48 protein-coding genes and 5 pseudogenes (1 of these 53 cut by a window edge) are annotated in these 57,671 nt (G+C 59.6%); 25 read left to right on the top strand and 28 right to left on the bottom strand.

The genetic code is table 11. The annotated features are described in order from the left end of the window. Positions 1–397: 397 nt before the first annotated feature. Both P0204_RS18345 and P0204_RS18340 read left to right on the top strand, forming a co-directional pair. Complete coding sequence (locus P0204_RS18345) at positions 398–1,390, top strand: ParA family protein (protein ID WP_276223985.1); 993 nt, start codon at positions 398–400, stop codon at positions 1,388–1,390. After that, positions 1,387–1,830: a DUF7970 domain-containing protein gene (locus tag P0204_RS18340; RefSeq protein WP_276223687.1), complete on the top strand. Its 444-nt coding sequence runs from the start codon at positions 1,387–1,389 to the stop codon at positions 1,828–1,830. Before P0204_RS18345 ends, P0204_RS18340 begins: the two co-directional genes overlap by 4 nt. A 317-nt stretch (positions 1,831–2,147) precedes the next feature. Here P0204_RS18340 and P0204_RS18335 read toward each other — a convergent pair whose 3' ends face one another. The 3 genes and pseudogenes from P0204_RS18335 to P0204_RS21185 form a co-directional block, all read right to left on the bottom strand. Beyond that, positions 2,148–2,852 carry a class I SAM-dependent methyltransferase gene (locus P0204_RS18335; RefSeq protein WP_276223686.1) on the bottom strand — a complete coding sequence of 235 codons (705 nt, stop codon included), beginning with the start codon at positions 2,850–2,852 and terminating at the stop codon, positions 2,148–2,150. Further along, entirely contained in the window at positions 2,852–4,228 is a 1,377-nt protein-coding gene (locus P0204_RS18330) for a radical SAM protein (RefSeq protein ID WP_276223685.1), read from the bottom strand. The genes P0204_RS18335 and P0204_RS18330 overlap by 1 nt, the downstream gene beginning before the upstream one ends. A 23-nt stretch (positions 4,229–4,251) precedes the next feature. Next, positions 4,252–4,338 (bottom strand): annotated as a pseudogene (locus P0204_RS21185) (hypothetical protein); the annotation flags it as partial. Positions 4,339–4,498: 160 nt separating this feature from the next. On the opposite strand from P0204_RS21185, the gene P0204_RS18325 reads away from it, so the two are divergent. The 4 genes from P0204_RS18325 to P0204_RS21005 all read left to right on the top strand — a co-directional run bounded on the left by P0204_RS18325 (position 4,499) and on the right by P0204_RS21005 (position 7,681). Further along, positions 4,499–5,245, top strand: coding sequence for a DUF547 domain-containing protein (locus P0204_RS18325; protein WP_276223684.1), 747 nt, complete (start codon positions 4,499–4,501; stop codon positions 5,243–5,245). 39 nt (positions 5,246–5,284) lie between these two features. After that, positions 5,285–5,800, top strand: a complete 516-nt coding sequence (locus P0204_RS18320) for a peroxiredoxin family protein (RefSeq protein ID WP_276223683.1) — start codon at positions 5,285–5,287, stop codon at positions 5,798–5,800. A gap of 126 nt (positions 5,801–5,926) precedes the next feature. Then, a complete protein-coding gene (locus tag P0204_RS18315) occupies positions 5,927–7,105 on the top strand; it encodes a hypothetical protein (protein WP_276223681.1) in 1,179 nt (392 codons plus the stop codon). A 372-nt stretch (positions 7,106–7,477) separates the two neighbouring features. Continuing rightward, the gene (locus P0204_RS21005; RefSeq protein ID WP_336406474.1) at positions 7,478–7,681 is read left to right on the top strand and encodes an ADP-ribosylglycohydrolase family protein; all 204 of its coding nucleotides are present in this window, start codon (positions 7,478–7,480) and stop codon (positions 7,679–7,681) included. A 68-nt stretch (positions 7,682–7,749) separates the two neighbouring features. Here P0204_RS21005 and P0204_RS18310 read toward each other — a convergent pair whose 3' ends face one another. After that, entirely contained in the window at positions 7,750–8,073 is a 324-nt protein-coding gene (locus P0204_RS18310; RefSeq protein ID WP_276223679.1) for a DUF6788 family protein, read from the bottom strand. 127 nt (positions 8,074–8,200) lie between these two features. Here P0204_RS18310 and P0204_RS18305 point away from each other — a divergent pair. Continuing rightward, positions 8,201–8,317 (top strand): annotated as a pseudogene (locus P0204_RS18305) (IS1595 family transposase); the annotation flags it as partial. Positions 8,318–8,463: 146 nt separating this feature from the next. Here P0204_RS18305 and P0204_RS18300 read toward each other — a convergent pair. Beyond that, complete coding sequence (locus P0204_RS18300; RefSeq protein ID WP_276223678.1) at positions 8,464–9,978, bottom strand: aldehyde dehydrogenase family protein; 1,515 nt, start codon at positions 9,976–9,978, stop codon at positions 8,464–8,466. A gap of 215 nt (positions 9,979–10,193) precedes the next feature. On the opposite strand from P0204_RS18300, the gene P0204_RS18295 reads away from it, so the two are divergent. Next, positions 10,194–11,387 carry an iron-containing alcohol dehydrogenase gene (locus tag P0204_RS18295; RefSeq protein ID WP_276223677.1) on the top strand — a complete coding sequence of 398 codons (1,194 nt, stop codon included), beginning with the start codon at positions 10,194–10,196 and terminating at the stop codon, positions 11,385–11,387. 142 nt (positions 11,388–11,529) lie between these two features. Here the strand turns inward: P0204_RS18295 and P0204_RS18290 are convergent, their stop codons facing one another. From P0204_RS18290 to P0204_RS18270, 5 genes and pseudogenes are all read right to left on the bottom strand, one after another. Beyond that, positions 11,530–12,333: an IclR family transcriptional regulator gene (locus P0204_RS18290; RefSeq protein ID WP_276223676.1), complete on the bottom strand. Its 804-nt coding sequence runs from the start codon at positions 12,331–12,333 to the stop codon at positions 11,530–11,532. Positions 12,334–12,840: 507 nt separating this feature from the next. Then, a pseudogene (locus P0204_RS18285) lies at positions 12,841–14,009 on the bottom strand (ABC transporter ATP-binding protein). Positions 14,010–14,029: 20 nt separating this feature from the next. Further along, positions 14,030–15,799, bottom strand: coding sequence for an ABC transporter permease (locus tag P0204_RS18280; protein ID WP_276223674.1), 1,770 nt, complete (start codon positions 15,797–15,799; stop codon positions 14,030–14,032). A gap of 61 nt (positions 15,800–15,860) precedes the next feature. After that, positions 15,861–17,222: an ABC transporter substrate-binding protein gene (locus tag P0204_RS18275; RefSeq protein WP_276223673.1), complete on the bottom strand. Its 1,362-nt coding sequence runs from the start codon at positions 17,220–17,222 to the stop codon at positions 15,861–15,863. A gap of 308 nt (positions 17,223–17,530) precedes the next feature. Further along, on the bottom strand, positions 17,531–18,826 hold the full coding sequence (locus P0204_RS18270; protein ID WP_276223671.1) for an MgtC/SapB family protein: 1,296 nt from the start codon (positions 18,824–18,826) through the stop codon (positions 17,531–17,533). A 172-nt stretch (positions 18,827–18,998) separates the two neighbouring features. On the opposite strand from P0204_RS18270, the pseudogene P0204_RS21180 reads away from it, so the two are divergent. After that, positions 18,999–19,590 (top strand): annotated as a pseudogene (locus P0204_RS21180) (IS6 family transposase). 473 nt (positions 19,591–20,063) lie between these two features. Continuing rightward, the gene (locus tag P0204_RS18265; RefSeq protein ID WP_276223669.1) at positions 20,064–20,462 is read left to right on the top strand and encodes a response regulator transcription factor; all 399 of its coding nucleotides are present in this window, start codon (positions 20,064–20,066) and stop codon (positions 20,460–20,462) included. Between the two features lie 212 nt (positions 20,463–20,674). Here the strand turns inward: P0204_RS18265 and P0204_RS18260 are convergent, their stop codons facing one another. The 6 genes and pseudogenes from P0204_RS18260 to P0204_RS18235 all read right to left on the bottom strand — a co-directional run bounded on the left by P0204_RS18260 (position 20,675) and on the right by P0204_RS18235 (position 25,102). Further along, positions 20,675–20,905 (bottom strand): hypothetical protein, encoded by a 231-nt coding sequence (locus P0204_RS18260; RefSeq protein ID WP_276223667.1) that lies wholly within the window; start codon positions 20,903–20,905, stop codon positions 20,675–20,677. A 71-nt stretch (positions 20,906–20,976) separates the two neighbouring features. Continuing rightward, positions 20,977–21,156: a hypothetical protein gene (locus tag P0204_RS18255; RefSeq protein WP_276224006.1), complete on the bottom strand. Its 180-nt coding sequence runs from the start codon at positions 21,154–21,156 to the stop codon at positions 20,977–20,979. A gap of 335 nt (positions 21,157–21,491) precedes the next feature. Beyond that, positions 21,492–22,133 (bottom strand): annotated as a pseudogene (locus P0204_RS18250) (GAF domain-containing sensor histidine kinase); the annotation flags it as partial. Positions 22,134–22,156: 23 nt separating this feature from the next. After that, a complete protein-coding gene (locus P0204_RS18245; protein ID WP_276223665.1) occupies positions 22,157–23,539 on the bottom strand; it encodes a glycosyltransferase family 2 protein in 1,383 nt (460 codons plus the stop codon). 44 nt (positions 23,540–23,583) lie between these two features. After that, the gene (locus P0204_RS18240) at positions 23,584–24,732 is read right to left on the bottom strand and encodes a HEAT repeat domain-containing protein (protein WP_276223663.1); all 1,149 of its coding nucleotides are present in this window, start codon (positions 24,730–24,732) and stop codon (positions 23,584–23,586) included. Further along, positions 24,725–25,102 carry a response regulator transcription factor gene (locus P0204_RS18235; RefSeq protein ID WP_276223661.1) on the bottom strand — a complete coding sequence of 126 codons (378 nt, stop codon included), beginning with the start codon at positions 25,100–25,102 and terminating at the stop codon, positions 24,725–24,727. Before P0204_RS18235 ends, P0204_RS18240 begins: the two co-directional genes overlap by 8 nt. A gap of 320 nt (positions 25,103–25,422) precedes the next feature. Here P0204_RS18235 and P0204_RS18230 point away from each other — a divergent pair, with 320 nt between their 5' ends. After that, positions 25,423–25,635, top strand: a complete 213-nt coding sequence (locus P0204_RS18230) for a hypothetical protein (RefSeq protein WP_276223659.1) — start codon at positions 25,423–25,425, stop codon at positions 25,633–25,635. 215 nt (positions 25,636–25,850) lie between these two features. Here the strand turns inward: P0204_RS18230 and P0204_RS18225 are convergent, their stop codons facing one another. Both P0204_RS18225 and P0204_RS18220 read right to left on the bottom strand, forming a co-directional pair. Further along, positions 25,851–27,245 (bottom strand): PAS domain-containing sensor histidine kinase, encoded by a 1,395-nt coding sequence (locus tag P0204_RS18225; protein WP_276223657.1) that lies wholly within the window; start codon positions 27,243–27,245, stop codon positions 25,851–25,853. A 414-nt stretch (positions 27,246–27,659) separates the two neighbouring features. Further along, positions 27,660–28,325, bottom strand: coding sequence for a helix-turn-helix domain-containing protein (locus P0204_RS18220; protein WP_276223656.1), 666 nt, complete (start codon positions 28,323–28,325; stop codon positions 27,660–27,662). Positions 28,326–28,687: 362 nt separating this feature from the next. Between P0204_RS18220 and ctaD the strand changes: the two genes are divergently transcribed. Then, positions 28,688–30,478, top strand: coding sequence for a cytochrome c oxidase subunit I (ctaD, locus tag P0204_RS18215; RefSeq protein ID WP_276223654.1), 1,791 nt, complete (start codon positions 28,688–28,690; stop codon positions 30,476–30,478). Between the two features lie 43 nt (positions 30,479–30,521). On the opposite strand, the gene P0204_RS18210 is transcribed toward ctaD, so the two are convergent. Continuing rightward, the gene (locus P0204_RS18210; protein WP_276223652.1) at positions 30,522–31,916 is read right to left on the bottom strand and encodes a protein adenylyltransferase SelO; all 1,395 of its coding nucleotides are present in this window, start codon (positions 31,914–31,916) and stop codon (positions 30,522–30,524) included. Between the two features lie 300 nt (positions 31,917–32,216). Here P0204_RS18210 and sufB point away from each other — a divergent pair, with 300 nt between their 5' ends. From sufB to P0204_RS21175, 4 genes are all read left to right on the top strand, one after another. After that, a complete protein-coding gene (sufB, locus tag P0204_RS18205; RefSeq protein ID WP_276223650.1) occupies positions 32,217–33,647 on the top strand; it encodes a Fe-S cluster assembly protein SufB in 1,431 nt (476 codons plus the stop codon). Positions 33,648–33,699: 52 nt separating this feature from the next. Next, positions 33,700–34,038, top strand: a complete 339-nt coding sequence (locus P0204_RS18200; protein ID WP_276223648.1) for a 4Fe-4S dicluster domain-containing protein — start codon at positions 33,700–33,702, stop codon at positions 34,036–34,038. A 147-nt stretch (positions 34,039–34,185) separates the two neighbouring features. Further along, a complete protein-coding gene (locus tag P0204_RS18195) occupies positions 34,186–34,452 on the top strand; it encodes a hypothetical protein (RefSeq protein WP_276223646.1) in 267 nt (88 codons plus the stop codon). A gap of 193 nt (positions 34,453–34,645) precedes the next feature. Beyond that, the gene (locus P0204_RS21175) at positions 34,646–34,795 is read left to right on the top strand and encodes a DUF7563 family protein (RefSeq protein ID WP_419181157.1); all 150 of its coding nucleotides are present in this window, start codon (positions 34,646–34,648) and stop codon (positions 34,793–34,795) included. A gap of 161 nt (positions 34,796–34,956) precedes the next feature. Here P0204_RS21175 and P0204_RS21170 read toward each other — a convergent pair whose 3' ends face one another. Next, positions 34,957–35,121 carry a DUF7333 family protein gene (locus tag P0204_RS21170; RefSeq protein WP_419181158.1) on the bottom strand — a complete coding sequence of 55 codons (165 nt, stop codon included), beginning with the start codon at positions 35,119–35,121 and terminating at the stop codon, positions 34,957–34,959. 418 nt (positions 35,122–35,539) lie between these two features. On the opposite strand from P0204_RS21170, the gene P0204_RS18185 reads away from it, so the two are divergent. After that, positions 35,540–36,223: a class I SAM-dependent methyltransferase gene (locus P0204_RS18185; protein WP_276223644.1), complete on the top strand. Its 684-nt coding sequence runs from the start codon at positions 35,540–35,542 to the stop codon at positions 36,221–36,223. Positions 36,224–36,991: 768 nt separating this feature from the next. Here P0204_RS18185 and P0204_RS18180 read toward each other — a convergent pair. Then, positions 36,992–38,227 carry an ABC transporter permease gene (locus P0204_RS18180; RefSeq protein WP_276223642.1) on the bottom strand — a complete coding sequence of 412 codons (1,236 nt, stop codon included), beginning with the start codon at positions 38,225–38,227 and terminating at the stop codon, positions 36,992–36,994. Continuing rightward, the gene (locus P0204_RS18175) at positions 38,227–38,928 is read right to left on the bottom strand and encodes an ABC transporter ATP-binding protein (protein WP_276223640.1); all 702 of its coding nucleotides are present in this window, start codon (positions 38,926–38,928) and stop codon (positions 38,227–38,229) included. Before P0204_RS18175 ends, P0204_RS18180 begins: the two co-directional genes overlap by 1 nt. 91 nt (positions 38,929–39,019) lie before the next feature. On the opposite strand from P0204_RS18175, the gene P0204_RS18170 reads away from it, so the two are divergent. Together P0204_RS18170 and P0204_RS18165 are read left to right on the top strand one after the other, a co-directional pair. Beyond that, positions 39,020–40,078 (top strand): LolA family protein, encoded by a 1,059-nt coding sequence (locus P0204_RS18170; protein WP_276223638.1) that lies wholly within the window; start codon positions 39,020–39,022, stop codon positions 40,076–40,078. A 437-nt stretch (positions 40,079–40,515) separates the two neighbouring features. Next, positions 40,516–45,363 (top strand): PAS domain S-box protein, encoded by a 4,848-nt coding sequence (locus P0204_RS18165; protein ID WP_276223636.1) that lies wholly within the window; start codon positions 40,516–40,518, stop codon positions 45,361–45,363. Here the strand turns inward: P0204_RS18165 and P0204_RS18160 are convergent, their stop codons facing one another. Continuing rightward, positions 45,364–46,680, bottom strand: coding sequence for an FAD-dependent oxidoreductase (locus tag P0204_RS18160; RefSeq protein WP_276223634.1), 1,317 nt, complete (start codon positions 46,678–46,680; stop codon positions 45,364–45,366). It lies immediately after the preceding gene. A gap of 324 nt (positions 46,681–47,004) precedes the next feature. Between P0204_RS18160 and P0204_RS18155 the strand changes: the two genes are divergently transcribed. Further along, positions 47,005–47,388, top strand: a complete 384-nt coding sequence (locus P0204_RS18155; protein WP_276223632.1) for an ArsR/SmtB family transcription factor — start codon at positions 47,005–47,007, stop codon at positions 47,386–47,388. A gap of 83 nt (positions 47,389–47,471) precedes the next feature. Here P0204_RS18155 and P0204_RS18150 read toward each other — a convergent pair whose 3' ends face one another. Both P0204_RS18150 and P0204_RS18145 read right to left on the bottom strand, forming a co-directional pair. Beyond that, positions 47,472–47,879: an ArsR/SmtB family transcription factor gene (locus P0204_RS18150; protein ID WP_276223630.1), complete on the bottom strand. Its 408-nt coding sequence runs from the start codon at positions 47,877–47,879 to the stop codon at positions 47,472–47,474. A 146-nt stretch (positions 47,880–48,025) separates the two neighbouring features. Further along, positions 48,026–49,666 (bottom strand): NADH-quinone oxidoreductase subunit D, encoded by a 1,641-nt coding sequence (locus tag P0204_RS18145; RefSeq protein ID WP_276223628.1) that lies wholly within the window; start codon positions 49,664–49,666, stop codon positions 48,026–48,028. Between the two features lie 115 nt (positions 49,667–49,781). Here P0204_RS18145 and P0204_RS18140 point away from each other — a divergent pair, with 115 nt between their 5' ends. Together P0204_RS18140 and P0204_RS18135 are read left to right on the top strand one after the other, a co-directional pair. Next, the gene (locus P0204_RS18140; RefSeq protein WP_276223627.1) at positions 49,782–50,438 is read left to right on the top strand and encodes a helix-turn-helix domain-containing protein; all 657 of its coding nucleotides are present in this window, start codon (positions 49,782–49,784) and stop codon (positions 50,436–50,438) included. A gap of 216 nt (positions 50,439–50,654) precedes the next feature. Next, a complete protein-coding gene (locus P0204_RS18135) occupies positions 50,655–51,548 on the top strand; it encodes an alpha/beta fold hydrolase (RefSeq protein WP_276223625.1) in 894 nt (297 codons plus the stop codon). 161 nt (positions 51,549–51,709) lie between these two features. Here the strand turns inward: P0204_RS18135 and hutI are convergent, their stop codons facing one another. Further along, on the bottom strand, positions 51,710–52,930 hold the full coding sequence (hutI, locus tag P0204_RS18130) for an imidazolonepropionase (RefSeq protein WP_276223623.1): 1,221 nt from the start codon (positions 52,928–52,930) through the stop codon (positions 51,710–51,712). Positions 52,931–52,982: 52 nt separating this feature from the next. Next, complete coding sequence (gene hutU / locus P0204_RS18125) at positions 52,983–54,725, bottom strand: urocanate hydratase (RefSeq protein WP_276223621.1); 1,743 nt, start codon at positions 54,723–54,725, stop codon at positions 52,983–52,985. Positions 54,726–54,923: 198 nt separating this feature from the next. Between hutU and P0204_RS18120 the strand changes: the two genes are divergently transcribed. Next, positions 54,924–55,502: a carboxymuconolactone decarboxylase family protein gene (locus P0204_RS18120; RefSeq protein ID WP_276223619.1), complete on the top strand. Its 579-nt coding sequence runs from the start codon at positions 54,924–54,926 to the stop codon at positions 55,500–55,502. 59 nt (positions 55,503–55,561) lie between these two features. Continuing rightward, positions 55,562–56,437, top strand: a complete 876-nt coding sequence (locus P0204_RS18115) for a sulfurtransferase (protein WP_276223618.1) — start codon at positions 55,562–55,564, stop codon at positions 56,435–56,437. Positions 56,438–56,446: 9 nt separating this feature from the next. On the opposite strand, the gene P0204_RS18110 is transcribed toward P0204_RS18115, so the two are convergent. Then, on the bottom strand, positions 56,447–57,142 hold the full coding sequence (locus P0204_RS18110) for a helix-turn-helix domain-containing protein (RefSeq protein WP_276223616.1): 696 nt from the start codon (positions 57,140–57,142) through the stop codon (positions 56,447–56,449). 69 nt (positions 57,143–57,211) lie between these two features. Between P0204_RS18110 and P0204_RS18105 the strand changes: the two genes are divergently transcribed. Next, positions 57,212–57,671: the start of an ABC transporter substrate-binding protein gene (locus P0204_RS18105; RefSeq protein ID WP_276223613.1), read on the top strand. Its footprint extends 497 nt past the window's final position; 460 of the gene's 957 nt are visible here — the first part of the coding sequence; it begins with the start codon at positions 57,212–57,214; its stop codon lies off the right edge, out of view.

Here is a 57,671-nt window from a genome sequence, read left to right as displayed (position 1 = left end):
AGTGGCAACGATCTCCAGGTTTAGTCGAGTGCCCGACACACGAGTGAGCTACACTACTTGCGTTAGGATATCACATTCGCAGACCCAGAGAAGTGGGAATAGTTCTAGAACCTGTAAGGGTTATCTGTAACTACAGTCTGTAACACATATCTGTAATAGCAGGCAGTCGACTAACGGGGCCGGGTAAGAATAGCAGAGATTTAACTGTAACAGATATCTGTTACAGGTTGTTGTGGCAACTATCTGTAGTAGACCCCTGTAATTAATGGCTGTTTGTGGGACAGCACCGCACCACAACAGGTCCAAACCCGCCTTCGAGTGGAAGAAATCTGTTACAGATATCTGTCTGTACCGTCTGACACAGATTTATGTATACTACCGTCGATACGCGAACCGTATGATAACGGCCGTAGTCTACTCGGAGTCCGGCGGTACGTACAAGACGACGATGACGGCCAACCTCGCAGTGGCGTTGGAACGAATGGGAGCACGTACGTTGGTAATCGATCTGGACCCGCAGGAGGGGAACCTAACGAGTCTGTTCGATGCCGGAGCGAGCCGGAGCGACCCCGACGCGGACAATCTGGTCAAGCATATTCTCGATATGCCTGATGGTGACTTCGATGATCTGATCGAGACCACAGACGAAGGTGTGGATATCATCCCGAGTCACGATATGCTCGGAGACTTCACCTCCAATCTGGAGCAGAAAATCTCCTACGAGACGGGGATGAAAAACATGAACCGAGACGAGTACCCGCGGTTCGAACTCCTGTATGACCTGCTCTGGAACGAGCACAACCTCAATGAGAGATACGATGCGATACTCGTCGACCCGAACGCACGAGCCGAGGACCTCCTCTACAACGCGATATTCGCGTTACGGACCCTGGTCGCACCGGTGAAACCAGCCGGCAAGGGGAATCTGAGTCTCGATGGTCTAGCTGAGCTTGTCGGTAACATGGAGACACAGCTGGATATCGAGATCGGGCTCTCCTGTGTCGTTCCGTCCGGCGTCGGCCAGACGAACGCACACCAGCAGTACCAGCAACAGTTCGACGACACGGACGCGTTTGCGACACCCGTCACCATCGGCAATCGAGAGAGCCTCATGGACGCGATGTGGGAAGCTCGTGGATCCGCGTTCAGGGTCGTTGAAGAGCGCTGGAAAACATTCGAGCAGGATGGTGAGATGGTCAGTGAACCAGGCCAGCGCCGTATCCGCGATCGAGAGGTCGAGACGCTCGAGAAGTTGTTCGGGTTAGCTCACTTCGTCGCCACAGAAACGTTCGATGCTCAGGTAGACTCCGTCTTGGAACTCGAGATCCAGGGGCACGACAACAGGCACATCGAGCTAACCGACGAAGAACAGACGGAGGCTACTCCATGAATAACTTCAAATCCGGCTCCGGGAATCTGGATTTTGGTGCCGAGAACGATGGGGAGACGGAAGACTCCGAGGACGTCGTTGACAAGGGGAAGTCACAAGAGAGTGATCAGCCCGGAGAACGAGTGGATTCCCCGGGTGAGACTGGGTCCAAGGATCCAGGACCAGCGAACGATTCAGACAGAGAGACAAGCGAGGAGAGTGAGTACCCATACTTCGTAAGGCGGAGCAACGTTGGCGACGAGCGAGACACCCGATTAGAACTTCATGTCCGAGATAGCGTAGCAGATCAAGAAGGACGCTTCCGGTCAGAACTGGCCGATGCGCTTGCTGTGAGCGAGGTCTCGAAGACCGACGCTCGTGAGTTTGCACTCCTGGCTGCCTATGAGCACCCTCAGAAAGTGGCCGAACTGATGGAAGAGGAAGGATTCGGCGTAATCTGAGAAAGATACGCCAGCCGACTCACCCACCAAATTGTATCACGACATGCGGTTTATTGGAGTGAACGCCGATGGCGGACGTTCCGGAAATTCGTAGCATATCCTGACTCCGGGTCTCTGCTGATCTCGCGGGTCCGAGGAACTTCCGCAGAGTCCCCTTTCGGTCCAAGTTGTGCCGTTGCAGTCGGGGGCTTCATCGAACTCACAGTCCTCTTTTATTACTCGCGGCGACTGTACACCTTCGCCAGCAAGAGGACCGCGGGACCGAGAGCGCTTCTCGGCTCGATCGAACGGGCGCCGCGTACCGTTTCGAGACGTGCTTACCCTCGTACGGTCGCGACCACCGAAACGTAGCTGATATCGCCGGATTCGGTAGCGGATTCGAGGGTCTCAATCGCCTCTAGGGCCCGCTCGCCGCGCTCGCCCATTACGCCAAGAAGCCCTTCGTAATCGATCCGGTCCGTCACCTGGTCACGCATTTCGAGAAGGTCGTCGTGGTGGTCCGAGACCGTCTGGATCTCGAACCCGGCGGCTTCGACGCGATCGGTCAGTCGGTCGCGACCTCTCGCCCCAGTGAGACAGAGCGCCTCAGCGACGGTGTCAGGCACGTCGGGCCGGTTGCCATCGACGACGACATCCGAGAGGGCGAGTCGCCCACCGTCACCCAACACGCGGTTGGCCTCCGCCAGAGCGGCGTCGAGATCGGTGAGACAGAGGACGCATTCGGCCAGCAAGACGTTCACACTGCCACTTTTGATGGGGAGGGCCGTCGCGTCACCCTGTACGGCCCGGTCGGTGCTCGGTTCCGGGTCGATTCCGATGGCGTCCGCACCACGGTCCTGGGCCACCGAGAGCGCGTCGCCAGCGCCACACCCAACATCCAGCAGCCGCGTCTCCGGGCCGACACCCGCACGGTCGAGCAACTGCGCTGTCGCCGCCGTGCCGCCGGGATGGAGTGGTCCTTCGAGCATCGTGTCAAGCATTCCCCACGGGTTCGAGAGCGCGGCGTCGAGCAGCCCCGACATCACTCGCCCTCGCAGTCGTCTGGCACGCAGCCACCGTCCGTGGCTGTGCCGTCACCCTGATAGCCCGCAGCCGAATCGGCGGCGGGACGGTCTCCGTCGACGGCGTTTCGGCCGCCCCAGTCGTTGCGGTTCCGGAGTGCGTACTCGCCGTCCTCTGTCGTCATGTTATAGCCACAGAAGGGTACCAGGTCGCCGTCGGTCGTCGGCACCGAGATACAGCAGTTACTCAGCCGATTCACGTCGGCCGCGTCGGCGTCCATGAATCCTGTGAACGAGACGGGGACCACCTCGTCAAACAGACCCTCCACGCCGCCAGGGACGTCGACTCCACAGCAGCCGGCGGTCTTGCAGGCCCACTCCTCGCCGGCAGCGGTACCGGCCAGTAACTCCATGTAGTCGCCCTCGTCGACCATCCCCGAGAGCATATCCCAGAGCTGGTCGTCGACGTACTGCGTGAGCGGAACGAACGATTCATCGGTTCTGGTGTCGTCACAGTTGGCCTGCCCGTCCGTCTCCTCAGTGCTGCAGCCAGCGGCAGCCGTCGCGTCCGTATCTTCGGGGACGAAGGCCGTCCCGATCTGGCAGTAGGCCGAACAGCAGGGGGCGGGCAGCATATCCCGCGGGTCGAGGACGTCTATCTGCTCGGCCAGCAGCCGCGTCGCGTCGTCGATGGCGAACCGGCCGTCGTTCGAGGCGTATCGGCCGAAGTGCGCGACCGGCTGGAAGTTCACCGACCGGACGATATCACGGTTTCTGAGCGCGAACTGGACGATGTCGCCCATCTCGTGGTCGTTCACGTCGGGGACAACAGTCGGGACGAGCACGACGGGCAGGTCCGCCTCGCGGCAGGCGTCGATGGCTGCGTGTTTCTCGTCGACGAGGTCGACCTCGCGTATCCGTTCGTAGGTCTCGCTCGTCAGGCCATCGAACTGGAGATAGATGGCGGTGACGCCGGCGTCGGCGAGTTGCTGGGCGTATCCCGTTTCGGTCGCCAGCCGAATCCCGTTCGTGTTCACCTCGACGTGGTCGATGCCCCTGTTCCGGGCGCGCTCGACGAGTGCTGGGAGGTCGTCCCGGACGGTCGGTTCGCCGCCAGAGAACTGTATCGGCCGGCCACCCGCGTCCTCGACGGTGTCGAGCAATGCTTCGATTTCCTCTGTCGAGCGGTGTGCGCCGCCGGGTCCCGAACTCGCGAAGCAGTACGAACACGAGAGGTTGCAGTCGTCGGTGACCTCGACGACAGCGAGACAGGCGTGGTCGTCGTCGACCGCAGATCGCCGCCGTCGAACTCCGGGTCCGGGCCGAAGTCGGCGGCCCAGTCCCAGTGGTCGAAGGAGCCCCAGACCTTCCGGCTGGCCGTCCCGTGGTCGGCACACTCCCGGGTCAGGAACACGCCGCCGTCCCGCTCTTCGTACTGGCCGGGGACCTGTTCGAGGCAGTCGGGACAGAGGCTCGTCGTCGCCGCGAGGGCGTCACTGTCATCCATACCCAGGGGGAGGATTGGATTTCAATAAGCGTACCGGGGTTGTGCATCGGAGCGATGGAGTGGTGTGTCGTGGCCAGTGGTGTCTCGCCGCCTTTCGCCGGTGCGCAGTCGCCCTGCCAGCCCGCGCAACCCTTTTTCGAGATGCTCCCCGAACCACGGTATGGCAGGCCAGCCTACGGCGACCGCTCGGGCGGACGACCTTGACCCGTCGCCGACCACCCTCGCCCAAGACCTGCTGGTCGCCTGCAAGCGCGGCGACCCAACACACGAATTGCGGGCTGCTCTCGCCGCGCTCGACGACGACGACCTCCGCCCGCTGCGGACGGACCGCCAAACCGCGCTCGCGTTCTGGCTCAACTGTTACAACGCCGGGACGCAGTTGCTCCTTGCCGAACAGCCTGCACTGTACGACAGTTCGTTTCGCTTCGTCCGGTTTTTCTGGGCGCCTGCGATCACGGTGGCGGGTACCTCGTTGAGTCTCGACCGCATCGAGAACGGGTTGCTCCGCGGCGGCCGCTCGCAGTACGGCCTCGGCTACCTGCCGAAACTGCTGGTCACGACCTTCGAGCACCGCCATCGGCTGCCCGACTGCGACCCCAGAATTCATTTCGCGCTGAACTGCGGGGCCGAGAGTTGCCCCGTTATCCGGGCGTACGACCCCGAGCGCATCGACGAGCAACTGGACCTGGCGACGCGGCGCTATCTGGCCTCGACTGTAGCACACGACGCCGTCGAGAACGTCGTCCGCGTCCCCCGCGTGTTCCTTTGGTTCCGCGGCGATTTCGGGGGGACGGCGGGCATCCGTGCGTTCCTTCGGGAGTACGACGCGATTCCCGACGGTGTGGCACCGAAACTCCGCCACTTACCTTGGGACTGGTCGAAAGCGGCCGGAAAGTTCGTCGAATAGAGCCATGTTGTTTAGCCCGTCCAGCCGTTACGGACTCGTATGCCAGAGCCAGTCCCGGACTTCTCGCTCACGAACGTCGCCGCCGGCCCGGACCCGTTCTCGCTCGCCGCCCTCCCGGACAGTGTCGACTTTGCCGTCCTGTTTTTCCAACGGGACCACTACTGTACGAACTGCCGAAAGCAGGTCCAGCAACTCGCCGAGCGCATCGACGACTTCCACGGACGGGACGCCGAAGTCGTCTCTATCGTTCCGGAACCGGTCGAACGCGTCGAGTCCTGGCAGGAGTCCTATGACCTCCCGTTCCCGCTGCTCGCGGACCCCGACATCGAGGCGGGGGAAGCCTACGACCAGCCCGTCCGCTTCGGTATTCTCGGCCGTTTCTCGGATTTCTTCGGCCGGATGCCGGAAATCGTCGTCGTCGACAGACGCGGAACGGAGCCGGAAATCGCCTGGGTTCACAAGGGCTCCTCGACGTTCGACAGGCCCGATATCGACGAGATTCTGGCGAAACTCGACTCGCTGAACGATTCGGACGTACCCTCGGAGATGGTCTAGTACAACTTTCTAGAAGCCGAGGGGACGAGCCGAGACCGGCAGTATTCTGCAGTCACCGAGCCAGTCAGTACGCCGGCTAACTGGTTCGCACAATACTGATTACAGTATAGCTGGTAAGTGCGCTTGATGGGGAGCGATAGTTGGCTTCTGGGGATGGTTTGTTTCGATACAGTTCCAGAGACAATCGTCGAAGACGTACTCGAGGCCTTCCTGCAAAATGGCTTCGCGACACATGCTGGTCAGGCGAAGGGCCTCGAAGCGGTCGAAGAGCGTATCTATCGGGACTCAGAAGTTGGTTCTAGGTCGGGATCATCTTCGCCCGATGGCAACGTCAAGGTGTGGTACGACGCGGACGATGGGTATACCCATTCGAATCGCAACTACACTGTCGATTTTCGGCTGAGCGACCCGGCAGATGACATCGCCCCGATAACGATCAGAGGTCCGGGCGACTGGCTGGACCACACGACACAGGACCACGACGTCCAGGCGCAAATTGAAGCGCTCGTCGACGCGTTCGAAGCCCTCACCGAAGCTATCGATCCGTGGATGGCGATCCTCGCTATCATGCCCGACGGACGGAAAGTTCCGGAAGGCAATCCGCCCGATCACGGGATCGAGAAACTCCCCTTCGTGACCGTATTCGGGGAAGAATCGTTCGACCACTTCGGCGGCCGCGAACATGTACTAGACACGCCAGTCTACGAGACACGGTTACTCGATACGGGTAGCGTCCTCGTCAGAGTCCGAGATATGCCTATCGTGAAGTTGCCACTCGATGAAGGGCCTCCAGGGTCCCCGGAGAAGCATCTGTTAGAGGGACTCTCAGCCGACGACCGGGACCGATTCGTCGACCCATTTCGTGACCTCGAGGACGGCGGCCTCGCAACGGATCCAGTAATGTGCGAGGCACACGCGCCGTTCGAGTGGGATGAGATGGACTACAAGCTGTTTCCGGATCTACCTGACCGCGATGAACACTGTCACGTAATCTGTGTCCGTCGAGAGGGTGCGAAGCTTTGGGAAGCACACAACGGGGAGTTTATTCGGCGACTCGTCGACGAAAGCGGAGAGCCGATTGGGGAGCTCCCTGAGTCTGTTCCCCCAGATCAAGAATTTATTTCTACTGCGATTCGTTCCGCTTACGAGGAGGATCCACCGATGCATATGTATCGAATGGACGCCACGGAAGAACCAAGCGTCTACGCGAGATTACGAGGTATGGACGCCGTCCCCCGAGGAGAGAGTATTTGGGAGAACCGGGACACACCGGCGGCGACCAGAGAGCAGAGCAGTCAGAACTGAGTGACTGGCTACCGACGAGAGGCAGGCGGATGCGATAGATTAGACGACAGCGCAAATCTCGCTCTTGTGCAAAGCTGCGGAAGCACGACGGCCGTCGATGAGCAGTCCCTTCTCCAAAGTACTGTGAGGAGGCCGGTATCGCCAGAAACACGTCCGTAGTAAAATACACGACGAGGGACGCTACGGCATCTTTCCACAGTTCTACACAAGAGCGACAAGGGTCCCCACGAGCTGAGGGGTGGTATCATCCAAAGCCGGGAAGAAAGCCCACGACGTCAATCATGGTAACAAACCACGAGCGTCGGAGTGGACGGAGACTTCAGCTTGCACCTGGGTACAAGTGGCTGCCACTGGTAGATTCACCGGCAGCCGATGGATGCTCTACTCGCTGCGAAAGGTGCGCCCGTCGGGCTGGCGTGTGGCGACGCGTTAAGTTGCCCCGTAGAGTTCCAGTCACCCGCGCAAATCACTGACCAGTACGGGACGCTCACCGAGGTGGTCGGATATGGAACTCATGGCACAGCAGTTGTGAACTCGCTTGAGGCGACCGCAGGTATCGAAGTTGATGCCCAATAATCGCCGACCGGGCCACACCACAATTGCCGAAGCTCCCAACAAGATGCCGTCAGCGCTACCGAGATAATTCAGTCATCCGGGTCGACCGGCCCTTTATATTTGGATGTCACCGTATCACCTTCTCGCCACTGCCAGTAGTAGTAACGGTTGTCGTTGATCTCCTTGATCGTGATCGTCGCCTTCGACGGGACGTCGTCCGGAAGGTCGTCCGGTCGCTCGTCGATTTCTTCGCCCGCCGACTCCTCCTCGAGACGGGCTTCGCGAGCTTTGTGCTCTGCCAGCTCCTCGGCGTAGCGTGCGACGTGCCGGAGCCGGTCCGGCGAGTAGCCGTTGAGTGTGTTGACGACAGCTGTCGGGAGTTCCGCCGGCGGTGTCGGGGGCTCGTCGGACATTGGCGGTCGCCTCGTGTTAACCAACAGTGGGCGTATCGGCATAGGTTTGTTGGTTAATACGGTCCGCTCTTACCCAAAGCTGCGGAAAGACCGTATCGTTACACTGAGCCGGCGCTAATGTGGCGATATGTCTTCTGCTCAGCCAGCTTTCGGGGCGATGTTTCGAGAGCCGATCGAGCTGGGCGTTGTCGAGATCAACACGAAGCCGCTCGATGCGGGCATCGAGTGGCGACTCAAGGAATTCAGAACTATCGGATCGCGGGGGAACAATACGCGTATATTCCGAAATGTGACGATAAAATCGTCAATGATATCAGAATATCTGCCAAGATATATACATAAATTCACATATAGAAGTGAGTATGGCCAGTAACCGGTCGTCTCGGCAAGTTATAACGACGGATCGTCAAGGTTCACGTATACACTCTTTGTCCGGCGGTAGTGGTCTAGTGCCTCTAGTCCAAGGTCCTTGCCGAAGCCGGACTGTTTGAACCCGCCGTAGGGTGCTTCGGGCAGGATCGGTCCGTACTCGTTGACATACACCAGCCCGGCATCAAGATCGTCTGCCGTCTGATGGACGCGCGAGGTACGCTCGGTACCGATCCCAGCAGCAAGCCCGTACTTGGTGTCGTTTGCGAGCGAGATCGCCTCATCGTAGTCAGCAAACGTGTTGATTGTCTGGACTGGGCCGAAAATTTCCTCCTGTGCAATAGTCATGTCGTTTGATACGTCACCGAAAACAGTAGGTTCGACGTACCAGCCGTCAGCCAGCGCGGGATCGTCCGGCCGTCCACCACCACACAGCAGTGTTGCTTCTTCTCGGCCGGTCTCAATGTAGTCGGTGACTGTCCGAAACTGGTCCTCCGAGGTGAGTGGCCCCATCGTGGTTGCCTCATCCAGAGGGTCCCCGAGGACGTACGATTCTGCCTTCTCGACGAACCGTTCGGTGAACTCGTCGACGATAGACTCGTGGACCAGTGCCCGGGACAACGCATCACAGATCTCGCCAGTGCTGTAAAATATCCCGTCAGCGACTGCGTCAACAACTTTGTCGAGGTCAGCATCAGGGAACACAATAAACGGTGACTTGCCGCCGAGTTCGAGCGTAACAGGCGCGACACGGTCCGCCGCCGCCTGCATCACACCACTGCCGACGTCGGTACTTCCAGTGAAGGAAACCTTCCGTACGTCGTCGTGCTCTGCAAGTGACTGCCCCGCTGTACTCCCACTACCTGTAATGACATTAAGCACCCCATCCGGGAAAATATCGGCCGAGAGCTGCGCGGCCCGGATCGTTGATAACGGTGTCTCACTGGAGGGTTTCAGCACACAGGCGTTCCCAGCGGCCAGGGCTGGTCCGAGTTTCCACGCTGCCGCCCAAAGTGGGTAGTTCCACGGCACGATTTGACCCACGACGCCGTAGGGCTCGTGTTTCATGTAGAGGTGGAGGTCGGTGGCAGCGGGCGCCTCGCTGCCCCGCTGTGCACGACAGACTGACGCGTAATACTCCAGCGTATCGATGGCCCCCTCTATCTCACCCTGGGCCTGTGAGATTGGTTTTCCACAGTCCAGACACTCAAGCAGTGTGAGTTCTTCGAGATGATCTTCGAGCGTGTCGGCCCACTCGAACAGCAGCGAGGACCGGTCGCGTGGGACCGTCGACTCCCACGTCCTGTCGAACGCGTCCCAGGCCGCAGTCACTGCCGCATCTACCTCGGTCGCCGTGCAGTCAGGCACAGTGAGCATCTGTTCGTCGATTACCGGGTCGTAGACTGCAACGGTATCGTCGGTCGTGTGTGTCTCGCCATCGATCCACGCCCCGAACTTAGCACCGGCTCGCACCTCATCGTGTTTTGAGACGTGATCACGGTAGAGATCGCTACGGTCGGGAGGTTGGCTGCCCATATCGTGTGATCGAATGAGTCGGAGTAAAAAGTACCGGCTAGTGTCCAGACAGCGTGTTTCAATTCCTCACTTGGGTACTGTATGCTCTTGCTTGTTCCAGTACATTAATATTTGATGGGACAGAAATTGGCATGAATGCGACAAGAAAGCCCTTGCTGCGTCCGCAGTGCAGCGTGTCTCAACCGCTTGGAAACCACAGGGGAGCGCCGATACCGATGAACGAGCACACCCTTTCGTTCCCGATTTGGGTCGAGTTCGGTAACGGCAAAAGTGACCGGACAGGGGATGTGATCGACTCTCAAGGGTGGGACAGTGCGCTGGTCGTGACCGACCAGGGGATCCGTGAGGCCGGCATCCTGGACGGAGTGCTTTCATCGCTGGAGGCTTCGGGAATCGAATACGATGTGTTTGACGAGGTCGAACCCAACCCGACAGTGTCGATGGTGTCAGCAGCCGTCGAGGTCCTGACCACTGGCGGTCACGACGTAGTCGTAGCCGTCGGCGGGGGAAGCGTCATCGACACGGCGAAATGTGCGACCCTGATGACGACTAACGAGGGAGACTTGGAGGAGTACGAGGTCAGTACACCCGAGGAGGTCACAGCCGGCAACATCGACAACCACACCCATCCTCTGGTGACTATCCCAACGACGGCTGGCACAGGCAGTGAGGTCGACTACTGGGCCGTAATCACGTCCGAAGAGCGGGAGTTTAAGATGGCGATCGGCCAGCCGCCGCTGTACCCGAACGGCCCGTACCTGGGCGCGGAAATTTCGCTCGTGGACCCGGAGTTGACCGCCTCGCTGCCGCCACGCCAGACGGCTGCGACGGGCTTTGACGCGTTCTCGCACGCACTGGAAAACCACGTCGCAGCGGGGGCGCCGGAACTGGTCAAGCCATACACGCGTCACGTGATGGGGCTCGTGCCGGAGTATCTCCCGGAAGCCTACGAGACCGGTGAGATGGAAGCCCGTGAGCAGATGCTGTTTGGCTCCCACATGGCGGGGTTCTGCGAAAACTTCGCCGGCTTCGGGGCGATTCACTCGCTGGCAGAGGTGACAGGTGGGATGTATCCCGGCATCCCCCACGGCGAGGCGATCGCTGTGTTCACGCCGCCGGTGATGCGGTACAACCTTGCGGAGTATCCCACGCGGTACGCCGAGGTCGCGGATGCGATGGGGGTCGACGTATCCGGACTCTCGGACACCGAGGCCGCCCATGCGGCTGTCGACGCTGTCGAGGCGCTCATCGATGAAGTCGACCTGCCCTCGACACTTTCAGAGGTGGGTGTCGAGGAATCGGACCTCCGGACCATCGCCGAGAAGTCACTCGACACGATCGAGATACACGACAATCCTCGGGCGGCCGATGCCGATGATCTCTACGAGATAGCCCAGGACGCGTACTGACAGAGCCGCTGTGCCAGCCCTGGAACGATCCAGGGCGGCGGTATCTCCCCTTCGACCAGCGGTGGCGTCACTCTCATTTGTATCAAACCAGCCGTACCCCTTTGGAGACGCGTGCAGTCAATGTGAGGACGAACGTCGCCGCTCACCTGGGTTGAGCGAGCTTGGCTTCGAGTTCCGAAACGACATCAACCAACGCGTTCGGTATCTCCTCTTCGAGCACCATCCCATCCACACGGTAGGTCGGGCCCGAGACACTGAGTGCGCCGATCACCTGGTCGCCAGGGCCGTGTACGGCCTTCCCGACACTTCGCATCCCCTCAGTGTAACCTTGGTTGTCGATGGCGTACCCGCGATCCTGAATCGTCGCAAGTTCGTCATACAACTGCTCGCGGCCGGTAATCGTGTACTCTGTTCGAGCGGGGAGGCCCCACCGGTCGATAATCGCATCGACCCGGTCCCGTGGATACGTCGCCAGGATGGCCAACCCGGACGCAGTCGCGTGCATCCGGTAGTACGACCCCGTCCGCGCACGGTAATCCTTCGACCCACCACCCCGCCCCGAATCGTCGTATTTGGCCCATTTGTGGTAGGATTCGGCGATAGTGATGATCCGGCCTCGGTCCGGCGCCACGAAGTCACACTCCTCCTCTGTCCGCTCTGTCAGGGTTCCGATCGCTTCGTCGATATACAGTGACCCGGGCCACCGACTCCGGGCTTCTTCGCCGAGATTCAGACATTTCAATCCGACGTGGTAGGTCTCTCCGCGTTTGGTCAACAAGCCGTTTGCCTGGAGCGTCTCCAGATGTTTGTGTGCCGTACTCTTGGCGACGTCCAGCTCTGACTGTATCTCCCGGAGTCTAGTCCCGCCCGTCTCCGCCACGATATCGAGAATTTGCAGCGATAGCTGGGTCGTTTCGACGGTGTACTGTTCGTCTGTTTCGGTCATAGGTAACGCCAGTGCCCGAACCAATATAAGAGTACGGTAGAACGAAACTCACTGGGCCTGACTACCCACCGAACTTCCCTTGTGTCACTCTGTGACATGACAACGCTCTAGAGTTCGACTGAGCGAAACAAGATAGCGGGATGCCCGCATTGAATAACAGACGTACGGCTATTATTTTGACGAACACCCTGTATAGACATATCAACCACGGACACTGGTAACGAAGGAATGGGTCGGGCGATTGATGTCGCGTTTTAAAAGTTTGATTCAGCGAAACAGTTCAGGCTGGGAGCAGAGGTCCGTACACGTCTTCCAGTCTGTGAACCCAGTTTCGTGCCCCGTGAGTGCGTTCACGAATATCGATGCACCAGCGGCCGCAGAATGCCACTGATTGGCTTTTGAGAAAGACACCACTCGAAGGCCATCATCGGCGAGTTGAGCAGCGCAGAAAAAACGGCGATATCACTCTGTTTCAGTGATAGTTTCCACGGTAGCTTCCCGGCCTGCTCAGGACTGTGACCCCTGTTCTACCTGCTGCTCTTCGGCGACATCGTGTGAGTGATAGACGCAGTCACCGGTCTGCTGGTCGAACAGGTGTAGCTTGTTCGGGTCAGCGACCAACTCTATCCGCTCCCCTTTTCGACCTCGTAATGTGGGTCTACCTGCACAGTGATCTCTTGGCCTGCGAGCATTCCGTACACGAGTTTCACGTCACCCAGTGGCTCGGTCATATCCACCTCAAGCGTGATTGGTTCCCTCGGGCTGTGGTCGAACGTATCGACCGGGTACAGGTCCTCCGGCCGGACGCCAAGCGTGTACCGGCCCGACTCGACCTGCGGGGCACCACCGAGTGCGACCTCGAAACTCGTCGCTTCGCCGGTCTCACCTGTTGCCAGCCGCTGGGTGTTGGATGTCCGGATGTCGACGGGCAGAAAGTTCATCTGTGGACTCCCGATGAACTCGCCGACGAATCTGTTGGTTGGCCGGTCGTAGAGCTCCTGTGGCGGGTCGATCTGCTGGAGCTCGCCGTCGTCGAGAACGGCCACACGGTCACCGAGGGTCATTGCCTCGGTCTGGTCGTGGGTGACATACACCGACGTGGTCTGGACTTTGTCGTGGAGTGCGGCCAGTTCGGAGCGCATCTCGACACGGAGCTTCGCGTCCAGATTCGACAGCGGTTCGTCCAACAGCAGGACGTCGGGGTCACGCACGAGGGCGCGTCCGATCGCCACGCGCTGTCGCTCACCACCTGAGAGCTGGTTGGGTTTGCGGTCCAGATACGCCGAGATCCCGAGCGTCTCGGCCGCCTCTTCGACCCGTTGGTCGATCTCGTCCTGTGTGTAGTCGCCGGCCGAGTTCATGCCGAAGCTCATGTTCCGCGCGACGCTCATGTGAGGGTAGAGCGCGTAGTTCTGGAACACCATCGCGACGTTACGGTCCTTGGGTTCTAGGTCGTTCATGACGGTTCCGTCGAACCGGAGTTCACCGGAAGTGATGTCCTCTAACCCGGCAATCATCCGAAGGGTGGTGCTCTTGCCACACCCACTGGGCCCGACGATGACCAGGAACTCGCCGGGCTGGATCGCCACATCGAGATCAGTGACAGCAGTGACATCGCCGTACTGTTTACCGATACCATCGAGCGTAATCGGGGTCGCGTCTGTGTTTGAGGTCATAGGTTCGTGTGTCTCGGTGATTACTTGGTCTGCATACTGACTGTGTCAAGCAGCGGTTCCCGCAGGGCAAGCATGAGCACCATCGGAATCAGCAACGTAATGACTGCGCCAGCCATGATAAGTCCCCAGAGTGCTTCGCCGGCGGTCGGGTTGAGCTGTGCGAGGCCGACCTGGAGCACCTGCTTTGACTGGTCGTTGATGATTATCAGCGGCCACAGGTACTGGTTCCACCCCCAAATGAAGGCGATGGTGAACAGTCCCGCGATCATGCTTTTCGACATCGGTATCAACACGTAAACCAGGAATTTCAGCGGGCCGACCCCGTCGATCTTCGCACTCTCGACCATCGAATCCGATATCGAGCGGAAATGCTGTCTGAGCAGAAGCACCGATGTTGCGCTCGCGAAATACGGGACGACGAGTCCCAGCATCGAATTCTCCCAGTTGAGCGAGACCATGATTTCGTACATCGGAACGATACGGACCGGCACAGGGAGCGCTAAGGTGAATAGGATGAACAGCAGAATAAGCCGCTTGAACGGGAGGTCGTAGTACACCAGCGCGAGTGCCGCGAGCAGCGCGATGCCCACTTTCCCGACGGCAATCGCCAGCGCCATAATCAGGGAGTTGACCAGATAGGTCGCGAAGTTGGCTTCGAAAAGGACCCGCTGGTAGTTGCTCAGTCCCTCCGACCCGATTCCGGCGAGCGTGCTGCTACTTATCTCTGTACTCGGTTGCGTGCTCATCAGCACGGTCATGATGACCGGCAACGCCAGGACGACCAGCGATCCGATCAGGCTCAGGTGCAGGGCGGGCTGTTGACGGAGCCGTTGTTTGACCACGCTGAGGTCTATCAGCTGACCGGCCTGCTGTGTCGTCTGGCCCTGTTCGCTCGCCATCTCAGGTCCCCCGTAATGCGCAAACCGGTCTGAGAGGTACAGCTGTCCGGCAGTGAGCAGCCCGATAATCGCGAACAGCACGAGTGATTTCGCCGACGCAAGCCCGATGACGCTGTTGTTGTACGTCATCCAGATGTCGTATATCAGGATATTTAGTGTGTTACTCGGCCCGCCCGAAATCTCCTGAATCACCGGGAACGGCAGGAAGAACGCGTTCACCGTGTTGACGATAGCGAGAAACGCAAGCGTCGGGGAGATCATCGGAATGTACACCTTGGTGACCAATTGGAAGCTCCCAACCCCGTCAATCCGGGCGGTTTCGTTGATCGACTCGGGAATCCCACTCAGTGCCGCCATCATGAAGATCACGTTGTATCCGATCATTTTCCACATTGTTGCCCCAGTCGCGAATATCCAGGCCCACAGCGGGTTCGTCGTGAAGTCGAACGCAAACTGGATTCCGACGGCTTGTGTCGCGACCGTGAGCGCCTCTTTAAACAGGCCGACAGTCGGATTGAACAGGACGTCCATGATGTTGGCAGTCACGGCGAACGAGAGCGCGTACGTAAAGATCGCAGCGACAAGGTAGATCGTTTGCCCAGCCGACACGCGGTAGATGAGATAGGAGAGGTACAGTCCGATGAGCATCGACCCGGCGACGACGATGAACGCGAATACGAAGCTCATCAATACAGAATACTGAAACGAACCGCTCGTCGCGAGCGTCGTGAAGTGGTCCCAGCCGTTCGGGATCTTCTGTACGCCCCCGATGGTGCGGACACGACTCAGTTGAATCGTCTTCCAGGCCGGCCAATAAAAGAACGCGAGGCTCACGACGAGCGTTGGTAGCAACAACAGGACACCTTGAATCCGGTTGCGGTACACCTGCATATGTTAGCCCTCAACCAAGCCAACCATTATAAAATGCATTACTCTATCCAACTACACGGACTCAGTACGAGACCCGTTCGTACGAGCCGAGGAGTTCATCAGCCTCACTTTTCATGTCAGCCAGCGCCTGGCTGACATCTTTTCCTTGCCACATCCGGTCAGTCTGATCGATGATCAGGTCCGTTGTCCGGGGAAGCGTGCCCATGAAGATTCCCTGGGTCGCAGGCGCAGCTTCCCACTGCTGAAGCTGATTGAACGCGGTGTCGTAGAGCGGATTATCGGCAAAGAATCCCTCGTCTTCGAGTTGGGTGATTGACTCCTTGTGCGACGGGAAGTAGCCGGTGTTTTTGAAATACAGCGCCTGCTGTTCCGGTCCTGTCATACTCCGGAGGAACTTTCGGATTGCATCGCGTTTGGCATTGCTCCGGTCTTTGTCCGTCACCCAGACAGCAGCGCCACCGGTGCTGTGACCGCCGTGCTCCATGTTCGGTGTCGGCAGTCGGCCAACGCCGACATCAATCCCCTGGTCACGGAACCCTCCGAGGAGGTACGCTAGCCCACCGGATGAGTTCATATGCATCGACGCTGTTCCTTCCCTGAACGCCGTTTCGGACGCCCCCCAGTCGTTTTTGCCGGGATAGTGATAGAGGTCCGCCATGTCGTTGATCCACCAGTCGAACATCGTCTCCGCGGCGTCACTGGCCAGGAATGTCTTAGTCGGCGCACCCTCCACACCGTTCTCTTTGTTACAGAACAGTTGTTGCTGTTCCGAGAGCCAACTCATCGTCCACCAGGCAATGTTTGGCCAGCTGATCCCCTTCTCAGCAACGCCTTGATCAACAATCTGCTGTGAGTACTCCTTGACCTGTTGGAAGGTCTGTGGCGGTGACTCCGGATCGAGGCCGGCCTCTCTGAAGTGGTTCTTGTTGTAGTACAGGAGGATCTGGGAGTTGTTGAACGGGAGCGACCAGAGTTTGCCTTCCAGTTGACTCCAGCCGATTGCCGGCCCGATGTACTGGCTCGTGTCGAGGTCGGGCATGACGTCTCCGATGGGTTTGAAATAGCCTGTGTCACGGGCGATGACCGTACTGTTCTTGCCGAGGTGCGCGATGTCCGGGGCGTTGCCGGCCTTGGCAGCGGAGAACACGGCTTTCTGCGCCTCACCGTAGGATCCCTGTGCCGACATCTCGACAGTGATATCGTGGTTCGATTCAAACCGGTTGATCATCTCGTTGAACGTCTCCTCGTAGTAGCTTCCCCACGCGGGCCAGAACTGGATTATCGTTGTTCCGCCCGTCGTTCCACCGGTTGAGGTCCCGGTGTCGGTGCTACTTGATCCGTCACCACTCGATTCGTCACCACTTGATCCGTCACTGCTATCCCCGCTACAACCTGCCAACCCGACGATGGTTGCGGCGCCCACTCCTTTGATAAAGCTTCGACGATAGCTATCTCTTGTCATGCATTTATCTTCCAGTGTCGCATGATTATTAAACTTTTATTATATTTGAGCGGGTCGTTTTAGTTAGGCGTGAAAAGTGAGGCCGGAGAACTAATTACTCCCCTCGATGAACTGTTCCGTCGAGATTGCTAATAGCACTGGTGTACGTCGTCCAGAGTCCCTCATCTCGAATGGTGACACGTCAGCAGAAACCGTTTCTGGCGAAATCGCAGGCCTTCCTCTGCCGTAGGGGTCGCGGCGGCCCCGTGTTACTCCGATAGCTCTGCCTGTCATGTCAATTGGAGACTGACAACCACACCACCGATTCCGATCAGCGATAGGTAGAGTGACTTTCGCACTACCGGCGCTACCAGTGAACGGTTGATACTCGTTGCAAACCCGATTTTCACGAGGATACTGGAGAGGGTTCCGGCCAGCACACCCTGTGCCGCTACTGTCGGCGCTATCTGACCAGTTGACGTCAGCGTCACTGCAGTCGTTGTTGTCGTGCCGCTCGAAACGATGCCGCTGAGGAAGCTCGTAAGCAGGAAGCCGGCTGTTCCGAAGATGCGCTGTGCGCCAGCGGTGAGAATCAAGACGGCAAGAAAGAGCACGCCGAACTTCAGCGCATTCGCGCTGCTAAACGGCGAGTCGAAGTCCAGTTCGAGATCACCCTCCCAGTCGCTATCGTAATATGCGAGTCCGACGCCACTGATGGCGATCAGACCGAGCGGCAGTCCAACGCTGACAGCCGATTCGGGGACGAATGCGACGATGATCGCTAAGTTCCGGACGGCCATCGCTGCATCAGCTATTAGTATCGTTCCCACTGCTAGCTCTGTGATTCCCACGTTGTTCTTCGCACGGCCCGCGATTTCACCGATTACGGCGGTGGAGTTCACCAAACCGCCGAAAAAGCCAGTGACAGCGATCCCCTTACTGCCGTATCGTTGCATCACGATATAGTTGACAAACCCGATCCCACTGACTGCGATCACCAGCATCCAGACCAGTTTCGGATCAATCGCATCCCACGGTCCGTACGTTCCGCCAGGCAGGAGCGGATACACGACAAACGAGATGATCGCAAACTCACCGGCACTACGTACTTCCTCTCGCGATAACTGGTTCGCAAACCCGTGTAGCTCCCTCCGAAGGACTAGTAGGAACGACGACGTTATGCCGATGATGACGCCGATCAGGACGTGATTGGCTCCGACTAGAATCCCGACCGCGTACGCGACGAGGAGTGATGTCGACGTTGTCAGGGATAAGCCAGAGTCACCATCGTCGCCGGTCCACTGTGCGACTATACCCCGAATCCCGAGCAACCCCCCTTGTACGAGAACCAGTGCTCCTCCAGCAGCGAGGAGGATCGTCTCGTTGAGCGACATTGCGGCAGCCCCGACCAGGCTGGTCAGGGTAAACGTGCGGATGCCCGCCGACTTGTTGGCCCACTCTCGTTCGAGTCCGAGCAGCATCCCCAGTGCACCTGCAATAAAAAGGTTCAGTATCTCAGGATCGACTTTTATCGCCTCTATACCTCCGAAAACAGCCGTGTTCGCGATTGCACTCAGTACAGTCATCTTAGCTTACAAGCGGTTGTTCCGTCATTTTTATATATCCTATATACTACTACATTCTGTATTTAGACCAATATACTGATGGGTAATAGATGTTGGCCCTGAGGGTGGGGTCGCGTTAAGTTGAAGGATGAGGTGGACGGGATCAGAGTGTCTATGACCATCCCAGTGGACTATCGTGTGGCTCGAATTGTCGTTTGTGGAGCGTCGACGGACTCCTGAGTGGGCGATTCGAGTGGGCATTCGGTATCATATATAATATACATCACTTAAGTATGTAAATCAGTTTTTCGATAGGTTGGGCATCCCAACGCAGTCGTGTCTCGATCCACGAGTAGGTTCACTAGACCGATCTCAACGGTGACTGCGGATCAGTTCGCGGTCGACGAAAAGATGATCGGCCTCCATAGGCAGAAATTTTGGCTGTACGGCGCTGTTGATCCCAAAACGAACAAAATCCAGTGTCAGCCTCTTTCCGACGGTGACGAAACAGAGACACGGTGAGTTCTAGCCGAACTCCACCATCGAGATCAGCTTGACGACGTGCTATTTCTTGTCGACGGTGCTGATTATCCCGGTCCAGTTCTGGCTGGAGATGACTCCGATTTCAGACGCTCACACATGGAAATTGGACTGCTATCAAACGTATATTCTGAAAAACAGAACAACAAACTTCCTCATTTACGAATAGTTTCAGCCATGTCGAGCTAGAGACAGCTCAAGAGTGGCTCGAAGCCTTCGTCTATCATAATTCACGCCAAATTTAACGCGATGGTTGTATCCATCCGGGAGAGCCTCGTTGAGGGTGAGGAGTCACCGTTACAATTCCGGTACTCTCTTTCCGTATTCAGATCCCCCGCTGCCAGAGAAAATCCGAAGCGCTTTGCCACCTATGCGCTCGCAGTCTCGCAGATTTCGAATAGTTCTCGGGGTGAAGAAATGATCCTATTCTGCTTGACCCGGTCATCTTTATCGCGCTATTTTGCCCTCTCTGGGAGGCGGAGACGATCTTGACACGACCGAATCGCTCCAATCCTTCAGTAGTATCGACAGCGAGGTAAACCTCAGTCCTCGGTCAGTACAGGGAGTTAGTACATCAGTTCGATTTTGACGCTGGAGACGCCGAACTGGCTGTGCAGTAGGCTGGCGGACAGTAGGTTGTTACAAACCACCAAGCTCGTGACTGCTACCACACTAGTAAGGAAGCACTCCGATTACGATACACCAGTTACTTCTTTCCGTGACCTCAGTTTCGCCCGATCGTGACAGACAATCACCGCTCCCTACTGTTCTTCTTGTTGAGGACGACCCAGATGTGCGGGAAATATACGAACTCTATCTTCAGCAGACATACAATGTGCAGACAGCAGCGAACGGTGCTATCGCACTCGGACTGATTACCGACGAGATTGACCTCGTTTTGAGCGACCGGCGAATGCCCGAGATGTCTGGGGACGAACTTTACACCCGGATACAAGAGCACGCTATCGAGGTCCCGTTCGTAATGGTCTCGGCAGTTGACGCCGAAGAGTCAGTACCGGACGGTCTTGATGACTATCTCACTAAGCCGATTGCCCGCAGCGACCTGACTGCCTGTATCAACCGACACATCTCGGCCCCGGTTGTCGCGAGGGACTGACCGACTCACAATTATAACCGCCGACAGTACCGACCGCCGCCGGGTCAGTCAGACCCAGCCAGGAGAGCGTCCACACCGGACAGTCGGTCATCCGCTTGATGACAGTGGGGGTCGTCCGCTCCGCCGTAGTCGCCGCTCGGACTCGTTGAGGACCGGGCGGACAACCAGAAGATAGCACGCTCGGAGCGCGTCGACGGTCAGCCCGGTATGGTTCAGAGGTCTGAGATACAGGCGGAACCGCTCGTCGGACCGACGGGCGGCGTGGCCGAGTTCTGCGATCGCCCGTTCGAGCCCTCGTCCTCGACCACCCTCCGGATGCGTGGGTGTCGACGCCGGTCCCTCGTTTTTTCCCGGGCGATGGCCAGCAGAAGGTAGACGCGGTCCTCGCCGAACTCACAGGACTCGACCAGCGGCTCGATGTCGGCGGTCAGGAACGGACTCATCGCTGCGTAACAATAGGGATATCCCAGCCACGTGGACTCGTCTCACGTCGGTCGACCCCCGGAGCGGCCGGTCACTCCGGCCGGGAAGCCGTCGCCGGAGTCTCCGTCACGGTGCCCACGCCCGAGAAGACAAAGCGGGTGCCGGCGTCCGTCACACGGGCCTGGCCCGTCCAGCCGTGCCCGGAGACGACGCGTTCGATGATGAGCAGGCCGAGCCCACGGCGGCCGTCGCCGTACTCGCCGCCGAACAACGAGTCCGCAACGTCGGCGGGCAACCCCGGACCCGTGTCCTCGACGGCGAAGCCGTCGTCGGTTCCTCGACGGTCACCCGGGTCCCCGGGCCGCAGTGTTCGTCGACGTTCCTGAACAGGTTCTCGAAGAGGTGGCGGAGACGAGAGGCGTCCGCCCGGATCGATCTGTCGTCGACGATCTCCAGGGTCGCGGTGTCGGGGTCGATCGTGTTCCAGGCACTGCGAGCGACCTCCGAGAGCCGGACCGACTCCCGCTCGCCGACGTCGATGCCCTCCCGGGCGAGCGACAGCGTCTCGGTGATCATCTCATCCATTCGATCGAGCGAATCGAGGGCCGTCTCGAGATACTCCGATTCCGGTTCCGAGACCGTCTCGGACGCCAGTTCCGTGTACCCGTACGCACTGGTCAACGGGTTCCGCAGGTCGTGTGCCAAAACACCCGCAAACTCGTCTAACCGCTCGTTCTGTGCGTCCAGAGCCCGGTAGTGACGTTCCCGTTCGATCTCGTGGCCGATCCAGCGGGTCAGCAGTTCGACGAACCGCTGCTCGTCCCCGTCGAAGGACCGATCACGGGGTTGTTCCCCCGAGAAACACAACGTCCCGTAGATCTCGCCGTCGACGGTGATCGGCGCCCCGATGTAACACTGGAGGCCGGTCACTTCGCGCGCGATGTCGTCCGCGTAGGCCGACGACCCCGCGTCGGCGATCATCAGTAGTTCCTCGTCGTCGACGACGTGCCGGCACCAGGTGGTGTCCAGGTCGTGGACCGATCCGGCGGAGTAATCGCCGCTCTCGATCGTCGAGCCGACGACCTCGTACTCGCCGTCCCCGGTGAACGAGAGTACCCCGTAGTCGACGTCGAGCCGGTCTCGACCGACGGCGATCGCCCGTTCGATCTTCTCGTCTAGCGTCGCCGACGAGTCCGCCCCGAGCTCGTAGAGATCCCGGAAGTAGTTCCGTACCTCCTGTTCGGACATAACCCGTCTTCACGGCCGAGTCACTAATCGTCCCGGGTCGAGAAGCCGGTCCGCTCCATGGCCCCCCAAGTGTCCACGCCCCTGAGGTACTCGAACAGTCCCTGCCACGCGACGATGGTCTTCCACTGCCGGTAGCCGAAGTTCTCCAGGACGCCGTACCAGAGCAGCCGGAGCACCTGCCACGGGCTATCGTAGCGGTTGAAACTCCAGACCTCACTGAAGACGCCGAACCACGAGAGGAAGATCCCGAATCCGGTCGTCAACAGGAAGAAGGCGAGGAAGAACTCGACGTTCAGGAAGCCGAAGTACCAGGCGAGGGGCAACAGGACGTAGCCGATCCCCTCGATCAGCGGGCCGACCGTCTCCGCCATCACGAAGAAGGGCATGACGAACCAGCCGACGCGCCCGTATCGTGGGTTGCCGACCATCCGCCGATGGGTGACGACAGTCTCGACCATCCCCCGGTACCACCGTCGGCGCTGTCGGCCCAGGACCCGGCGTGTCGAGGGGACCTCCGTCCACGCGACTGGTTCCGGGACGAAGTCGACGGTGTACTCCCGGTCGGTCTCCTTGAGATGGCGGTGGAGCCGGACGACGATGTCGAAGTCCTCGGTGATCGTGTCGTGGCGGTAGCCGCCGATCTCACGGACCGTCTCGGTCTGAAACAGCCCGAACGCGCCCGAAATAAGGATGAGGCCGTTGAGCCGGTTGAGCCCCAGTCGGCCCGAGTAGAAGGCCCGGAGGTACTCCATCACCTGCAGTCCGGCGAGCCCGGTTTTGGGCAACGACACGTCCTTGACGACCCCGTCCTCGATCCGGCAGTTGTTCGCGACGCGGATCACGCCGCCCGAGGCGACCGCCGTCGTCGGCGCCTCCAGGAAGGGCCTGACCAGCGACAGCAGCGCCTCCCGGTCGATGACCGTATCCGAGTCGACCGCACAGAACAGCGGCATCTCGGTGAGCCAGAGACCGGCGTTGAGCGCGTCGCTTTTCCCGCCATTGTCCTTGTCGACGACGAGCAACTCCTCGTAGATCCGCGAGCGGTAGACGCCGTGGATCTCCTCGGCAGGGACCTCGAAGGGGATGTCGGCGTCGACTGGTTCCAGATCGAAGTGCTCGACCAGGCGCTCGACGGTCGCGTCGGTCGAGCCGTCGTTGACGACGACGACCTCGATCTCCGGGTAGTTCAGCGACAGCATCGACTGGACGCTCTCGACGATCGTCGCCTCCTCGTTGTACGCCGGGAGGACGATCCCGATCCCAGGGTAAAACGGCGACGTGAACTCCCGGAAGGGGGTCCCACTCGGACTCGCGGACGTCGTCGCGAAGCTCCAGCAGCGCCAGGACGTGCAACAGTAGATAGCCGGCGTTGATGGCGGCGTAGTAGCCGACGACGAACACGCCAAACACCAGCAGCGCCGTCCCCACGACGTGTTCCGGCGAGTGCATCCTACCCACGCACCGTCCCGGCGGTCACGCGACCGGCGATGCGGTCGTACTCCGAGTGTTCGAAGCTCCAGTCCCAGGCGGGCCCCAACACCGCCGCCGTGTCGTGGTCGACGTGGTCCCGGCGGCCGACCAGCGCCGTCGTCCCGAGTGTCAGCGCCCGGGGGTCGGTCTCCTCGACGAGCGCGAACAGGAGGACGGTGATCGCTTCCCGGTCGCCCCACGAGGCGAGCATCTCGTACACCGCCGCGCGAACGCGGGGCGAGGGATCGTCGGTCGCCCGTTCGAGGAATAGCTGGTCGCGGAGCGATGCCCGCCAGCCGAAACTACCCAGTGTGTCAGCGGCCGCCGCCCGGATCGCCTCGTTTTCGGTCTCCAGGGCGGCGGTCACCCACTCTAAGCTCCGGTCGCCGACGCTGGTCTCCAACTGCGAACAGACCGCCAGTACCTGTGCGAGCAGCGGCTCGGGCCAGTCGCGATAGTGGCTGCTCGCGCGGGCCAACAGCGGCTCCGGGTCGCTACGTGCGACACGGTAGAGGGTGTCCTGACCGAATACGCTGAACTGCTCGTTCGCGCCGTCGAGCAGGAGTGATACCCCCGTCTCCGCGTCGGGGAGCCGGTCACACGCCTGCAAAAGTGTAACCGCCGCGGCCCGCTCACGCGGGGTCTCGGGCTCGAACGAGGACTCGACGTACGGCTCCGGCCGCCGGAGCAGTGTCAGCCACGTCAGCGCGTGGAGCCGTCGGTACTCGTTCCCGCTCCCGAGCCGGCGTCGAGCCCGGTCGGGAATCCCGAGGGCGTCGCCCAACTCTCTGAGCCGGTCGGCATCGCTGCCGTCGAGTTCCCGGAGGTGTTCGTCGAGCAGGGATTCGAGGACGCGCCGTTCGGTGCGTGAACAGTCCGCGACGAGTGCTTCCCAGTCCGGGTCCTGACTGAACAGCCGGCTCAGTAGTTCCTCGCGCAAGTCCGGTTTGACCCGCTCGCGCTGGGTGTCCTGTACCGAGTGGTACACCGAGAGCCCAACCGTCAGAAACATCGAAACCGCCAGCGCAAGCGCGATCACGAGTGCCAGCATGACCACGACGACAGTCAACGGGACCGTGTAGCCGAACGCGACCACGTCGCCCGTCTGGAGCACGACCGGCTCAACCATCCATCTGCCTCCGGACTCTGGCGACGAGCTCCGCGCTCCGGAACGGTTTCGTCACGTAGTCGTCGACGCCCGCGTCGAATCCTTCGAGGACGTGTTCCTCCCGGCCACGGGAAGTGAGCATCACGATCGGCAGGTCCGTCGGGACCGCGAGTTCTCCCTTGCGGACCATCCGGGCCAACCGCGTTCCGTCGAGGCGGGGCATCATCACGTCCATCACGACGAGGTCAGGCCGGTAGTCGGTCCCCAACAGGTCGGCCGCTTCGCGGCCGTCCTCGCAGGTCCGCACGTCGTAGCCCGCCGCTTCGAGCCGGTGGGAGACGAGCCGCCTGATCGTTTCGTCGTCGTCGACGACGAGTATCTCACCCGGCATCTATGCACTCATTATTAGCCCGTCGACAAAAAGACAGTCATGCCGACGGGCTCTTGTGGCTCTGTGGCTCCCGGTTGGAGCGTGTATGGACCGTCGTCGCGTGCTTCACGTCCGAGCGCACCTCCAGCACAACGACCAGTTTTCCTGGAGAGAGCTGGCACCGTGAATACGGGGTCGACGGGGCAAATCGAATCCACAGAGACGGAGTCACTAGACAGTTCTCACAGAGCTGATTTCAGCACTGTGGGATGAACCAGTTGTTCCGTGGGTATGCGTGTTTAACAAAAAGAGGTATCCCTCCGCTGACGGTATTCGAGCGTATGGATGCCCTCCAACATCTGTACCGTAGACTTGACAACCGAGTACGGGGTCTCTCGCGGCTCTCGTACGCTCTGCTCGTCGGCCTCATCTCCGCGGTGGCCGTATTCGCTGTCAGAAGCTTGCTGCCGGGGAATGGAAGTTTCGGCCCGATCGCGATGGGCGTCTCAATGACTGTCGTCTACTACGCGCTCGACCCGAACAACACAACCTGACGCAACTCGCACTCACTGTACTGACCGTCGGTCTGCTCGGTCGAGCATGCTGAGATAATCACGACCAGGTATTCTATTCCAACTGAGAGCTGCCACCTCTGATTGGCTTGGGCCCGCAAGCACAATACGACGATACGGACCGAAAAGACAGAATCCAGAGAATTGATTTCAGCACTGTTGGGATGAACCACCTTCTCAGTGTGGCTGCGTATTTGTCACTGATCGATATCGATATCAGTGAACTCAAATCGGGCTCCACCATCAATCCCCTCGACGATCTTAACCTTCCAGCCGTGGGCCTCTGCGATCCGTTTGACGATTGTCAACCCAAACCCGGTTCCGCCACTTGCCGAGGTATGCCCAGCATCAAACACTGCCTCACGGGCGTCTTCCGGAATCCCTGAACCAGTGTCTTCGACGTAAATTCCGTGTGTATCGATTTGGCCGACTCGGACAGTCACGTCCGTCCCGCCGTGTTCAATTGCGTTCCGAAAGAGGTTCTCGAATATGTGTTGGAGTCGACCCGGATCACCAGTGATCATGACTTTGTCTTCAATCTCGATGGTAGCCTCATCTGATCGTACGTTCTTCCAGCACTTTCCGACTAAATTGACTAAATCTATCGGCTCTTGATCTGAGACAACTTGGCCCTGTCTGGCAAGTGTGAGCGTATCAGCGATGATTTCTTCCATCCGGTCAAGTGATCTGCTGATGGGAGGGAGATGGTCGCTGTCGCAGTCGTTTGCGAGGAGTTCTGACCGACCCTGTGCGACACTGAGTGGATTCCGCAGATCGTGTGACACTACGCTTGCGAACTCGTCAAGTTGCTCCTTTTGGCTCTGGAGCTGTCGCTCCTGTTTGACCCGCTCTGTGATGTTCCGTGTGATACCGATAATCTGGGTCACTTCGCCGTTGGTAAGAACTGGTGTGAGAACCGTTTGCCAAAACCGTGCGCCCGTCTCGACTGGAACCTCCTCCTCATACGAGATCGGTTCCTGAGTTCGGGCACACCGATGATAGTTTGCTTGGAGGTCTGTCCCGAGGTCTTCACCGAACACGTCGGTTGGAGTCTTTCCCCGGACTTCATCGGTCGAAATCTCGGTTTGTTCCTCGTAGGCACGGTTCAAACGTTCAAAGCGGAACACGTACTTCGCATCCGCTGACTCGACGTTTATGAAGAAAATACTGTCATCGACGTTCTCAAGGAGTGTTTTGTACTCTTTGGCAAGCGCCTGATGTTGGTGTTCCTTCCGTTTTCGCTTGGAGATGTCACGGCTATTCACGAGGATTCCATTGATATCAGGATCGTCGAGTCGGTTTTGTAGTGTCGCCTCGATCCAACACCACGAGCCATCGGCACGACGAAACCGTGTCTCGATTATCTGGGTGTCGTCGGGATTTGTCTGGATTCTCTCAATGGCGTCGGCAACAGCGTCACGGTCGTCCGGATGCTGATATTCGTAGCCGACCTCACCGACTAGTTCCTCTGGCTCATATCCGAGCATCCGGGTGACCGAGGGACTCACATACGTAATCGTCCCGTCTGAATCGATAATCGTCGCAATATCGGAGAACTCTTCGACAAGCTTTCGATGCAATCCCTCTGCCATATGAGTGGTATGACTGGACGAGATATAAACAGGGCCCTCAAATCCAGAAAACAACTCCGATGAGTATAACCTCTGAAGTAATCGACATTAGAACTGATTGCCGGCCAATGGTGTTTAGCCGGTCGCATCTACTTGCATGCTGGGAGAAGCACGACTAATTCCCTGGAGAGACCTGCCAACTCTGAGTAGGTGAGACGTATGAGTAAAAGTTGACTACATAGACACAGAGCCAACGGACAGTTCCTAAAGAGTTGATTTTGGATTTTTGGACCGGCCAGCTACTCATAGTGATTCGTGTATCGATTGTGCCAGCTTCAAGAGCTGTTCCGGTAGTCGTGCAAGATCCAGGGCACATAGTCAGCGCGAAAGAACCCAGTCATCAACCCTCACAGTATACTGGCGTCAGATTCGTAGTTACTCTGGAGCTTTGCTCTCAGCTAGCAGGGACGATATGATGAGTCGCCTGATTCCACGTCGGAGGAGACCACCCGCTGCAGGTTGCGAGATATCCAACTCAGCGGCGACTTCGTCGAGTGTTGCGTTCCGTGGTTCTTCGAAATACCCTGTTTCGAGTGCGACGAGGAGTGCTTCCCGTTGGCTATCGGTCAATCCAGCGTCCGTATTTCCTAAACTCGCGTATTCGTTCACGCGAAGTAACTCGATGTCAATGTCGTTCTCTTGGGCGTAGTCCCAGATCTGATGCAGGTCTGCTCGTTCTGTCAGCCAGATTGTGAACAGCCAAGCGCTTCCATTATTTTTCTTATTGAGGATAACACCATTCGCGTCTGAAATCACCGGTGAGAAAAGTATCCCTTCGCCACTGTATTCGACGCAATATATCGCCTCCTGATCTCTGGTTTCGATGACCCGTTCGAATTCAGCAACGGTATTATCATTCCGTAATCCCTCTTCGAGCAGGTGGAAGTCGGACGATTCGATGTAGTAATAGAAGGTTCTAGATGTTGGGTCAGTTCCCGCCTCTGAGACCGACATCACTTTCGAACTTTGGTCGTACGTGACCGACTTCGTACACACTATGTCGGGATGCTCGACCCGTATGTCGGCTTTAATATCGGTCATTGGTTTTAATTTGCCATTTTATTGTCTAGCTGCGAACCTATTTCCCGATACGTAACGGTAACTTATGTTATTGTTCTGGTAGCCGGGATTGTCGCAGTGTTAGTCTGGTCCGACAAGTAAGGTGGTGATTTCCGCTGTCGTCTAGGGGAAGCGACCGAACAAGTCCTGGCATTCCTAACGATGCTGTTGACCGATTGTGATAGGCCGAAAATATTATAATTTATCTCATATAAATGCGGTTTTTGAAATCAGTGGTCACGTTCGGAAGGACCAGAACCGCACAAAATTTTTGCAACCCCATATAAAGGTGTTATACGGATAACCTGCAGAAGAATACAATCAGAGTGCTATTTTGTCATATAATGGCTGTAGGAGATCTAGTGCTGACAGGGCTGATGGCTGTCCTCCTCGTCGGCATTACCGCAGTACTCACGCGTATCGAGAACTGGCGGTCGTATACGCCACTGGCCGGCGGTGGAACAGCGACCGGTAAAGACGCCGTCGTCCGCAACCGCGAGAAACCCACTGGGCTAATTCGCTGGCTGACGACCGTCGATCACAAAGACATCGGACTGCTGTACGGGCTGTACGCCATCATCGCCTTCGCGGTCGGAGGTATCATGGCGATGCTCATCCGCATCCAGCTCATCGTTCCGGGGGGAGCGATTCTTGGACCGAGCGCGTACAATTCTATACTTACTAGTCACGGCATCACGATGCTGTTCCTGTTCGGGACGCCGATCATCGCGGCCTTCGCGAACTACTTCATCCCGCTGCTGATCGGGGCCGACGACATGGCGTTCCCGCGGATCAACGCCATCGCCTTCTGGTTGCTACCGCCGGCGGCCCTGCTCATCTGGGCCGGCTTCTTCCTCGCACCGGTCACCGAGAACATGATCGAGCCGGCCCAGACCGCCTGGACGATGTACACGCCGCTGTCGGTCGAGCAGGCCAACCCCGGCGTCGACCTGATGTTGCTTGGCCTGCACCTCTCCGGAGTCGCGACGACGTTGGGAGCCATCAACTTCATTGTGACTGTCTTTACCGAGCGCGGCGAGGACGTCAACTGGGCAAACCTCGATATGTTCTCGTGGACTGTTCTCACCCAGTCGGCGCTCATCCTCTTTTCATTTCCGTTGCTGGGCAGCGCTCTCGTGATGTTGCTCATGGACCGCAACCTCTCGACGACGTTCTTCGCTGTCGAGGGCGGTGGTCCGCTGTTGTGGCAACACCTGTTCTGGTTCTTCGGCCACCCCGAGGTGTATATTCTGGTGCTCCCGCCGATGGGACTGGTGAGTCTTATCCTACCGAAGTTCGCTGGTCGAAAGCTGTTCGGGTTCAAGTTCGTCGTCTACTCGACGCTGGCTATCGGCGTCCTCTCCTTTGGCGTATGGGCCCATCACATGTTCTCGACCGGAATGGACCCACGCTTGCGGGCCTCGTTTATGGCCGTCTCGATTGCGATATCCATCCCGAGCGCAGTGAAAACGTTCAATTGGATTACGACGATGTGGAACGGCCGCCTGCGACTGGCCACGCCAATGCTGTTCTGTATCGGCTTCGTCTCGAACTTCATCATCGGCGGTGTCACCGGTGTCTTCCTCGCCTCGGTACCCATCGATCTCATTCTGCACGACACCTACTATGTGGTCGGCCACTTCCACTATGTTCTAATGGGGGCACTCGCTTTCGGTATATTTGCGGGCATCTATTACTGGTTTCCCATCTTTACCGGCCGAATGTACCAGCGGACGCTCGGGAAAGCCCACTTCTGGCTCTCGATGGTTGGGACTAACCTCACGTTCTTCGCGATGCTGGCACTCGGTTATCTGGGTATGCCCCGCCGGTATGCGACCTACCAGCTCGACGGCGCAATCGCGCCGCTGGCACAGGTCTCGACGTTCCACCAACTGGCCACTGTCGGCGCGTTCATTCTACTAGTCGGCCAGCTTATATTCGTCTGGAACCTTCTCCAGTCCTGGTTGGAGGGGCCAAAAGTCGAGGACGGCGACCCGTGGGACCTCGAACGCGACGGGATGCTCAACAAGGAGTGGACCTGGTTCGACCGCAAGCTGGAGACGGCCATCACCGACGGCGGCGAGGACGAGGAGAAGTCCGCGTTGACCGACGGGGGTGAGCCAAAGGACGACTGACGCTGTTAAAATTGATGACTATGCTCATTTTGGTAATATCCGCTCACGTATTACAGTACGTTGTATACTCTGAATCAAATTCTCGCGGCGGTGGTTGCTTGAATTGTGAACCCATATCCTTCGATGTATAGGGATTTTCCAACACGGTCAATAGCTCCTTAAATTTGGATAGATCCCCAGTTTCGAGATACTCTCCCAGTGCCACTTCAACTAGGTAGTTGCGGGGGATATACCGCGGATTGGCTTCCTGCATCAACTTCTCATCTAGGCCGACAGCAGCCAACTTATTCCTCAACTGTTCGAATTCCTCGGTTGCAAACACCGGATAATCAAATGTACCTGGCGTTTCTAATTCGAGGAAGGTATTGGTATAGTCTGCGTTCGATTTGCGAAGCCACTCTATGAATTCATCGACGAGTCTGTCCTCACCATCTGAGTTGATTCCCAGTTTCTTCCGCATCATCGTGTAGTATTGCGCATCAAAGCGATCCTCAAATTCGTCCAGTTTGCCTTCGAGTTCATCATATGTGAGCGCTGATTGCGTACACAGCGGTTGGAGTGCCTCTGCAAATCGTTCAAGATTCCACCGCAAGATGGGTCGCTGATTTCCGAATGCATATCGGCCGTGCTTGTCGATCGAGCTGAAGACCGTCTCCTCATCATAGTAATTCATGAAGGCACATGGTCCGTAGTCAAATGTTTCTCCATTGATACTCATGTTGTCCGTATTCATGACGCCATGGATGAATCCGACACGCAGCCAGTCGACAACCATCTCAATTGACGACTGCATGACTGCATCGAAGAACGCTAGATATGTGCGATCTTTCGCATTTAGCTGCGGGTAGTGCCTGTTGATAACATAGTCAGTGAACCGCTGTAGTTCGTCGGATGCCTGACCCGCAACATACTGGAAGGTCCCGTATCGAATGTGGCTGTTCATCACTCGGACAAGGATGGCCCCAGGTTCTGTCTGCCGTCGTTCGACTGCTTCGTCAGTTTCGACGACTGCCAGACTTCTCGATGTTTTGATTTTTAAATTCTGCATCGCATATGAATAGAGATACTCTCTGAGCATTGAGCTGACAGTCGCGTTGCCATCGCCTCTTCCCGAGTACGGCGTTCGACCAGCCCCTTTCAGTTGAATATCGTATCTATTGCCATCGTTTACATGTTCACCGAGTATCATCGCTCTCCCATCGCCCAGAACTGTAAAACTTCCATACTGGTGGCCTGCATATGCTTGGGCAATTGACTCTTCCAAGAGATCTTGGCCTGCTAGAATTTTAGCATTGAGCTTTGCTGTATCCAATCCAAGATCAGCACATAGCCCGTCATTGAGAAGCAAAATTTCGGGGTTAGCGATACTTTTTGGCGTTACTCTCGAATAGAGGTCCGAGTCTAAATTTTTGTAAGTGGTATCAAATGAAAAGGTCATTTAGTTTCATATACCGTTACCTTGCTTGTTTTAATAAGCTTATTTTTTATCTATTTGTAGAGAGTAGCACAGAGAAGCCGAGTCGCCGGTCCTCTGTGCCACTCTGATAGGAGTTGGGAAAGACTACGGCTCCCGGTAGCTGGGGCAATTCCTCGGGTGCAATTGTCTGTCTTTCCCATACCAACCCATATTACGCGGGCACAAAAATATTTTTGATTTAAAAAATAGCATACGGTTCAGACAAAATAATACCTCTGATTGACCTAGAAATTTTTAACCCCTCGACTCAATATCTGATACATGAGCTCAGACCAGGATCACCTCAAAGAGACCGATACCGAAGCCCGCTTCGAGTTCAAGAAGGAGGAAAAATCCGCCTTCGAGACCGAGAAGGGCCTCACCGAGGAGACCGTCCGAGTCATCTCCGAAGACAAGGACGAGCCCGAATGGATGCTCGAGCGTCGCCTGCGCGCGCTCAAGCAGTTCCAGGAGATGCCGATGCCGACTGGCTGGCCCGGTGCGCCGGACCTCTCGGAAGTCGACATCGCCGATATTGTCCCCTACATCCGCCCGGACATCGAAACCCGCGGCGGTGCCGAATCCTGGGAGGACCTCCCCGAGGAGATCCAGGACACCTTCGACAAACTGGGCATCCCCGAAGCCGAGAAGAACGCCCTCTCGGGCGTGGGCGCCCAGTACGAATCGGAGATTGTCTACCAGAACATGCAGGAGCGCTGGGAGGAGAAAGGCGTCATCTTCTGTGACATGGACAAGGCCGTCCAGGAGCACGAAGAACTCGTCAAGGAGCACTTCATGACGAAGTGCGTTCCCCCAAGCGACAACAAGTTCGCCGCCCTCCACGGTGCGGTGTGGTCCGGTGGCTCCTTCGTCTACATCCCGGAGGACACCACGGTCAACATGCCCGTTCAGGCGTACTTCCGGATGAACTCCGAGGGGATGGGCCAGTTCGAGCACACGCTCATCATCGCCGAGGACAACTCCGAAGTCCACTACATCGAGGGCTGCTCCGCGCCGAAGTACTCCGCGTTTAACCTCCACAGCGGTGGCGTCGAGGTGTTCGTCGGCGAGAACGCCCACGTCCAGTACTCGACCGTGCAGAACTGGTCGAAAAACACCTACAACCTTAACACCAAGCGCGCGATCTGTGAGGCCGACGGGACGATGGAGTGGGTCTCGGGCTCGATGGGCTCGAAGGCCACGATGCTGTACCCCTCGACCGTCCTCAAGGGTCCGGGCGCGACGGACAACCACATCACCATCGCCATGGCCGGCGAGGGTCAGGACATCGACACCGGCGCGAAGGTCTACCACAACGCGCCCGACACGAAGTCCACCATCGAGTCCAAGTCCATCGCGAAGGACGGCGGCCGCACGAACTACCGTGGCCTCGTCCACATTGCCGACGGCGCCGAGGACTCCTCGACCTCCGTCGAGTGTGACGCGCTGATGTTCGACAACGAATCGACGTCGGACACCATGCCGTACATGGAGATCCAGGAGAACAAGGTCGACGTCGCCCACGAGGCCACGGTTGGGAAGATCGGCGACGAGGACGTCTTCTACCTCCAGTCCCGTGGGTTGGACGACGACGACGCCAAGCAGATGATCGTCGCCGGCTTCATCGAGCCGATCACGGAGGAACTGCCCATCGAGTACGCCGTCGAACTGAACCGCCTCATCGAACTGGAGATGGAGGGGTCGCTCGGGTAGTGACCGGTTCAGCTGGTTGCTGGACAAGACCAATGTACTAGAGGGCATCTCAATGGCTATCGATCCAAGTTTCGAGAATACCTACGAGGAAGTCGACAGGCACGAGGACCATCGGGTATGGACGACAGATGGTGAAGAACCAACGGAGCAAAAACAGGGTATCCACGGGACCCATGTTGCAGTGGATTTCGACATCTGTATTGCGGACGGGGCCTGTCTAGAGGACTGCCCTGTTGACGTGTTCGAGTGGGTTGAAACGCCGGGTCACCCTGAGTCCGAAATCAAAGCCGACCCCATCCACGAGGACCAGTGTATCGACTGTATGCTCTGTGTCGATGTCTGCCCTGTTGATGCCATCGACGTTGACCCGGGACGAGCGGGGCGGCTCTGAACTCTTGCTGGAAAAGTGTAGGCGATGATTCTAACATTACAGTGTTACCGGTGTGGAACCGAATATGAGTACGTTGGCACCTCGCCTCATCCAGGCCAGTGCCAAGCGTGTAGCTCTTCATGTGTCCCTCCTGCTGGGTCGGTTACAGTGACGAACAGTGTTCACTGGGAGAGCGCTAACGGGTTATCGAAGATCTGGGTACAGGCCGTTGACGATCGTGACCGCCCGTTTGAATTCGAAGTCGCCGCCCACGGTAGCCGCGGGAAGCTATCGGCACTCAAGATCGATGGTGTTTCGGTTGACCCACAGATTGACGAGACGCTCGAAACGCTTCCGCCGGCAGTGATAGCCGAACTCGCTGATATCGGAATCACCGAAGTCACGACTGGAGCGATTCGGTATTCAGAGCGATGACACCAGACATCTGTATCCAATCCACAACGGCGTTTGATAGCCCACGATCATCAATACGGGAAGACAGAACGAGTGACATAGATAGCACAGGCATTCGACTCTGGGAACACATACCGTATCCACGCGAGGATTTCAACAGGCAGTATGAGTTGGGTCGCAAAGCGTCGGCTCTTGAGGAGGGTCACTGACCCGTATGCCGGAATGCAGTACCTGCGGCGGACACGTCTCGGACCGGTTCGTGCGAGTATTTGGTGACGGTGAGGGCACAGTGTATGCGTGCCCCGCCTGTTCGGCGAACGCGGGAATCGGAGAAGTGACACGAGAGCGAAGTGAGCAGCTATAGAGCATAGTACTTTGATTCTCAGGCATCAACCGCTGAAGCAGGTTGCTTGGTAATGGCCTCCCGAGTTTCGTGCTTCCATTGGAACACCCCACACCCGACCGGCTATATGTCGCGTTATTCAGGACAGGAGCAACGTGGGCCTTGGCTATTGAGCTACACCGCTACGGACTGGCGTTGAACTCCCCGTATTTCATCCTCAAAAAGAACGCGATGACCGAGAAGACGATCATCGAGGGCAGGACCATTATGAAGACCGTCGAGGGAGTTATCACGGACGTGAGCGCGACTGTCGCAACGGCGACGATCACCAGTGCGTATCTCCAGATCTGCGACGGAGCCCAGGAAGCCGACTGATCGACCTGAATCGCGGCAGTTGACCAACGGACAGTCCACTCCCTGCACTGATCGTTAGACAACTCGATTGAGCATGCTGAGATAATCATGAACAGCTTCATAGTGGGACCTGCACCCTCTGATTAGCGTGCACCGCACGAGCGGAAATCGGATACGCAGATACGGCGCCAAGGTACAGCACTCAAGAATTGAGTTCAGAACTCTTGGGACGAACCAGCTGCTCAGCGTGGGTATTGACCACCAGCGGTCCTGCCAATATCAGTAGGTTTTCTGTACGCTGTGCAAGATGGAGAGCGCGAGTCTTGCATTCGAGTTAGAGAGAGAGTGCCTGTCTGAAACGGACATTTTTATACATCAGTGTACATATATGGTCAACATGGGTGGTGAGTCATGACTACAAAAAAGTACGAGATTGACGAGTTCGCCTTCATAGGGCGAACATTCACCGAATACCAGAAGATGTTCGATTTCGATCCCGCTTCCTGGGCCGGACAAAGTATTCTCGACTGTCCTGCTGGTCCCTGTTCTTTCGTGGCAGTGGCTCACGAACATGACATTACGGCTGTCGGTGCAGACAAAATGTACAATCGGTCGCCGGCTGCGTTGTCGAGTAGTTGTGCCGAGGATATCGAAACGGCGATGGATGCTCTCGATGGTGTCGAAGATCTATACGTGTGGGAGTTCTACGACGATGTTTCTGAACTCAGGGCCTACCGTGAACGGGCAGCCTCACGCTTCCTGTCTGACTATGCCCACAACGGCGACCGATACGTCTATGCGGATCTGCCAGCGACCCCGTTTGACGATCACGCGTTTGATCTCGTCCTTTCGGCACACTTTCTGTTCCTCTACGACGACCGGTTGTCCTACGAGTTTCACCTCGAAACTATCCGAGAGTTATGCCGGGTTGGCGCTCAACTCCGCGTGTTCCCACTGCATGGGTTCGATGCCGACCAGTCCGACATCGCTGAGACACTTGTCAAGGACCTCCAGTCAGAGGGCTACACCACCGATATCCGAGAAGTTCCATTCGAGTTTCAGCGTGGTGCTAACAAGATGTTAGTCGTTGAGTAAGTGCGAGCTCTCATTCGGAGAGGCCAGTATCTCGTATCGCATGAAATGATACGCTAAGTTCCTGCTGAATCTATGCTCTGTATCTTGCACGGGTTACCTGACAATATCCGAATAGCTCGAATTCCTCTAGAGACGTATTCTGTATAGATCGCTGGTCTATTCCGTTGAGAATGCTGCGAGAAGCACGACCAGTTTCTAAGGAGGGAGCTACTGCCTCTGAGTAGCGTAAAAGGCAGGATCGGAATTCGAGGCTCTGTTGAACTCCTATTGAATCCATACCTTTCCCGCTGAAACAGCCGGTAGGTAGGTGTGCGTATTGAACGGGGAAAGAACCATTGAGATAGAGCTGAAAAATCATATACTGTGGATACAGACAAGCCGAACCCGGGAACGGAACTCGGCTTTTCTTTTCGTCGGTTAGCACTTGTCCTACTCGTCTTAATAGCCTTTAGGGGCGCTACTGGAGGGATACGTGAGTTGGTTTTTGAGGGGAACTGGCTAGCTGGTATCCTGGGTGTCATAGTTGCAAGTGCCGTCGCCTATTGGCTTTTTAATCTGTATCATAGTGAGGAGTAAGACTCCTGTATCGACTGTCAAAGAGTTCGTCGAGTAAGCTGCGAGAAGCAAGACCAGAATGAAGCTTTATCAAATACTATTCTTATCACTCTTTGGCGACCGCCCACCGATATCTCGCTTGCTGGGAACAAAGGGAAGCGGAGGAGTAAAAACGGCCACACACGGCTTGTGGTCGACGACCTTGGGGTACCCCTACTCGTATCGGAGCGCGTCGATCGGATCGACGCGGGCGGCGCGCCACGCCGGGTAGAGGCCCGCGACGACGCCGACCAGCACGCCGACGCCGACGGCTAGCGCCGACCAGAAGGGTGCGAACGCGAAGCCGACCTCAGCGTACCGGGTTGCACCCCAACCGACGATCAGGCCCAGCGGGAGCCCGAGTAACGCCCCGAAAGTGCCTAGCAACGTCGCTTCCAGCAAGAATAGCTCCATCACGTCGCGGTTCCGTGCGCCGACGGCCTTCATAATCCCGATCTCCCGGGTACGTTCGGTTACGCTGACGAGCATGATGTTGGCGATGCCGATCGCGCCGACAACCAAGGCGATGACGGCAATCCCCGTGACGAATCGGGTAATCTGCTGAATCACATCGCTGATCTGCTCGGCGAAGTCGCCGCTGGTTCGAGCGACCAGTTCGACCCCGTCAGGGGCGAGCTGCCGAGCGTCGGATTCCGCCTGCAAATAGCGTTCGACGGCGTCGGTAACCGACAGCGTCTCGGCTGGCTCCGAGACGACAGTGAGTTGTGGATACGCTCGCTGTCGGGCGTTGGCCGACGGACTCTCGACGATAGCCTGATAGTAGGGGTCGGCCGGAACGTAGAACTCGGGCTGTGGGCCGAAATTGCCAACCGGAAGCTCGCCGCGGGTTCCGTTGACGATGCCGACGACAGTTAGGTTCCATGTCTGGTCCGTTCGCTGGACGGTAATTTCGTCCCCGACGGAGACGTTCTCCTCGAAGGTTGTCTCGACCGCCGCTCGGTTGAGGACGGTTTCGTTTTCACCAGTGTGGAAGCCGCGGCCGGCGACGAGCGTCTCGTTCGTGACCGCGTCGGGCGTGGTCGCCGTCGTCTCCTGGACCGACACTGTGTCGCCCCGATGGATCACCGAGTTTACTGGGATCCTCCCGCGCGGCACGACGGTTTCCACCCCCGGAATCGTTCCGAGATTGTCGATGTCAGACTCGGTAAACACTGGTTGCAGCGCCTGATCGAATCCTTCCTCGTTGTTCGGCTGGCCGAACACGTAGACGTTGTTTGCGCCGGAGTCGGCGATACCGCCGACGATTTCGGACTCGACGCTCGCGCCGAACGTCGCGAACGTGACGACCGAGGCAATGCCGATGACGACGCCTATGACCGTCAGCGTCGAGCGAAGCTTGTGTGAACGGATCGAGCGCAGGGCGATGGTAGCTGATTCTCTGGGGTCCATCAGCCACTCAGCTCCTCGATCCGTTCGATGACACCGTCGCGCACGTGGACGACCCGACCGGCGTGTTCAGCGATTCGGCGCTCGTGGGTGACCAGCAGGATCGTGTTCCCAGCCGCATGGAGGTCGTCGAGGAGACCCATAATTTGATCGCCAGTCTCAGTATCGACGTTGCCGGTCGGCTCGTCGGCCAGAATCAGCTCCGGGTTCGGAGCGAGCGCACGGGCAATCGCGACCCGCTGGCGCTGGCCACCTGAGAGTTCGGTCGGTTTGTGGTCCAATCGCTTGCCGAGACCGACATCGGCCAGCAGCTCACGGGCACGCTCGTGGCGCTCGGCCCGGCCCCACTCGTCGAAGACCAGCGGCATCGCGACGTTCTCGACAGCTGTGAGCCTTGGCATCAGATTGAACGTCTGGAAGATGAAGCCGACCTGGCTCCCGCGGATCGCGGCCCGTTCGGCTTCGGTTGCTGTCGATAGTTCCTGCTCGCCGACGGTAACAGTCCCCTCAGTCGGTGTGTCTAGCCCACCGACGAGGTTCAACAGTGAACTTTTTCCCGAGCCGCTTGGGCCCATAACGGCTGTGTACGACTCCGCTGGTAGTGAGAGCGACACCCCGGCCAACGCTTCGACAACGCCGCCAACATCGTAGCGCTTTCGCACATCCGACAGCGTAACAACGTCATCCGTTTCTGCCTGTGCCATTCATTTATCCTTAGGCCGGGAGGTGTATCAGGGTTGTCTCGGAGTCCCCACGGCACGAACGTATTTGAACGTCCAGCCATAATATTATATGATGAGTGCAAGACTGGACGGGAGTCGAATGCTCGTCGCTCTCGTTGTGATCGCTGCCACACTGGCAGGGTCAGCGACGGCGATCGAGACGCTCCAGCAGCCTTCTGGCGACGAGGTACTGGACAGCGTTGAGCAGCGGTATGAGAGCGCTGAGACGATCACAACCGAGGCCACAGTGACCGTCAGCAACGGCAGTGAATCGGCCACTGCGACGGTTGAGATGGCGGCGACGGCCGACAACCGGAGCCGGACCATTATCTCCCATGATGGGGAGACGTACCGAGCAGGTACGAACGGTACCGTTGCGTGGGCGGTCGGCCCGAACCGCTCTGTCGCGTACCCGGTCGACTCACTCGCCAACGGCGAGGCCTTCGACGACACTGTCGCACCTGATGAGCGACTGTCTGACGACGCCGAAGATCGGTTCAGCGAGCAGGGGCTGCCGAGCATGAACGCCTCGAACGTCTCTGCGACGGTCGTCGGGACGCCGTCGATCGACGGAACTGACACGTACGAGGTCGAACTGACCCATCCAGAGGTTGACGGCACCACGACGCTGTGGGTCTCCCAGGATGACTCACGCGTCGTCCGATCGGAGGCGACCGATGGCACTAACAGCACGGTCGTTTCAGTCCAGTCGACGGCGTTCAACGTCTCGATTCACGACAGCACCTTCGATCCGCCGACTGACCGAGTCTCGCTGACGACGGTCGACAGCTACGAGGAGTTCGACGCCGCACAGACGGCGACCGATCTTGAACTCCCCAGTCCGGATGCGACCTTCGCCGAGGCGACAGTCACTGTCCGGCAGGGAGAAACGGTCGTTGGGCAGCAGTACGACAGTGATGGGCGGAACGTCACTGTCATTTCGACGACCGCCACCGACCGGTTCGACCGGCTGACCGAGAACGCGACCACGGAGACGATCGATGGCCAGACGGTTGCTGTCCAAACAGTTGCGGACCGTGCCGTCGTGGCGTGGACCGACGACGGCGTGACCACTGCGGTTGTCGTTGAGGGTTCGACCGACCGGGCGCTCGCAATTGCCGGCGAACTGTAGCCACTCGGATACTGCGTCGTCTGGACGCTATCGTGACTCCTTACCAGCAATTTACGGGCGTTGAGTATCAGGTAGTATCTATGTTTGCAGGTGGCTCTCGCTCGTTTTCGTTCCTGCTTGTGGGGGAGGATCCGGACAGCGAGCTTCGATCGGCATTGGAACAGGGGGCTGGGCTCTCACTCGACACGAGAACGACATGGGGGGACCACGGGGACGCGGCCCCGGAGACCGATTGTCTGCTCGTACGCAGCGGCCTGCGAGAGGACAGTGTCGTCGACATCGTACAGCAGTGGACGGCTGAACGTCCGGATACACCGGTAGTCGTACTAGCGGGGAGTGCCGAGGAGGAGTTGATCGGGGACGTGTTGTCGGTCGGTACGGCAGAGTGGCTTCCGCGCGGACTAGCCGAGACAGCCCCAGGTGTACTGGGAGAGCGCTTGCGAGAAATCGTCGAACGGGAACGTGCACAGACGAGCGCGCGCGAGATCTTCGACAATATCGGGGGCGTCGCCATTCTCCACGATCCGGACACGGGTGAGATGCTCCACGCCAACGAGACACTCTGTGAACTACTTGGCCAGGATCGGGCGGAGACAGAGTCGATGGAAATCGGCGAGTTCACCGCCGATATCCCCGGATACGACCACGAGTGGATAACGCGGGTTGTGTCGAGTGTTACGGAGCAAGACGAGGAAATCGAGATCGAATGGCCACTCCAGACAGCCGCGGACGGGGTTCGGTGGACAGAAGCACGCCTGCGAACAGTCCACGTCGGTGGCCGTGAGGTAGTGCTAACCACGTCGGTGGATATCACTGAACGGCGTCGAGAGGAACGGAAGTACCAGCAGGTGTTCGACAACGTCAACGACGTCATCACCGTCCACGATCCCTGGAAGGAACGGATCGTCGACGTCAATCAGACGATGACCGAACTGACGGGATACAACCGCGCGACGCTGCTGGAGATGGGTCTCGGTGGACTCAGTGTGTCCGATGCTGGCTCCGGGCCAGGAACACTCTACGATCGCCAGCGACGTGTCGCGGCGACCGGAGAAGCCCAGACCGTCGAGTGGACGATCGAAACTGCTGCCGGGGAGCAGCGACGGTTGGAGACGAAGTTGACACCGGCCACCATTGCGGGGGAGGACCGCGTTCTCGCCCTGTCCCGGGACGTGACCGCGCGCACAGAGTACGAGCGACGACTCGAACAGGAACGGGATCGACGATCGATACTGTTCGAGAACAACCCCGACCCAGTCGTCCGGGTTCGGTTTGAGGAGGACGACGAGCCGATTATCAGAGAGATCAACCCCGCATTCGAGACGGTCTTCGGATTCGCTGCCGACGAGGTTGTCGGGGCCTCTGTCGAAGAGATGCTCGTTCCGGAGGACGAACACGCCGACTTCGACCGCTTCCGACGGCAAGCAGCGAGCGGTGACCGTGTCAACGCGACCGCACCACGGCAGACAGCGAGCGGAACCCGCGAGTTTCTGTTCAACGTAATTCACTTCGATGCTGGCCGGGGCGAGAGTGGAGTGGCCGATGCGTACGTCTGGTACACCGACGTCACGGAACGAAAGCGACGTGAGAAGATGGTCCGTTCTCTCCACGAGTCGACCGAAGCCGTCCAGACCGCCGAGACGGAACAGGCCGTGTACGAGGCCGTTGCGGATGCCATCACAGAGGTCCTCGACCTGACAGCGCCGGCCTGCTGGCGTGCGACGGACGACGGCCCGGAACTAGCCCCGGTCGTGCGTAGCGACTCGGAGCGTGGTCTCACAGCGGGCTTGACGGGGTCCGATCTGATCGAGCCTGGTTCGGTGCCGTACGATGCGTACCAAGCGGAAGCACTACGTGTCGAGTCTGAGACGGAGCCCGACGAAGACCAATCCACAGAGACAGTTCTCGTCCCGCTCGACGGTCACGGTCTCGTCGCCGCAGCAGCGCCGGGAGCCGGCCAGATCGACACGGTCACGCTCGACGCAACGCGAATCCTCGCGCGACACGCGACGACGGCACTCGACCGGGTCCAGCAGGCCCGGGAACGCCGTGAAAGTGAGCGTCGGTTCCGTCTCATCGCCGAACATATCGACGAGATCGTCTATCTCACGACGGCAGACTACTCGGAGATGCTGTACATCAACCCGGCGTACGAGGACATCTACGGACGGCCTGTCGAGGAACTGTACGAGGAGCCGACATCGTTCGTCGACGTCGCTCACCCGGACGACCGTGAGAGATACGAGGCCGACGTCCAGCGATTGATCGACGACGTGGCTGCCGGCGAGCCACAGGAAACGTACGAAGGTCAGTACCGTATCGACCGGGACGGTGAGACACGATGGGTCACCGTCACCCGGTTCCCGATCACAAACGAGCGTGGCGAAGTCGACCGCGTCGTCGGCCGTGTCGAGGACATCACCGAACGCACGCGCCGTGAGCGCGAGTACGAACAGATATTCGAGATGGCCGGTGACGGAATCGTCGTCCACGACCCGGAGAGTGGTGACGTGGTCACCGTCAACAGACAGATGGCAGAGCTGCTCGGATACGACCGCGAGGCGTTCATCGAGCGACCGTTGTCGGAGTTCCAGGCCACGGACGAGGGTGCCAGTGCCCAGGAAGCCAGACGGCTGATCCAGGAGTCCGCGCGTGAGGGCGGACAGGAGTTCGAGTGGGCCTTGGAGGCGGCAAACGGTGAGACGGTATGGGTCCGAGCGAGACACGAGCTGGGTGAGATCGCGGGCGAGCAACGCATTGTCGCGCTCCTGTATGATATCACCGAACGCAAGCGCCGCGAGCGCGAGTACGAACAGATCTTCGACGGCGTCACCGACTCGATCACGGTCCACGATCCTGACACGGCAGAACTCGTCGACGCCAACGAGACGTTCTGTGACATGCTGGGATACGACCGCGAGGAGATACTGGAGATGGGAATCCCCGGATTCAGCCCGGCCGAGCAGGGCTATACGATCGACCGCGCGAAGGAGTTCATCGAAACGGTACTCGACGCCGACGGGCCCAAGCAGACAGAGTGGGCCGTCGAGACCAGCGACGGGGAGATCCGCTGGCTGGAGGTGAAAGGAACGAGTATCGAACTCAACGGGGAACAGCGCCACGTCTCACTCAGTCGGGACGTCACTGATCGGCGCCGTAGCGAACGGCGACTCCGTGCGGTCCTCGATCGGATCGACGAAGCGATCCTCATCACGCGCGCCGAGGCGATCACCTCCGGATCACAGGCCCCCGAGTACGTGAGTTCCGGCTACGAGGATATCTGGGGACAGTCGCTCGAGGAACTCACCGAGACGTACGACGAGGGGTTCTTCGACACGCTCCACCCACAGGATGCAGACGCCTACCGACAGTTCGTCGAGGACATCGTCGCTGCTGTTCGAGCCGGAACGGCGGCAGAGAGCTACTCCAAGGAGTATCGAATCAGACGCCCCGATGGAGCGACCCGCTGGGTCAAGTCGGACTACTACCCGACCGAGTGGGACGATGGTCAGACACGGCTCGTCGTCGTCAGTCGAGACATCACCGAGCGGAAACGGCGAGAGCGACGTATGGCCTCGTTCGATAACGCGACCGACGATCTCGCCACGGCGGACACACCCGAAGAGGCGACGCGAATCGCCGTCGAGGCGGCCGCCGAGACCCTCAATCTCCCTGCCGTCGGGGCCTTCCTGTACGACGACGATGAGGGGGTCCTCAGACCGGAGGTACTGGCCGGGCAACTCCCTACAGACATGGCGAGCGACCCCATCGGTCCGGGCGAGAGCCCACTCTGGGAGGGGTTCGCGGCTGGCACGAGCGTCACATCCGACGGGGTCGAACAGATACGGTGTTCTCACAGCGGGCAAGCCGAGTCCGGGCCTCCAACAGGGCTGGCGGCTCTCTCAGCCTGGCGCGCGCTCTCACTCGGGAGCCACGGCACCCTCCTAGTGGGGACTCCCGACGGGTCGTTAGGTGCGGAGTCCGTTCAGGCCGCCCACGTGCTCGCCGCGACGCTGGAGGCAGCACTCAATCATCTCGAAGGCCAGCGACGGCTCGCCGCTCGAGAGGAGGAGTTGCAGACACAGACGGAGCGAGCGGAACGGCTGGACCGTATCGCTCGCCTCACACAGCGGGTCGAGGCCGCGATCACCGAGGCCTCGAGCAGTGCCGACGTGGAACAGGCAGTCTGTGAGCGCCTCGCCGAGACGGGACCGTACGATCTGGCGTGGATCGGCGGCGTCGACGCCGGATCCGACCGTTTCGTACCCCGAGCGATCGTCGGGACGACGGCCCGATACGTCGAATCAATGGATCTGACGACGGCGGGTGAGACGGTGGACCCACATCCCGCAGTCGATGCCTGGACGACCGATCAACTGGAGGTCGAAGACTCGCTCGTCGGCGATGGGCCAGCAGACGACTGGCGACGGATCGGACTCTCCGAGGGGTACCAATCCCTCTGTGCGGTCCCGCTGACCTACGACGACGTCACACGTGGTGTGTTGACTGTCGGCTCCGAGTCACCCAACGAGTTCGGCAAGCGCGAACGCGACGTTCTCTCCCAACTCGGGGCCACCATCGCGAACGCGCTGGCAGCGATCGAGCGCCGTCGGGCCCTCGAATCCGACGAGACCGTCGAACTAGAGTTCCGCGGTGCTGGCGAGACACTCCCGTTCGCACAGGCGGCAACCGACGCGGACTGTCGCGTCAGACTCGAACGGACGGCTGCCGGGCAGGAGGGGTCCACGACCCTCTACTTCAGTTTCGAAGGCGATGTCCCGACCGACGCGATCGAGATCGCCGAGCAGCGCCTCCCCGGGGTAGTCGACGTCGTCACTGCCGGGCCGGCATCGACCCTGGTCGAGGCGCACGCGACTGACTGGTTCGGCTCCCCGATCGCCGAGTACGGTGGTATCCTCCGGGAGGCTGTCGCCGAGCCCGGTGAGACGACCCTCCTCGTCGAGGTGCCACGACAGGCAGACGTGCGATCGTTTGTCGAGCGGATTCGAGACGTCGCCCCGTCGCTTTCACTCACCGCACAGCGTCAGCTCCAGCGCCAGGACCGGACACCATCTGAACTGAGCGAGCAGGTCCAGACAGCGCTCACTGACCGGCAACTGGAGGTCGTCCGAACGGCACTCGCTGCAGGGTATTTCGAGTGGCCCCGCGAACACGACGGGAGCGAGGTCGCGACTCGGCTGGATATTACACAGCCGACGTTCAACAAACACCTCCGACTCGCAGAGCAGCAGACCTTCGAACTGCTGTTTGGCGAGGATGACTGACTACCGAGACTGGTCAGGGAGGGTCTGGCTCCCCCACTGGATCGCCCGTAACCGACTATCGAGGAACGACCCCAGCGCCAGTTGTCGGAGTTCAGCGACCCGCTCCAGTACCGTCGGGGCCGATTCCAGAACCGGGTACGCGTGGGCTTCCCGTGTCTCTTGGACTGTCCGTCGAAGCGTGCCGAGTCGCTGGTGTCGCTGGCGCGTGTACGCATCGATCACGTCCGACACCGAGCGGTTCCGGCGCGTCAGTTCGGAGAGCAATCTGCGACCACTCTCGATGCCGAACCAGGGTGAAAACCCGGTTGCCGGCGCTGTTGGATAGGCCGCTGGACCACATGACACGATCCGATCGCCCCCCCACAGTGTCCGGTCGCTGTCTCCACAGTCGACACACTGTCGAACGACGGTCGACTCCCACTCGTCTACAGGTGGAAGCCCGCCCCCGATTTCGGGACCGCCTTCGTCGTTCAGGGCGTGGAATCCCTCGCTGGGCGAGATCGACTCAACTGCTGTCTGTGGAACTGTGAGACGGACGAGGGTTGCCTCGCCGCCGGAAACGGGGAGTCGTTGCACGAAAGCGTTCGAATACCAGGCCTCCCGAACCTGTCGCGAGTCGACCGGCTGCGTGTCGGCCACCGCCTCGTACTGTGCCAGCGTCGCTGTAGCTGGTTCGGTGGTGCGTGTCCGCCCGTGTGCCACACCGTCGAGAGTGGCATCGACGAGCACGTCGAACCACTCGGTGATGCCGTCCTCGAACGTGACTTCCAACCCATCGTCTCGTGGCGAGAGCGTGGCGAGAGCGCGATCAGTACTGCGGTGTCGATCCGGAAGCGTCGCCTCCAGCGCGTCTGTGAGCCACGGCGTATCCACGACAACCGCGCCGGGATCGCCCGGGCTACTGGCCGCCGTGGTGACAGACGACGGTTTCGCCGAGGTCCTGCCCTGTTCGAACGAGACACGCTGGACTGGAACCCCGTGGTCCGACGAGGCTGTGTCGATCGCGAGCGAGTCCATGACCCGACACGCTGGCTGAGGGAGGAACGTCGCTCGCGACTCGATAGAGTCACTGGACTGGCGCACGAGTAGTGGATCGTAGCCCTCTCGATGGAGCAAGAGGGTGAGTGTACGCCCGACGACGGTCTCTCCCACAACGAGTACCTGTCTATCGCGACGGGGGGCACTGTCGTCCGTTTCCAGTAGCCAGTTCTGTTCCGCGACGCTGTCGGGGGTACGCCCCTCTCGCTGAGTGGCCGACTCGGCTCCCCCGTCAGTTGCGCCACTAGCCGTCGAGTCCGGGGACTGGTCAGTGGTCATCGCGTTGGACTCCCTCGTCTACTGGGACGGGAGTAGCGACGTCCGCTGTCGGAGGTCGATGCGTCCAAGGGGGGTATGAGGTGGCGACGCCGTCCAGAGAGCCGACGAATCCGCATACAGTTTTCCGATCGGTTCGCCTCACATCTAAGCCCCCACTCCGTGTTTCACTGACCGCAACACCGAACGGTGGAAGTGGGGGTGGCTGTATCGTGTGTCATCGATTCACAACGTAATACTAATAGCCCGGGAGTCGTCTGCGAGACAACGTCAGTTGACAGTAGGTTTGGGAGGGTGTCGTGACACAGTCTTACTCAGAGCACGACCATGTCAATCACCGACACGACAACGACCGATGACTCAGAGAGGGAAGCCGACACGCTCCCGTCAAGCGAGATTCTCACACGTCTCAACGCGGCATACGCTCAGCAAATCCTGGAGGCGATCAGTACAGATGCCAAGCCCGCCCGCGACATCGCAGTCGAATGTGGCGCTTCCCGGGCGACGGTGTATCGACGGTTGAATGCCCTCCAGGAGGCAGGACTGGTCGAGACGGAGATGCAGTACGATGGCGATGGTCACCATCGGACCGTCTTCAGAACGGACTTCGAATCGCTTGCCCTAGAGATGACCGTCGACGGACTCACGATGACGTTCAGAGAAGCAGACCACTCCTCGACCGAGTCGCGACCCTCGGTCTCTGGTGACTGAAGCTCTCACTGCAAAGGTCGCAGTGTCCGATGGAGCGTAAGGCGGGTTGCTGGCGTCCTGCTCTTTCACCACCAGACCCAACGTCAGTCGTCGCTGTTCGCCAAACCGTCTACTGTCGAAGCAGTCGTGTTCTTCTCGACGGTTACACTCCGCTCGTGACCGCCGGCGACAAGGACTAGCGGGGCTCCAGCCGGAGCGAAGACGTCCATCTTGGCACCGTTTTCCGAATACCACTGCTCGACGACGGTTATGAGGTCCGCCTCGAGGAGTTTTCCGACGTGATAGCCGATGTTCTGGATGGAGGTGTCGACCCGTTCAGCAAGTTCCGATTGCGTCGCTGGATCGCGATACAGTTCTGCCAGTACGGCTCGGCTGACATCTGATCCGAGCGCGGCAAATACTTCGTCTGCATCCTCGTCGTCGAGGGTGACGATCCGGGAGTCCGGCGCTGGCCGGTCCACGTGTGGTTTCTGTGGGAGCAGGTGACTCATAGACCTGTGTTGGCTACCACCCCACTGAAACGATTCCACTACACCTGTCGATGCCGTCGCCGAAGACAGGCTATACTACTAGCCCCTATCGTGGGCATCGACTGGCCAGGTGAGGGCCAAAACCGTGCGTAGCGAGGGAGGTGTTGTCATCGGTCCACTTCTCCCATTATGGTGTCGAGGCTCCCCAGCGTCGCGACGAGATCAGCGACGGACTCGCCCTTTGCCATCGCGGAGAGCGCCGACAAGTTCGAGAACGACGGCCCCCGGATCTTGAACCGAGCGGGGGTTTCGGTGCCGTCTGCGCGGATATAGATCCCCAGTTCACCCTTCGCACCCTCGACGGCCCTGTAGCATTCACCCGAGGGCTTCAGTGTCCGCGGAACGTTGGCCTGGAGAGCCCGGTCGTCGTCGGGCCAGTCTTCGAGGAGATCGACGCACTGCTCGACGATCGCCGCGGATTCCTCGATCTCTCGTAACCGGACGAGGACACGGGAGAAGTTATCGCAGTCGTTCTCGGTGACGACGTTCCAGTCCAGATTGTCGTAGTAGCCATACGGATCGTCCCGTCGAAGATCGTAGTCGATGCCGGACCCACGAGCGACTGGGCCGGTGACACCGTACTGCTTTGCGACTTCGGGCGGGAGTTCGCCGGTGCCGACACAGCGGAGCTGGAACGTCTCGTTGCTCGTCAGCAGATCGTGGTACTCTCCGAGCTTCCCCGGGAGGTCGTCGACGAAGGCACGGACCCGCTCGAAAAACTCCTCACGGGGTTCGGGAACATCCCAGGCGACACCACCGACCCGGAAGTAGTTGAACATCATGCGCTGGCCAGTCAGGTCCTCCAACAGGTCCTCGACGACCTCTCGGTCCCGGAAGCCATACATGAAGGTCGCTGTGAACTCGCCGCTGACGTCCAGTGCGTACATCGCAGTAAACAGGAAGTGCGAGAGGATACGCGACAGTTCGGCGCTCATCGTCCGGATCACCTGGGCGTACTCGGGGACCTCGATGTCAGCCAGATCTTCGATCGTGCGGGCGTATGCCCACTCGTTGAGGAGCCCTGCGCCGCCCCAGTCCCAGCGGTCGGGGTAGGGCATGATCTGGTGGCGGTAGGTCCCCTTCTCGCACATCTGCTCCTCGCAGCGGTGGATGTACCCGATGTCCGGCTCGACAGCGGCGACAGTCTCCCCGTCCAGCGTCACGTTCAGGTGGAGGACCCCGTGGGTCGAGGGATGATGTGGGCCGATGTTGAGATGCATCGTGTCGGCTCCGTCACGGCGGTCATCCGCCAAGGGGTTCGCGTTCTCGCGAAGGGGGACGATCTGTGGCTGGGTCTGGTCGTAGTCGTCCGACAGTGGATGCCCCTGCCAGGTCTCCGGCAGGAGGATGCGACGCAAGTCCGGGTGGTCCTCGTACTCGATCCCCACGAGGTCGTAGGCCTCTCGTTCGTGCCACTCGGCCGTTCGGTAGACCGAGGTGCCAGACTCGCTGATCGGGTCGTCCTTCGCGGTCGGGACGACGACCGACAGCTCCTGTGTTCGGTCATCGTAGCTGGTGAGGTGATAGATCGTCTCGAAGCGGTCGTCGTACTCCTGGGCAGTCACGCACGAGCAGTGGTCGAGGCCTACCTCCGCACGGAGCGTCGAAAGGACGCTCTCGACACTGTCGGCGCGGACCACGACTGCTGGGGCGTTCTCGTGTGACTCACGGCCGACGATATCGTCGTCGAGTGCTGTGACGACACTGTCTATGAGTTGCTCCTCGGGTGAGATTCGTTGCTGTTGCATCGCCTATCTGGTGGCTGTTGACGGCTGAGTCGCGTAGCCGAACTGCCTCACCAGTGGTGGAATATAAGTAACCGCTCTCCCCAGCAGTTTACTTACAGCTCCTCGAAGGCGATGTATGCGATATCTCACCCTGTTAGTCGAGCCCAAGGGAGAGAGCGCATTCCACCCACTCGGCGAGGAGTTGACGGCTGCACAGTCTATCCAGCGCCGGGCGATCCATCACGTCGAACTGCTCACCGACGAGACCGTCCTGTTGTTAGCTGAGGCAAGCGGCGATCAGGAGCAGTACAGAGAGATCATGGAGCGTTCCCCACACGTCAGCAGCTATCTCACTGCTGGAGAGGACCCCTGGATGGCTGTCAGTCAGTTCGAACCGACAGAAGTGGTTCGCAACTCGTTGCAACTCCAACGAGAGTCGCCGCTGGTACTCGACACCCCGATCCGGTTCACCGCTGACGATACTCTCAAGGTCACGTATCTCGGGACCGACGATGTCTTCAGCGACTTGTACGATTACGTCGAGAGTGTCGACTACATGGACGTCGACGTCCTCCAGACAGGCGAGTACGAGTCCGACGGGTCGACGTTCAGCAGGATGATCACCGATCGACAGGAGGAAGTTCTGGAGACGGCGGTGGAGCTGGGCTACTACGACGAGCCCCGTCAGGCATCACTGGAGGATATCAGCGATGTCGTCGGTATCAGACCCGGAACCGTCGGCGAACACCTTCGTAAAGCCGAGCACCGGGTATTCAGCGAGATCGTCCAGTGAGGGAGTGTCGTCGGTGAACGCAACGGGCCCACGGTGATCGACGGCTCCCACGCATTGCTGTGGTCAGGTATCGGGATCGAGCCGCTGGCTCATAAGTAGCCCCACGGATGGGGCAATCGCCGTATGGAACGACACGGCGTACGTTCGTCTGCAACAGGAGACAGCTATGTTCGATGGACTGCATCCAACCACGGTCGCCGGTTCGAGTCGATACTGATGTCGGTCACGAGATCACACCCCGAGACTGACGCCTCGTTACTGACTGGCAGCGAGATCGAGTCCTCCTATCGGGCGGTGAACGACGTTGAGTTACACGTCGTCACTGCTGGCGACCCCGACGCGCCACTGGTCGTCTTACTGCACGGGCACCCCGACTTCTGGTACGGCTGGCGCGACCAGATTCGCCCCCTCGTTGACGCGGGCTTCCGCGTGGTCGTCCCGGACCAGCGGGGGTGCAATCTGAGCGAGGCACCCGATAGCATCGACGCCTATCGGCTCTCGGAACTGGTCGCGGATGTCGCCGACCTGATCGACAGTGAGGGCCGAGGGTCGGCCCACGTCGTGGGACACGACTTCGGCGGGTTCGTCGCCTGGCATCTCGCACTCCGGCGCCCGTCGCTCGTCGACCGACTCGGGATCCTCAACGTGCCGCACCCGACAGTGTATCGGGAGACGCTCCGGTCCAGTCCCCGACAGCTCCTCCGGAGCTGGTACGTCTGGTTCTACCAGCTTCCGATACTGCCCGAATGGCTGTTGGCGCGGAACGGAATGGACAACATGGTCGACTCGCTCGAACTGACGTCGAATCCCGGCACGTTCGACCAGGAGACGATCGACTACTACAGGGCAGCCTGGCAGCACACCGGTATTCGACCACGGATCCACTGGTACCGTGGATTCCGCAGATCGGAACACCCACTTCGTGCCAGCGTCACCCAGCCCACGCTGCTCTGTTGGGGCGAAGACGACATCGCGCTCGTTTCCTCGATGGCCGAACGGAGTATGGAGTACTGTGCCACCGGTCGGTTACGGACGTTTCCGGATGCTTCGCACTGGGTCCACCACGAACGAGACGAGGTAACCGACGCACTCCGCAGCCATCTCTCCTGAGTAGACCGGTTCTGAGTCCTCTGCTCTCATCGGGACATCGAACGGGTTAGCCACACTTACCGAGTGCTGACTGCAGGACTGACAACGCTCGTGGCCCACGTCGGTCGGTGGAAGGGCAAGCCTGGAACTGCTCTATGCCAGGCTGACCTCGATGGGCACGTTCAGGATCGAATCACGCTGCCGTTCTTGAGGACCGTCTCGACGAGATCGACATCGTACTTGTAGGGGAGATGTCGATACGACGGGGCGTCGAGGACAACCAGGTCGCCGGGTGCGCCGGGGCGGACGGTCCCGCTGCCGTCGGAGCTCTCGATCGCGGCGGCACCGCGCTCGGTGATACTGAGTATCGCTTCGGCGGGCGTCATGCCGATACCGACACAGGCGAGTGTCGCTGCGAACCCGAGCGTCGGCGCGTAGCAGTTGGGGTTGAAGTCGGTCGCGACAGCCGGCAGCGTCTCCCGCTCCCGGAACGGCTCCAGTGCCGGGTACTCCCCGTCGAGGCCGAACGCAGTTCCGGGGAGGAACACGGGCGTCACGCCGCTGTCGACGAGACGGGCTGCGTCCTCCGGCGTCGACTGAAGCAGGTGGTCGGCGCTGGCCGCCGACAGATCGGCCGCGAGCTGTGACCCGCCCAGCCGCGTAAACTCGTCGGCATGAATCTTCGGTGTGAGCGAATGCTCCCGGCCGGCTTCGAGGATTCGGCGGGACTGCTCGACGGAGAAGACGTCCGCCTCACAGAACACGTCACAGAACTGCGCGATACCCTGGTCGGCCACCGCGGGGAGTTGCTCAGTGAGTACCGACTCCGTGTACGCCTCGGAGGTCACGTCCTCGGGAACCGCGTGTGCACCCATAAAGGTCGGAACGAGATCGACCGGATGTGTCTCGTCGACACGATCGATGACCGAGAGCATCCGCAGCTCGGTTTCCGTGTCCAGACCGTAGCCAGACTTCACCTCGGCCGTCGTCGTCCCGTGTTCCAGCATCACGTCGAGGCGGGCCCGGAGCCCCTCGGCGAGTTCCATGTCGGTGGCCTCGCGGACGTTCCGAACGGTTCGGAGGATGCCCCCGCCGTCAGCGAGGATGTCCTGATACGATTTGCCCGAGAGCTTCGCCTCGAACTCGTCGGACCGGTCACCGGCGAACAGCGCGTGGGTATGCGAGTCGACGAAGCCGGGGAGGACGCAGTTCCCGTCGGCGTCGACGGCGGTGTCGGCGTTTTCCGGCGGGTAGTCCGCGGTTATTTCGTCCGATGGCCCAACTTCGCTGACCGTCCCGTCCTCGATTACGACGGCCGCGTCTGTCAACGTATCGAGGGTGCGGTCCCCGTCGGCCGGACCGGTGACGACCTCGCCCGCATCGTGAACGACGGTGTAGGTCATGCCTGTCCCCAAAACGCCGGTACCAACGTTGAATGGTGTGTCGGCGTCATGCTCAGTTGTCCCGCATGGGGATCTGCACGTCGGACTCCTCGGCCTCGTCGATGGCCTCCTCGTAGCCGGCGTCGGCGTGGCGGACGACGCCCATGCCTGGGTCGGTCGTGAAGACACGGCGGGCCTTCTCCTCGGCCAGTTCCGAGCCGTCGAGGACGACGTGGTTGTTCGCGTGCAGTGAGTTACCGATACCGACGCCGCCGCCGTCGTGGACGCTGACGATGTCGGCGCCGGCGGCGCAGTTCAGGAGGGCGTTGAGGATGGGCCAGTCGGCGACGGCGTCGGTCCCGTCTTTCATGTCCTCGGTCTCGCGGAACGGGCTGGCGACGCTGCCCGCGTCGAGGTGGTCCCGCGTGACGACGACGGGTGCGGATATCTCCCCCTCGGCGACCAGTTCGTTGATGCGGAGGGCAAAGCGGGCACGCTCGGTCAGGGAGTCTTCGGCTTCGTCGCCCTCGCTGTCGGTGTTGTACCCGAGCCAGCAGACGCGACTGGGTAGCCCCTGGAACTGCACTTGCTCTTGGGCGAGGTCGATCCAGCGTGCGAGACGCTCTTTCTCGGGGAACAACTCCAGGATCGCCTCGTCGGTGCGGCGGATGTCTTCGGGGTCCCCCGAGAGGGCCGCCCAGCGGAACGGACCCCGGCCCCGACAGAACTGTGGGCGGATGTACGCCGGCACGAACCCTGGGAAGTCGAAGGCGTCGTCCCGGTCGCGGTGTTCCTGTACCTGTCCGCGGATGTTGTTACCGTACTCGAACGCGACCGCGCCGCGGTCCTGCATCGTCAGGATAGCGTCGAGGTGTCGCTCCATCGTGTCGAGGCTCTCCTCGCGGTAGCGGTCGGGGTCCCGTTCGCGGAGGGTGTCGGCCTCCTCGGTCGTGTATCCCGCCGGGTAGTACCCCTCCATCACGTCGTGGGCGCTGGTCTGGTCGGTGATGACGTCGGGGACGAAATCCCGCTCCAGCATCTCCTCGAGCATCTCGGCGGCGTTCATGTGGACGCCGACGCTGTAGGGCTCGCCCGCCTCGGCCGCTTCCGTCGCGCGCTCGATGGCCTCGTCGAGCGTCTCGACTTTCTCCATGCAGTAGCCGGTCTCGATGCGCCGGTCGATACACGACTCGTCGATTTCGGCGACGATACAGACGCCGTAGTTCATCGTCACCGCGAGCGGCTGTGCGCCGCTCATCCCGCCCAGGCCGGAGGTGACGACGGTGTTCCCGCGGAGATCGCCGTCGTACTCCTGCCTGGCGAGTTCGGCCAGCGTCTCGTAGGTCCCCTGGATGATACCTTGGGTCCCGATGTAGGCCCACGAACCGGCTGTCATCTGCCCGTACATGATCTTCCCGTCGGCTTCGAGTTCGTGGAAGTGGTCCCAGTTGTCCCAGTTCCCGACGAGATTCGAGTTCGCGATGAGCACTCGCGGGGCCCGCTCGTGTGTTGGGAACCGGCCGACAGGCTTGCCAGACTGGACGAGCAGTGTCTCCTCGTCACCGAGGTCCCGAAGCTCGGAGAGGATGGCGTCGTAGGCGTCCCACGAGCGGGCCGCGCGTCCGGCCCCGCCGTAGACGACGAGGTTTTCGGGGTCTTCGGCGACTTCGGGGTCGAGGTTGTTGTTGAGCATGCGGAGGGCGGCCTCCTGTCGCCACCCCTCACACTCGATCTCCGTCCCGGTCGGGGCACCCTGATACGAGAGCCACTCGTCGCTCGGCGTCTCACTCGCCGGCTCGAGTCCGTCTTGACTCATATGTGGACAGTGGGCACACAACGAGAACACTGAATCGCCACCGAAGGGAGGGGGATTTTTACCAGGTCGGCAAGACAACCGCCGGAACACGATCGGGACAGCACCGGGTCGGCCCGTCGATCGTCGTTCGGGGTATAAAATTCCCCCTCCACAAGCGGGGCGCGTACCCAGTACGTGTCGCGTCCACAGTTGTGAGAGATGCCGCGTATCGACTACGTCCGGTACGACGACGCTCCTCCGGAGATCCGAGAGGCACTCGACGGATCGGCCTACGCCGACAGCGAGGACCGGCACCTCTTCTACGAGATGCTCGCGAACGTCCCGTCGGTGTTCGACCGCCGTGTCGAGTATTTCGGCAAACTCATGGGTGACGGCGCAGTCCCGAAACGGGAGAAAGAGCTCGCGTATCTGACCGTCGCGTTGGTCACGGAGACACGGTTCGTCGCGGCGACCCACGCGAGATACCTCGTCGACGACCACGACGTGGTGCCGGAAACGATAACCGCCCTGGCCGGCGGCGACTACTCGGGACTGTCCGACCGCGAGCAGGCGGTCGTCTCGTTCGCCCGTGCGGTCGTCCACGACCCGGACGGTGTCGACGACGAGAAGCTGGCGGCCCTCCGCATGGCGGGCTACGACGACGGTGACATCGTGGAGCTGTTGCTGTTGACCTGCGAGGCACAGACGGCGACGACCATCGCCACGGTAACCGGGATGGCCCTCTCCGACCGTGGCGAGACGGAACCGACCTATCTCCCCGAAGAATTCGCGCTCTGACCGGCGAGGAACGACGGTCGACCGATAGTTATAACTTCTGAGTAATTTATGTATAACGTATGAGCGAGGACGTTCTCGTCACGGCCGACTGGGTCGAGAGCCATCTAGAGGAATTCAAACGCGACGACCCGGCGTACCGACTCGTCGAGGTGAACAATCCGGAAGTCACGACCGAAGAACACACATCCTACGAGACGGCCCACATCCCCGGGGCGACGTTCTTCGACTGGAACCGAGATTTCACCGACGAGAAACGCCGGACTATCGTCGACCGGGAGGGGTTTGCCCGCCTCAATGCCGAGGCCGGCATCACCGAGGACACGACCGTCGTCATCTACGGTAACGGCCGGGTCCCCAACTGGTACGGGATGTTCGCCTACTGGGTGTACAGCTACTACGGCCACGACGACGTTCGGGCCCTCGACGGCGGCAAGCAGTACTGGCTGGCAAACGACTATCCGACGACGACCGACGTACCGTCCTTCACCGCTCTCGAATACGACGCGGGCGAACCCGACGAGTCGATTCGCGCCTACAAGGACGACGTGGACGCGGCAATTGAGGGCGACGCGGCCCTGCTCGACGGCCGGACGCCCGAGGAGTTCGACGGGGAAGTCATCGCGCCGGAGGGGCTCGAACCGACGGCACAGCAGGCCGGTCACATCCCGGGCGCGACAAACGTGCCGATGCCGAAGGTTCACAACGAGGACGGCACGTACAAGAGTCCCGACGAGTTGCGGGAACTGTATGCGGAGTCCGGGCTCGACGGGGAGGACTCGACGGTCACCTACTGTCGGCTCGGAGAACGGTCGTCGATCGAGTGGTTCCTGTTGCACGAACTCCTCGATTTCGACGCCGTCCAGAACTACGACGGCTCGTGGACCGAGTGGGGGAACTTGGTGAACGCACCCATCGAGACCGCCGACGCGGAGTAGACTCCCGCGTCAGTTGGGCCCCCGGGTGTTGAGGAGTCGGTTGACGAGCGCGCCGATGAACTTGTTCTCCGCGAGTCGGAGGTGTTCCTCGAACGTTCGCCGATCGATGTCCATGCGCCCGGCGAGTTCTTCGGTCGTGGTCTCCCGGGGAATCTCGTAGTAGCCGGCTTGCCACGCCATCAGGATGGCTTCCTGCTGGCGCTCGGAGAGGTCGGGGACGAGCGACTCGACCGAGAGCATCGGCTGGTCCTGTGAGATGGCGTCGATCTTCCGTTTCGAATGGACCTCGACACGGAACGACTCCTGGATGTCCTGATAGAACCGCGTCAGGTTCTCCGGGTCGAGCGTGATGACGCGGACCACCTTGCCCCCCCGTTCGTACCGCAGCGGCGGGAGCAGGAGACAGTCGTGCTCGGCGAGGTAGCTCTCGATGTTGTTCTCGGTGTGTGGACGGAGACACTGAGACGTGATGATGACCTGCTCGCTGTCGCCCTCGACGGTCTCTTCGATCCCGGGTTGACTGCTACTCGAATGTTCAATGCCGACCGTCTCCGCGATCTCGTTTTGGACCTCGTCGGTCACATGTCCTTTGACATGTAGCAAATCACAATGATTATTACACCACAATTCGATGGTGATGTCTCGATTTCTTGTCGCTTCCTCGTAGGGAACGCCGCCACGAATGTGAAATGTTGCTTCGTGCATATGCGGATTTGGATTGGTCAGGGTATATAATTGGCCACACGTATGGAGGTGCATAATATACACCGATGTATGGTCGTTTTACTCACCATGCGTGATAGTCTCACACGGCGAAAAGTGCTGAAAGTGGCGGCAGTCGGCGGCGCGGCCAGTACGGCCGGGTGTGCGAGTTCGATTCAGGGCGCGTTCGGGGGGAGTACAGAGGTCACAATCGGCGGCAAGCAGTTCACCGAGCAACTGCTTCTCAGTAATATGAGCGCGTTGATGCTCGAAGACGCCGGCGTGTCGATCAACGACGCGTTCCCGGTGGGCGGAAACACCGCCAACCACGAGGCAATAATCAGCGGAGAGACCACACACTACTGGGAGTACACCGGGACTGGCTGGAACTTCCACCTAGGGAACGAGGAGGAGAAGATACGGGACCCCGAGGAGTTGTACAACAGTGTCAACGAAGCCTATCAGGAGGAGTATGGCATCGAATGGCTCCAGACGGCGGATTTCAACAACACGTACATTGTGACCGCGAACA

It is taken from the genome of Haloarcula halophila (genome assembly GCF_029278565.1).
In the GTDB taxonomy this organism is placed as follows: Archaea; Halobacteriota; Halobacteria; order Halobacteriales; family Haloarculaceae; genus Haloarcula; species Haloarcula halophila.
This window is presented reverse-complemented; position numbering and strand designations above follow the sequence as displayed.

What these genes read in the sequence shown, in the direction of transcription:
- P0204_RS18135 (WP_276223625.1), top strand. Translation starts at nt 50,655, where the DNA reads ATGTCGGTCACGAGATCACACCCCGAGACTGACGCCTCGTTACTGACT.
- P0204_RS18320 (WP_276223683.1), top strand. Translation starts at nt 5,285, where the DNA reads ATGCCAGAGCCAGTCCCGGACTTCTCGCTCACGAACGTCGCCGCCGGC.
- P0204_RS18230 (WP_276223659.1), top strand. Translation starts at nt 25,423, where the DNA reads ATGGATGCCCTCCAACATCTGTACCGTAGACTTGACAACCGAGTACGG.
- P0204_RS18210 (WP_276223652.1), bottom strand. Translation starts at nt 31,916, where the DNA reads ATGACCTTTTCATTTGATACCACTTACAAAAATTTAGACTCGGACCTC.
- P0204_RS21005 (WP_336406474.1), top strand. Translation starts at nt 7,478, where the DNA reads ATGGATGCTCTACTCGCTGCGAAAGGTGCGCCCGTCGGGCTGGCGTGT.
- P0204_RS18170 (WP_276223638.1), top strand. Translation starts at nt 39,020, where the DNA reads ATGAGTGCAAGACTGGACGGGAGTCGAATGCTCGTCGCTCTCGTTGTG.
- P0204_RS18235 (WP_276223661.1), bottom strand. Translation starts at nt 25,102, where the DNA reads ATGCCGGGTGAGATACTCGTCGTCGACGACGACGAAACGATCAGGCGG.
- P0204_RS18110 (WP_276223616.1), bottom strand. Translation starts at nt 57,142, where the DNA reads ATGCACGAAGCAACATTTCACATTCGTGGCGGCGTTCCCTACGAGGAA.
- P0204_RS18325 (WP_276223684.1), top strand. Translation starts at nt 4,499, where the DNA reads ATGGCAGGCCAGCCTACGGCGACCGCTCGGGCGGACGACCTTGACCCG.
- P0204_RS18310 (WP_276223679.1), bottom strand. Translation starts at nt 8,073, where the DNA reads ATGTCCGACGAGCCCCCGACACCGCCGGCGGAACTCCCGACAGCTGTC.
- P0204_RS18155 (WP_276223632.1), top strand. Translation starts at nt 47,005, where the DNA reads ATGTCAATCACCGACACGACAACGACCGATGACTCAGAGAGGGAAGCC.
- ctaD (WP_276223654.1), top strand. Translation starts at nt 28,688, where the DNA reads ATGGCTGTAGGAGATCTAGTGCTGACAGGGCTGATGGCTGTCCTCCTC.
- hutU (WP_276223621.1), bottom strand. Translation starts at nt 54,725, where the DNA reads ATGAGTCAAGACGGACTCGAGCCGGCGAGTGAGACGCCGAGCGACGAG.
- P0204_RS18270 (WP_276223671.1), bottom strand. Translation starts at nt 18,826, where the DNA reads ATGACTGTACTGAGTGCAATCGCGAACACGGCTGTTTTCGGAGGTATA.
- P0204_RS18280 (WP_276223674.1), bottom strand. Translation starts at nt 15,799, where the DNA reads ATGCAGGTGTACCGCAACCGGATTCAAGGTGTCCTGTTGTTGCTACCA.
- P0204_RS18260 (WP_276223667.1), bottom strand. Translation starts at nt 20,905, where the DNA reads ATGAGTCCGTTCCTGACCGCCGACATCGAGCCGCTGGTCGAGTCCTGT.
- P0204_RS18175 (WP_276223640.1), bottom strand. Translation starts at nt 38,928, where the DNA reads ATGGCACAGGCAGAAACGGATGACGTTGTTACGCTGTCGGATGTGCGA.
- sufB (WP_276223650.1), top strand. Translation starts at nt 32,217, where the DNA reads ATGAGCTCAGACCAGGATCACCTCAAAGAGACCGATACCGAAGCCCGC.
- P0204_RS18220 (WP_276223656.1), bottom strand. Translation starts at nt 28,325, where the DNA reads ATGACCGATATTAAAGCCGACATACGGGTCGAGCATCCCGACATAGTG.
- P0204_RS18150 (WP_276223630.1), bottom strand. Translation starts at nt 47,879, where the DNA reads ATGAGTCACCTGCTCCCACAGAAACCACACGTGGACCGGCCAGCGCCG.
- P0204_RS18145 (WP_276223628.1), bottom strand. Translation starts at nt 49,666, where the DNA reads ATGCAACAGCAACGAATCTCACCCGAGGAGCAACTCATAGACAGTGTC.
- hutI (WP_276223623.1), bottom strand. Translation starts at nt 52,930, where the DNA reads ATGACCTACACCGTCGTTCACGATGCGGGCGAGGTCGTCACCGGTCCG.
- P0204_RS18345 (WP_276223985.1), top strand. Translation starts at nt 398, where the DNA reads ATGATAACGGCCGTAGTCTACTCGGAGTCCGGCGGTACGTACAAGACG.
- P0204_RS18115 (WP_276223618.1), top strand. Translation starts at nt 55,562, where the DNA reads ATGAGCGAGGACGTTCTCGTCACGGCCGACTGGGTCGAGAGCCATCTA.
- P0204_RS18185 (WP_276223644.1), top strand. Translation starts at nt 35,540, where the DNA reads ATGACTACAAAAAAGTACGAGATTGACGAGTTCGCCTTCATAGGGCGA.
- P0204_RS18120 (WP_276223619.1), top strand. Translation starts at nt 54,924, where the DNA reads ATGCCGCGTATCGACTACGTCCGGTACGACGACGCTCCTCCGGAGATC.
- P0204_RS21175 (WP_419181157.1), top strand. Translation starts at nt 34,646, where the DNA reads ATGCCGGAATGCAGTACCTGCGGCGGACACGTCTCGGACCGGTTCGTG.
- P0204_RS18225 (WP_276223657.1), bottom strand. Translation starts at nt 27,245, where the DNA reads ATGGCAGAGGGATTGCATCGAAAGCTTGTCGAAGAGTTCTCCGATATT.
- P0204_RS18315 (WP_276223681.1), top strand. Translation starts at nt 5,927, where the DNA reads ATGGGGAGCGATAGTTGGCTTCTGGGGATGGTTTGTTTCGATACAGTT.
- P0204_RS18180 (WP_276223642.1), bottom strand. Translation starts at nt 38,227, where the DNA reads ATGGACCCCAGAGAATCAGCTACCATCGCCCTGCGCTCGATCCGTTCA.
- P0204_RS18300 (WP_276223678.1), bottom strand. Translation starts at nt 9,978, where the DNA reads ATGGGCAGCCAACCTCCCGACCGTAGCGATCTCTACCGTGATCACGTC.
- P0204_RS18290 (WP_276223676.1), bottom strand. Translation starts at nt 12,333, where the DNA reads ATGACCGAAACAGACGAACAGTACACCGTCGAAACGACCCAGCTATCG.
- P0204_RS18140 (WP_276223627.1), top strand. Translation starts at nt 49,782, where the DNA reads ATGCGATATCTCACCCTGTTAGTCGAGCCCAAGGGAGAGAGCGCATTC.
- P0204_RS18340 (WP_276223687.1), top strand. Translation starts at nt 1,387, where the DNA reads ATGAATAACTTCAAATCCGGCTCCGGGAATCTGGATTTTGGTGCCGAG.
- P0204_RS18335 (WP_276223686.1), bottom strand. Translation starts at nt 2,852, where the DNA reads ATGTCGGGGCTGCTCGACGCCGCGCTCTCGAACCCGTGGGGAATGCTT.
- P0204_RS18240 (WP_276223663.1), bottom strand. Translation starts at nt 24,732, where the DNA reads ATGGTTGAGCCGGTCGTGCTCCAGACGGGCGACGTGGTCGCGTTCGGC.
- P0204_RS18200 (WP_276223648.1), top strand. Translation starts at nt 33,700, where the DNA reads ATGGCTATCGATCCAAGTTTCGAGAATACCTACGAGGAAGTCGACAGG.
- P0204_RS18160 (WP_276223634.1), bottom strand. Translation starts at nt 46,680, where the DNA reads ATGACCACTGACCAGTCCCCGGACTCGACGGCTAGTGGCGCAACTGAC.
- P0204_RS18295 (WP_276223677.1), top strand. Translation starts at nt 10,194, where the DNA reads ATGAACGAGCACACCCTTTCGTTCCCGATTTGGGTCGAGTTCGGTAAC.